The organism is Rubinisphaera italica, from assembly GCF_007859715.1.
Taxonomy (GTDB): Bacteria; Planctomycetota; Planctomycetia; order Planctomycetales; family Planctomycetaceae; genus Rubinisphaera; species Rubinisphaera italica.
Genome location: NZ_SJPG01000001.1, coordinates 692058 through 749728, shown reverse-complemented (window position 1 = coordinate 749728; position 57671 = coordinate 692058). Strand labels below are relative to the sequence as shown.

Sequence of the window (57671 nt, the reverse complement as noted above, 5' to 3'; positions counted from 1 at the left end):
TTACGCTCAATCAAGCCCTTACATTCATGAGACTCAAATTCCAGACAATTTCGCTATCAAATGGAATTATAGTGACGACTACCGAATCTCCCATGCTGAACAAACAGGTAACAACTCAAGAAGTTATGGAAGTTCCTGAATACGAATGTTTCTCCATTTCATTTCGTGTCCGTCTTCCTTGAAGTTGTGGACCTGTAGTGCGATGAAGCCGGTTGAGGTCATATCATCTTTCAAATCGGCTGCTGGCACACCATTCAGGAAAGTCTTGATAGAATCCCCATTAGCGACAACACGAAATGTATTCCACTCACCTGGCTTGAAGGCTTCGCGAGCTGGTTGATTATCGACCAGATTATTCAACCAGCCACGACGACTTTCGTCATAAATTCCGCCAGTCCAGGCACGGTCTGAAGGATCGATTTCGACCTGATAGCCGTGGACCCGATTCGCCGGAACTTTTCTGGTTTGCTCCTTACCTTCGCTGTCGGTCCAGGTGTAAGTTTTGTCTTCATCGTACGTGTTGCTTCGAATCTGCACGCCGGAATTCAGGACCGGATCGGGAAAGAACTCGAGTTCCAAAACGAAATTCGCATAATCTTTGTCGGTGCACAAAAAGCTGTTCGGCGTCCCTTTTTTGCTGGTGCCAATAATCTGATTGTCTTCGACCCGATAATCAGCTTTTCCTCCTTTTTGTACCCAGCCCTCCAGATTCTTGCCATTAAATAATGGCTTGAACTTTTCTTCTGCACTGAGAGTTCCTGTTACGATACTGAAAGCAACCAGACTCAGCAGTGTATAACTAAATGTGACACGCTTCATTTTCATTTCCTTTAACGTTTTCACGGAGATCAATTGAGACTTCATCAATCGATTCATCTTTAGCGATTGACAACAGAACGTCAATCACCCCCGCTAATTTTCCTGAAATCCTCAGGGAATTGTTCGTATTAGAAATGAGATGACTATTTAATTCCCACCACCGCCGATCTGAGTCGCTGCGATACCGAAGAGGGCGGATTCGAGGAGGTTCCGTTCGAAGAAGGCTCCAACGGCTTCCAGTTTAGTGTATCGTAACATCACGATATCGCCTGGTTGAATCACGACTCTCTGACTCGGATCTTCCAGGGCTCGATACAGATCGACTTTGATCGCTACCTGCGAACAATCTGGCAGCTGACGAAGTATAACTACGTTGCTGGCAGAGATCGTGACGTCTCCATTGATGGCTGAGACGCCGCCAATTTGACGGGCATCGCGTTGTTGATTGGCTCCCTGAGCAATTGCAATGGCTCCCAGAACATCCAGATCGTAATCGCGGGGCAACGTGAATTGGCCGCCTCCCAGTAAACCGCCTGTATAGAAGATTTCCGTTTCCCGGGATTCGATGAACAGGATATCTCCATCCTGTAGTATGACATCTTCCGGACGAATGTTCGGCTGTTCGCCCGGTTTGAGTCGGACTGGAATTTTGATAATTTCGTGGTTGTTCATCGTGGGATCGTTCATGTTCCAACCGAAATCTCCAGAAAAGTCTTCCCAGGGGACATCGGCAAAGGCTTCGTTGAAGCCGGGAGGATAAGTCGATTCTGGATTCGCCATCCAGTTTTGCGGAGGCATCTGATTCTGGTACGGCGGCTGATATTGAGGCTGAGCCTGCATCGGTGTCTGCGCAGGCACGGGTGCGTATTGCTGTTGTGGATGAGTCATCATTGGTGTCGGTTGAGTCACGCCTGACGAACTGTTCCACTCGTTCTTTGGGACAAAATCATTTTGAATCTCTGGCATCTCTTCCAGAGAAGTCGTTTGAGTATTTCCCCATTGATACCCCGAACCTCGTGGATTCAATGCTTTCATCTCTGACTCAGAGAGTTCAGAGGAATGACGCAACTCTTGCTGATCGATCGTATCAATTCTTACGGGTTGGCGAATTCCTGCGGATTCGTCAGAATTATGCATGCCGTGACGCAGCTCCTCCAGTGGGTTCACAGAATTGAAGTTCTGGATGCCTTGTGGATGCTGCATCGGCATTTGGGGAGCCGCGAAATTGTAGCCCGACTGAAAGTTGACCGGTTGAATTTGTTGTTGTGAAGCCGCGTTCCGATAACCTGTCAGAAGAAGCGGATTAGAATCCTGAGTTTTTACATTGCTTCGATGAGAGACGGGCTGATATCCCATGGGACCATTGAATGGAGCAGGTTGATACTGAGGGGCCAACGCTGGTATTCCGGGTTGAATCCCTTGGGGATGCACACCATTTCCATAAGGGCCGGGGGTGAAGTCGTGTCGGCGTCGGATGATGAAAATCGTATTTTCTGCATCAAGCCCTGGTAAGCCACCCGTGCGGGCCAGAGCATGCAGGACATCATTTTTATAGATAGGCAGATTAACAACCTGTCCATTACCCCGTTTGGTTTGTCCAAGGTTAATGGAAAGTCCCTGAGCAAATTCGGTACTTCCATTACTTCCACCAGTTTCCTGACGCATCACCAGCACGCGAATTTCTCGTGGGCGTTGTAAGGATACGATGATTCGGTCTTGCCCCGGCTGCAGAATATTTCGGTCGATTGTATAGATTTTACGCAGATGCTCTTCAACCTGCCGTATCGTCATGCCACGAACGGAAATCGATCCAATCATTGGCAAAGATAGCGTCCCATCATCGCGAATCGAAATGGGATAGCCAATTGAAGGTGGAATATCTGGGTTCGTGGAAATGCTGATTGGAGGTGATTCTCCGGGATTGCCGAGCACACCCTCAATGTAAATTCCGAGGACATCGCCGGCATCGACCAAGTATTGTTGCGGAGGACGTTGAGCCAGCAGAGACAGATCAATTGTCGACTCATTATTGCGAGAAGTCGCCAGCATGTCGGGAGTCAAACAGTTGGGTGGTATGGTATCGATCGATCGAAAAGCCGCGCAGCCACTGCTGCAGACGATCAGAAGAATCGCCAGCGTTCGTGATACTGGAACCGTAAACAAATTCTGCATGACGTTCCGTCGTCCTTGCCAGAGTTGCATATTCACTTGATTGATTTCGTGCACAGACTATTTGATCCATGCAATTTTGAACTGATGAGACTTGCATCCTTGCCAGTCTCACCGTTCGAATCAGGTTTCAGGAATTCAGTGGATGATTTCATCGGCTGTGAAACTTCCACGGACTGCTGAAAATGCCATGACTTCAAATACAGAATCTCCGTGCAGAAGACACCATTCTCAATATCGTCCTGTCATATCATTCACTGAGGGGGAAATCGTCGCAGAGTAATTGATGTAACCGTTCGCTTGCTCAATAAACTTACATTCACCCCAGAGGTCCTATTTTATCATTTGATTTATTGAGAAATCGTTGAGATCTTGCATGAATCTGCTCAGGGAAAGCTGATTTTCTCGTTGAAGCCAATAAATCGAGCACAAATCTGAAACAAAATTGATCATCAGTACATTAATAGTCAGTTCTTGATAGAAACTCTGAATCTGAAAAGGAATCCTTTTCTCTCTGTCGAACGAACTGTTATACTTAGCGGATCGTGCAATTTCTCAACCCAAAGGTCAGGATGGTAAGCACTTACGAAAGTGATTCCATTCCTCTCCTTTAAGGCTCATGGAAAAAGTACGCCATTTGGTATTCGAAAGACGTTCTCAACAGCCTTGAAAGTACCTCAACCTCTGTCCAACGCCGAAGCGTTAATTTATGGATGCGATCTTATCTGGATATCATGTGAGTCAGTCTGCATGGCTATATTTATCAGCCATGTTGATTATCGCTGTGTATTATCGTTTTCGCCGTATCTGGTCGCTGCGTAATTTCGACATTCTGCTTCTGCTTTCGCTTTCCCCTGGACTGTTAATGGTTCAGACCGCAGCCAGTTCCGCCATCGGTAATACCTGGTTGTTTGTGGTTACTGCCTTGTGCCTGGTGCGATTGTTGCTCGACCGAATATTTACCAAACGGTCCCGCCTCGAACCGAATATGAGCACTCCGGGAATTACTTTTCTGGGGATTTGTGCTCTCGCATTTTTGATTACCGAGGCCGTCACGCGACCGGCTCCTCTCGGATCAGTGACAACGGTCCTGCAAGGAGAGCAACTGCTCGATGCGGCTACAAAATCGGGTTCGAAAAAAGTAACAACTGCTGTACCAGACTCTCCGGCTGGCACGAGTCTGTCTTCTGACGATGTGACTGCCGGTCCAACAGCGACTTTATTAGCGATGCCTGCCGTAGCCACGTCGCGTCAATTGCATGATGGCCGTGATCAATCGGATTTGAATTTCGGAATTGTTGAAGAAACGGCTGCCCGAATTGTCGCCATTCTCGCTCATCTGGCAATTGTAATGGGCCTGTACTGGATTGGCCGAAACCAGTTTAAAGATCGCACACAAGGTCTGGCGATGGCTGCTCTGTATGCGCTAATGCCCTGCACTTCCTATGTCGTCGGAGAGGTGAATCAGGTCTTGCCTTGTGCATTCATTCTGTGGGCATTCGTATTTTATACTCGACCAATGCTGGCTGGTGTGTTCATGGGCTTTGCCTGTGGCTCGATGTTCTTTCCCGTGTTCCTATTACCGATCTGGGCTTCGTTTTTTGGATTCCGTCGCTCGCTCTGGTTCTTTCTTGGCGTGGGAATCGTGGCAGCCGTGCTGGCGGGGGCAGTCGCTTTGATTTCTGCCGATGCTTACGCCTTCACACAGCAGACGATCAATCGAATCGACCTGCGGGTGCTCAGTTTCGATGGCGCCCCTCATGAGCGGGGATTCTGGTACGGAGTGCATCCGGCTTATCGAATTCCGGTTATTGTCGCCTTCCTGCTGATGGTCATCACGTTGACAATCTGGCCTTGGAAGAAAAATCTTGAGGTTCTGTTATCCTATAATGCAGCCATCATTGTCGCTTCGCAGTTCTGGTATCCACAGTTGGGCGGTGTTTACCTGCTCTGGTATGTCCCTCTGGTAATTCTGGTCGTCTTTCGCCCGAGATTACTGGCTGAAAAGGATTATCAGATCCCCCAACAACAACCTTCCATCCGCGGGAATTCCTTTGAATCTCCCGCCCGAAATTTACCAGGTGGAAGCGTCTCTGCCAGACTGCATCGCTAAATACTGCAGAAAACTTGATAGCTCACTCTCCATTGATCGCACCGAATGCTCTCTAAATTTTTTCTGTTAATTCTGCGTTTTTGCATCTCTGGATGGGTCGGAGCCGCGATTTTGTTCGTAATTCTCACCGTCCAGGAAATCCGTCTCGGACAATTTGAGTCCATTCTTCTGGATCGGCTGATCCTGATTCGATTTCCCATTTACTATACGTTTTCCTTTGTAATGATTGGACTGGCAAGCCTGACTGGGAGCCTCTATTGGATTCTGTTTCCCGCTCTCCGCTCAACCAAAATCGGTGTCAGTTTGATTCTGCTGACACTCCTTATCATGGTTGGAGATTATCTGTTCGTCTATTCCGAGTTAGCAGCCATGTTACTGCCAGTCGGTTCTCCCCGTCCGCACAACTTTCATGGCTATCATGTTCTGACCGAACGACTGAATGCGTTAGCAGTTTTGATGGGAATCGCTGGGGCGATTCTAGTAAATTGGGGTGAAGCAAGTCGCAAAGGCGAGCCGAGTCAGTCATGACTCGGGTTTTCTCACGACCATGGTGCGCGTTTGAGAAATGTACGGAATTGCTGAATCGCATCTACCGGTGCCATAACTGACTCGGCTCGCCAATTGAATACACTGGATGTTTTACTTCACCAGTTTCAAACTCGGCCAAAGGCTCGGGTCTGTAGTCGCTGGGAAATTCTCGCCGACTCCGAATATGCGTGTGCCGTAATCGAGATCCTGCATCCTGTAGTAAAAGCCGAGGGAAGGAACATGCTCGGGATCGTAGCCTTCCAGATACGCTTTCGAGATCCAGCAGCTCACTTGATATCCATCTTTTGATCTCGAATCCCATGTTGGGATTTGCTCAGGCTGAGTCATTTCCCGATAGGTTCGATTCCCCGAAATTTCCTGCTCGATCATCATTGCTGATTGTTTGCGTTTCCCTCGTGTGCCTGGTGGAATCAGGGTGAATCGATGACAGAATTTGCTGGCTCGGTGATTCGTCTTCAAATCGCGGGTATCAATGAAGAAATCGGTGTAATCACCTTGCGTTGGATCGGATAACGTTCCTGACTGTGTGGGGAACTTTTTCCTCTCTGTTTTCACCTGGAGGCAAATCCCGTCTTCATTCCAGGCGATGAAAAAGCGTGCGGAATTCTCAGTATCAGACTCCTCAAACATTAAATCCGGAAGCTCTTTTTCAATTTCCGGATGTTTTTTATGCTGGATATCTTTGGCCAGATCTGTCTGCCAGGGAATTTCCACGCTGGCCTGAAAGTAAAATTCAGCCGGGATCAGAAGGTGATCGCTGGAGTGATTCAAAAGAGTACCTGCCAATTAATTGATGGGACTTAATAAGTCATTTTCCACATAAACGCGAGATTTTCTCTATCTTAGGCAATATTCCCACGACGAAAAGCCATCACCGAAAATGAAAACAGTGAACTTTTGATTCAAAATCCCAACTCGTCTATGCAAGCAATCTGATATGATTAAGAATTGGCGAAGTGCGATGGCGATGATATTGGCTGACTCCCGGTTTTCGTTAAGCTGTGATATTGCGTATTTTACTGACTCTACTTATCCTAATGGCATATTCACACTCACTCACCGAGAAAACCGTAAGAGTAGAGTCAATTCTGTAACGATGACACTTCAGACAATCCTATTGTGATCACTATCTTACGTTCCCCAAATTACGCCTATTTCACAAGTTCGATCACTCCAATCTGTGACAAGCGAATCCATGGATGAAGCTCTAATTTCGACAGCCGCAAAGATTCCGCGACTTTCAAATGCCGTTACCCGTCGAACCTGTTCTTTGATGGGGGTACAAATTGTCGGCACGGGGTCTTATGTGCCAAAAACCGTCCGAACGAACCTGCAGATGCAGGAGTTATGTCCCGACTGCGATCCCGCATGGATTGAGCAACGGACTGGAATTCGTGAACGTCGCATCGTCGGAGTCGACGAATCGACCTGCGATCTGGCTGTTGCGGCTGCACAAAACGCATTGGGCAAAGCGGGGGTTTATGCCAAAGATGTCGATCTGTTGATTGTTGGCACTTTCACTCCGGACTATCACTGCCCTTCAACTGCTTGTCTGGTGCAAGATCGCTTAGGACTCGATGCCCCGGCTTTCGATATTTCGGCAGCTTGCTCGGGCTTCATGTATGCCGTAACAACCGGTGCTCAATATGTCGCGACCGGAAATGCGAAGCTGGCTCTGGTGATTGGTGCAGATAGCAATTCACGAATTGTCGATCCTCAGGATCGGACAATCGCTCCACTATTTGGTGACGGAGCCGGTGCAGTCCTGCTCTCAGCAGGAACACTCGAACAAGGATTCAAATCGTATCAACTCGCCTCCGATGGCAGTGGCAGTGGGATGCTCGATCGACCTTGCGGGGGATCGAAAAATCCGATCACCGCTGAAGGAATTACTTCTGGACAGCATTTTCTCCAGATGGATGGTCGGAATGTGTTCAAATGGGCGGTGAGAACGGTTGTTGAATCGATTGAAATCGTACTCGAATCGGCACAAATGACCGTGCACGATATTTCTCTCTTCGCGTTGCATCAGGCCAATCAGCGGATTATTGATGCGGTTGCCCAAAAGCTGAATGTCTCCAGCGATCGTTTCTTCAATAACGTCCACAAATATGGCAACACCTCGGCTGGTTCCATTCCCCTTGTCCTCGATGAAGCCAATTCAGAAGGCAGAATCGACCGCGGCGATACGATTCTCATGTGTGGTTTTGGAGCCGGGTTAACTTGGGGTACATCCTTGTTTGTCTGGTAAAACTTCGCCTACCCAAAGCAAACTCGCTCGATCATTCTGGTTGAATTGGAATTTCACTGACAGGTTCCGCTTCCCCACGAATCACTTTTACTCCTGCTGCGGTTAATCGCAAATACCAGTCCGCAGGCAATTCCTCATAGGTGACGAAATTCGCTTGAGTCGGGGGATGATTCGAGACTTTAAAAATTGCGGTGGCTTCGTCCACTTCGTCAAACATGGCTACGTAAGCCATTTTGACACCAGTTTTATTCGCCGCGAGGAATTGCTTCCAGAAAAACTCTCCGCCTCTGCGGAGAATTGTTGCATTGGCACCAGATTCTCCTTTGAGATTCTTCCAGGAAAAGCCGGGATAGATCACCGGCATCCATTCGACGTTGTTACTGGTGGCTTCTTCAAAATCTTTCTGCCAGTATCCGGTGCTGGCTTCTTTGTTTCCATCCTGATGAGAAACGTTTCCGACATTCCAGGGGCTGAGAATATCGAGCCGACGAAAAGCCCTGAACCAACCGGGATCTTTTTCCCGCCGCCAATACCACGGAGTTCCTCCTGCAACGGTCGCCTGATACTTCGTTTCCTCGTGAAAGAAATCGATGAGTCGATTCGCAATTTCCGCGTCGAAGCGATCGGGGTAGAGGCCCCAAAGAAATACGACTGGTTGATTGTTGTGGTGCTGATACTGCCGATCCTGAGTGACTTCCAATTCATCGACCAGCCTTTTCCAGTCAGTCGTCAGTTTAATGTAGATTTGGTCAACTGGGGTCCCGGATAAGTCATAACAAATCGCATACACACGCCCAGATTTTCTGGCCGAGGTGCGAACATTCTGGAGTACAACATCAAAGGAAGGGCGTTCAATGTTGACCAGAAACCGCTGAAGAAAGACACCATCAATTCCATAGGCCTGCATCCACTGAAAATGAATGTCAACAGTTTCCGCATTTGCCGAACTGAATAACCTGGCTGGTTTTCCCAAGCGATCCGTAAACTCGGGCGTTTCAAATTGTGAAGACTCCGGCAGGTCCGAAACATCTGGCCACATTTCAAATGTCAGACTGGCAGGAGTCAGCCGATTCCGATTCCGACTCCAATGATGCCAGCCTTCGTGCATGCCATCATCGGGACAACGAAACCAACCTTGATAACCACACAGAACTTTCCCATCCATGCTGGCTGGATTGACTTGTGGCTCCTGCAGGAAAGAAATTTCCTCCGCACAAAGGAGAGCACCATTGAGCGTTAAGCACAGGAAAAGCAGTCGCGAAGTGAAGAGGATCATGTCATAAATTCGAATAGATTTCATAATACATGGACATCGCTGGATTTCAGGGGAACGAAATGAATCAATTAAAAAATTAATCATGCAAAGACGATACCCTGTTGTCTTCCAGGGGTGCAAATTTCCGATTAACGTGGTAAAGGTCCAACATTCACTACGACATAGTCATTCCGTTCTCGGCGTTGCTCAAATCGCACTGCTAGTTTGACATCTGGATAATTCCAGATCAGCAAATTCTCTTTTTGCGAGGCGATTCGCGTAACCGTTTTCGGTGCTCCCAGAGTGGATGCGACTTGCGCTCGAGACATCCCGGCAACCACTCGACCCGTTTGAATCGCCTGCTCGATTTCATTCGGCTTGGACATGGGTAGATCAGACTTTGAAACCCACTGATCCCCGTTCTTCGCGAAATCCCAACGTTTGAGTAATGCCAGCAATGCGGCATCGTCTGGATATTTCTGAATTCCGGAGAGCAGGATTTCCTCCGCACGCTCTCGCTTTTTTAACCAGGAGTCGAAGTCGAGAGCTGTCTGGAGATAATCGGAAGGGCCGGCACGATCGAGTTGCTGGACTCGATGATTCAGCCAGCGTGTCAGCGCCGTTTCGGCCATCTCGACATCTCCCTGATCTCGATATTGATCGGCAACCGCAAGCAACTCTGTTCGAGTGGAGGTCAGGATATTCTTCGTGCGAAACATCAATGCCGCTGCTCTTAATTCTTCTGCATATTCCGGATCATCCGGGGCCAGTAACTCGTACTGTTTTGCCAGCAAGTCCCCATTTGAGCCCCCGGTTGCCAGTTTTGACTGAATCTGTGCCCGTAAAACTTCCAAATGAAACAATCGACTCAACTGCTGTTGAGCATGGGCATTGGCTTTTGCAAAAGTTTCCCGCGGTTGTTTTCGGTAGGCCTCAAAAACATCACCTTTGAGGGAGGTCAACGGCACCTGCGAACCGGGAAGAGCCGACTCTAATTCTTTCAGAAATTTCTCATAATCAAAATCTGGTAGAATATCTCCCTGCTCAAACTGCTCGCGCAAACTTTCGTGTTTCAATGAAAGATAAAGCGACTTGGAGACGCCCAGTTTAGCTGCTTTGGCGGACAGATCATTCAAGAACGCAACCGTCGGCTGCTTTTGACGAGAACGTTCAATACGAATTCCTTCGACCAGGAGTTCTTCACCGATCAGTTTGAGAATCTCATCGTCATAAAACTTCGCACGGTTCGTTGCCGTCATCCCCAATTCGTACCAGGGAGTCGCATCGTTTTTGGGGAGCAATGCCCTGGAAAGTTGAATCTGTTCAAGATCAGCAGGTCGCGTCTGCAGAGAGTCGACCTGAAACTTCAATTCATTCTGTTCGCGAATTAATTGGCCTGTCACTTCAAGATTCCTGCTACGTCCCAATGGTCGTGGCGTACCGGCAGGCAGTTGAAAAGAGAGATCACATTTTTGAAATCGCATCGAACTGGGGGAAAATGAGGAGTAACGTCCTTCGATCCGCAGGGACTCGCCTACAAGTCCATTCCATTGATCTTTATTCGCAACAAATTCAGGTATCGAATATTGTTGAACTTCGGCAAGAACAGCAGTATTGGACATCATCCAGAATACTATCATCGCCAGGATTTTCTGCCTCATCGACTATTCCTTCAATAATGTCGCTTTTTGTCGATCCAGAACCGATTGCAAGCTATCTTCAGGCATCCATGGAGTTTCGAGTTCAAAGTTGAGACGTTCGCAGGTCTCTGGAAAACACCAGTGAAAAGCGGTTTCCGGTTGAATTAGAATCTCCCAATCGATGCTCTCGAGAGTGGATCGATTCACTGCTGAAATCTGACCGGCGATCAGGACATGCACTGGCCCCGAGTCTGCAAAGTCTACTTTCATCAACTCTCCTGGCCAGATAATGCTGATAACTCCACTTTTCAAGGGGATGGTTTCCGCAATAACTGAGTTTGATTTCCCGGGTGAGAGCCAGGCTTCTACAATCATCCAGCGTTGATCGATCTGCAGGCGAAACAGAGTTTCCCAGTCATTCAATGTTTGCTGGGGATCACTTACTTCCTCGATAATGTCTTCCAGTGATAACAGACACAAACCTTCGACAGCCTGCAATTCCCGATCTTTCTGTAATACTTCCCGAGCAAAAACATCGTCTCGATTCAACACTCGAATTGCTTCGGCTGCCAGATGATATTGTTCGGTCGCAGCAGGCCAGTTCCGATCTTTTATTGCTGACTCCGCTTCAGCGACCGATTCACGCAAAATACGTATCGCTTTACTTTGCTGTTGTTGCTGAATGGCGAAGTAAACACCACAGCAAATCACAATCACCAGCGAAAGCATCGTCAGACGCAGCGGAGTCAAGCTGGCACGGAAGGCGCGAAATCCAACAACGATTCGTTGCCAAACCATTGCGAGTAACTTACCAAATCCTGCTTTCACGGCGATTCCTGCTCGTGAAAACGTTCGGGAGATGGTTTTTGAAAGGGGTTCTTCCCGCTGTCGTTTTTTTGGCCGCTTCTTCTTGAGTCGTTTGGGCTCGGGATATTTGCTGATCGGCAGAATGAAGTGCTTCCGATCACAATGATCACAGAGAATACGCTGAGGAGATTCCGCTCGTAATCCAGTTAGTTTTTGTCCACATAAACACTCTTTATTCCAGCCAGGAGCGTTCTCCTGACCAGGATTGTCCCGCTTACTTTTACGGAATCCTTTCCGCTTTTCAGGATTCGTTTTCGCTGGCAATTCCGACATCGAGATCCTGATGGTTATTGAAGAAAAACTGAGCGACCCCGGAGATGGTACAACATTAGATTTGTGGTGGAATGTTTTCTGAACGAAAGTCACTCCTATCGAGTTCACTCGTAAGTCATATTTCTAATTCATTCTTTCCGCTGGCACTCAAAGTCTCAAGTTCGCAATGTGGTGGAAATCCAATTTCTCTGAAGGTAATTCAAATCGTGAAACAAACCAGTCCAACTGAGTTAAGTGAATCGAGCTGCAAACGTTACTGGCTAAATACAATTCTATCGGTGATCTTGCGACAATAAAATACACATGTACACTTTTGGAACTTTTCGTATTTTTTGCTGCAGTTCGTAGCAATCCTTTGTGGCGCAGGACTCACTTGTTAACATAGGTAATATAAGTAGCTCTGCGGGCATGCAGGCGTTAAGTGGCGTGCAAGGTATTCGAGGTTAATAAAGTAAAATTACGTCGAGACCTTATCTGCGGGTTGAATTTCAAAAAATTCATTTCTGCGAAATGTCGATACTGAATTACATGGGTTTCATCGCAATAAGCGGACTCTGGAAAGATTTCTAGTTATGACGACTTACAAGTTATCAAGAAGGTTTTTGGCAGGCTGCCTGACGGCAGTTTGTGCCTTTAGCTTATCAACAACAACTTCATTTGCTCAGGATGATGTTGGACTCAAGGCAATCTTTCGAGATGCCGTCCTTAATGAACCGCCCTGGGGCATACGAGGTGAGGATTTCTCAGGCTTGAGCGAATCCTGGGGAGAGTGGAGCGACAAAACTCAGGAACTGCTGGAAAAACTGTATGGTTTCGAGCCGCTTACAATCGAGCAGCAGGAACAGTTATTGGCCGAGCTGAACGAGCAACTGGATTTGACTTATCCTGCATTTCAATCGGAAGAAGAATTGGCCAATCAGGATTTGCTGGTCGATCTCGAAGGTAAAATTGCCCGAAGAATTGCAATTTACGAAGCGACTCTGGAATTGCTGAAAAAATCCTCCGATCAATCCAAGGACCTGCAACCCGTATTAGCCCAGTTGTTTCAATCGCTCGAACGCTATGAATCCGATGACCGTGATGTCGATATCAAGCTGAACGATGAAGCTCCTGAAACCGTCCCTCAGTTGATCTCAACTTTGGAAGGTATGTCCAGTAATTCATCGTCTCTCGTCGATAAAATTCGCATTAACTACTACAACTTCAACGTTCGTACGTTCGTCTCGGAACCTTTTGCCGATTTCGCATTTTACGAATGTCGTCGCGAGTGCGGCCCGATTTGCGATTGCATTCTGGGGGCGCGAGTCACGGGAACTCAACGAACCAAATCCGGCGTTTACATCGATTTCCTTCCTTCAGATGATTCCGCAAAATTCGCGATCCGAATCAATGGAAACACTCGATCAAACACTCGAGGTGTGACCGATCAGGCGACTGTACTGACAACTGGAAATCACTATTTCACTGGTAAAAAAGAATTGGAATATGATGGAAACGTATTCAGTTACTACCGAGCTTCTCTGGGAGTGAATGCGAATAATCATGTGAGAAGTGCATACCTGAATCGTCGGGGATTGATCGCCAAGTTGATTGGGGACAAAATTGCTTACGAAAAAGCAGTCGACAAGATGCCGGAATCCGAGCGAATTGCCGCCTATAAATTACGGAAACGTGTTTTACCGAAATTCAATCAGGAAATCGAAGACTCCTTCAATGATATGAATAAGGAAAACAAAAAACGCCGTAAACGAATGGCTGCAGAAGGAATTGCTCCCAATGAAGTTCTGGCTCGCACGGACGATGACGAATTGCGAACCGCTGAACGTCTTATGAATGAAGGTCAGCTGGGAGCAGACCGTGCCAGTACGGCATTTAACTCTCCAACCGGTATGACACTGCACGTCCACGAAAGCTGGGTAAATAACGCTCTGGCAATCGACACAATCGATCTGGAACCTGGGCAGGCATTGCCTTTCCCAGAGTTCTCTCAGCAACTGGCCGAGAAGTTTCGACGGGCTTTCGATATCACGAAAGAACGTGAACCGGCTGAAGATTCTGGCGATGATGTAATTATCTACGATGTCGATCCCCTGCATGTGCAGTTTGAAGGGGGACTCATTAAGGTGATTCTGAGAATCGGTTTGAAATCTGAAGATCGTGAAAACCCAATCGCAATACGTCGCGTTGAAATCCCGATCGAATATGTCCTGGAAGAAGATCAGATTCGTCTGCAGATTTCTGAAACTCGTGACGTCTATTCCAAACCGCTCGATACCTCCGACCCGAACTATCGTCGCGGGGAAGATCCTGTGATCGCCAATAAAATCAAAGAGCGATTCCAGGAACGATTAGCGGAAGAAACGTTCGATCGACATATTCTGTTCGAAGCCGATGAAGAAAACGGCAAGAAAGTGCCCGTCACAATTGCTTCACTACATACAGTGAATGGATGGATGGTCGTAGTCGTCGAACCGGATGAACGAGAGTAAGACTTCTCTCTCAGTCTAACTAACGAAAATAGCGTACCTGAATTTCAGGTACGCTATTTTTTTTACAAATGCCTGTTAACAATTCTCTGCAGCGATCAGCAGAATTAATCTCACTGAGAACTTAATGTCGTTCCGAAATAGCCATCGCTCGGTAAGTTCCGACTATTCTTTCAACAATCCGCACTGCCTTAACAAGACTGTCGGATCAGGCTCGCGGCCGCGGAATTGTTCGAAGAGAGTCATCGGATGCTGACTCCCGCCCTGGGCGAGAATGGTGTCTCGGAAGTGGCGTCCGGTTTCTTCGATCGCCTCTTCGTTTTCCAGTCCTGCTTCTTCAAATGCTCCAAAGGCATCGGCTGAAAGAACTTCGGCCCATTTATAGCTGTAATAACCGGCTGCATAACCGCCTGCGAAAATGTGCTGGAATGAACAGAGCATACGATCTTCGGGCAACATCGGCATGATCGCAGTCGATTGCATTACATCACGTTGAACATCAAATATTGTGGTTTCACCATTCGGGATGAATTCCGAGTGCAGCAGCATGTCGGTCATCCCGAAGGTCAATTGCCGCAAGGTATCAGACCCGGCTCGGAAGTGGCGAGCGTTTACGATTTTCTCAAAGAGTTCATCCGGCAAAGGTTCGCCAGTTTCGACGTGAGCGGTCATGCCGAGCAGTGTCGGTTTGTGATAGCACCAGTTCTCCATGAACTGACTTGGCAACTCGACCGCATCCCATTCGACTCCATTAATCCCGGCCACATCAGGCTCATCAACTGTCGTAAGCATGTGCTGTAAGCCATGACCAAATTCATGAAAGAGCGTTTCAACTTCACGGAAGGTCATGAGCGAGGGGGAATCGCCAACTGGTGGAGTGCAGTTACAAACCAGATGGGCAACCGGCAATTGCAAACCATCGGGAGTTTGCCTTCGATTGAGACAGACATCCATCCACGCCCCGCCCCGTTTGTTTTCCGGTCGGGAATAAGGATCGTAAAAGAACCCGGCGACGGCCTGGTCATCTTTAAAGATCATATAATAGCGAACGCTAGGCTCCCAGCAGGAGACATCGCCATCAACTTCGCGAACCTGCACTCCGAAGAGTCGCTCCACAAGCGAGAACAGACCATTGAGGACCCGTTCGTGCTGGAAGTACTGACGCAGAACTTCGTCTGTCACTTCATATTTTTTTTCACGGAGTCGTTCGGCCCAAAAAGCAATATCCCATTGCTTCAAATCGTTGGATTCACCAGATTCATTTGCCAGTTTCTGGAGATCATCGAGGTCATCCTTAGCTGGTTCAATGGATGCCTTGCGTAAGGTTTCGAACATCTCCTGCACCGCGTCTACATTTTCTGCCATTTTTTCCGACAGACTGACTTCGGCATAATTGTTGTAACCCAGCATCTTTGCCTGTTCCCGACGCAAAGTCAAAATGCGGTTGCAGTTTTCCGTATTATCAAACTCTGCAGAAGCGGCTCGCGAGATGTAGGCTCGATAGGTTTGCTCACGTAAATCCCGATTTTGGCAATGTTGCCAGAAAGGCTGGACAATCGGAACTTCGAGTGTAATTTTCCAGGGACCTGTTTCAGGAGTGGATGCCGGTTCTTCTTCTTTTCGAGTTTTGTTGAATGCTTGACTTGTCAAATTTTTAAGCGAGTTCGGCCACCCTTGAGCATCTGCGGGATCAGTCACGATCAGTTCATAAGCATTCGTGGCATCGAGCACATTGTTGGAAAATTTGTTGCCGAGTTTAGACAACTCATGCGTCATCTCATTGAACTTCTCTTTCTGGTCATCCGGCAAGGCAACACCGGAAAGTTCGGCTGAGAGCAATCGCTGTTCGATAATCCGTTTGCGGGCCGAACTGAGTGAATCCCAACTGTCCGACTCCCGAATCGTCTTGAATTCCTGATACAGCTTTTCACTTTGCGAGACACGTATACTGTATTTGACAACTTCCGGCAGGACTTCTTCGTAAGCTGCTCGAAGTTCGGACGAGTTTTTGACACTGTTAAAATGTCCGATCGGTTTCCAGGTCTGCTCGAAATATTGATCGATACGATCAAGACGCCCAAACAATTCTTCCCAGGACGGCTCCTCCAGAGCTTCGACTTCGTCAAACAGCTTCGTGGCCCTCACCAGCAATTGCTGCACTGCTGGTACGACATGAACCGCTTCAATTTCATCAAAACGGGGAAGTCCTGATTCTTGCATCAATGGGTTCGAGGGTGCCTGATCCATGGGGAAATATCCTAAATGAGTTGAGTGTTTAAGGTTTTGGTAATCTGTTACAGGTCCGGCATTGTATCGGTGCTGAATGAAAGATCATGTTCAAAATCATTCCGCACTCAACTTGCGACACTCAACAAGATCAAGTTTGATCACTTTCCTGAATGTCGACAAGGGTAGCAGATGCAGGGAAACTTAGGAGTTCTCCTGTTGAAAATGCAAGAAATCCATGAAATTGGCATGAATTATTTCAAAAAACGTATAAACTAATGAAGATAAACTATTTCTCCACAACAATATTGCAACGGTCTTCCATTGCAATCCCCAAAGGATCTTTCATGCCCCGCCTGTTATTAACCCTTGCCATGCTGCTGGCCCTGACTTCCGTTTCAGCACAGGCTCAACCGGCTGCAGAATTGAATACGGAAGCTTCCGTAGAAACTCCTGCAAAAATTCAGTTGCCGGAGTTTGACCCGGCTGCCAATCCTGAAGAAACACTGGAGACGGTCAAAGGGCTCTGGCAAACTCGAATTGATGTCGCCTCGCCTCAGGAAGCCAATCTCCTCAAAGTGAAAATTCTCGGGCACATTGTTAAAGGCTCACAGATCATCATCGAAAATACGAATGTCGATGCAGAACTGGCACTCGAAGCGATTCAGAACAAAATGGAAGCGTTGGGTATTCTGGCTCAGGCAGGCGATCCCAATGCGATGACGAATGCCATCGTGATGGCAAAAACCATTTCGGAAGATCCTCGTCCTCTCGTTGCTCGCGAAGGAAAATTGATTCTGCTTTCGAGTCGCCTGAATGAACTGCAAGGCTTAGATTCTGCAGGGAGAACGGCTTTCGTTAAAGAGCTGATGGATCTATTAAACAGTGCAGACATGACTGACCGTGAAGTCCAGATTGCGAGTATCACAGCCGACCTGCTCGAACAACTCGGAGATGCCGAGTCTTCTAAAAAGATTTATAAAAATCTGGCCGAACAAGCAAAAACTTCGGACTCTCCCGAAATGCGCGCCCGGGCTTCTGAGTTTGAAGGCGTCGCTCGTCGACTCGAATTGCCGGGGAATGAAATCAAGATCTCGGGAAAGAATCTGACAGGAGCCGACTATGATATTAAAAATCACAGAGGCAAAGTCGTGCTGATTCAGTTCTGGGCCAGTTGGTGCGGATATTGTCTTGAGGAGATGCCACACATCAAGCAGATGTACAACACTTATCATGCGGATGGATTTGAAGTTGTTGGAGTCAATCTGGATGACTCAGCCGACCGGGCGATCGCCATTATTGATGACATGAAACTTCCCTGGCAAAACCTGTTCAGCCGGGATGCCGAACAACTCGGCATGGAAAATCCCAATGCCACCCGCTATGGCATTAACAGTATCCCTCAGTGCATTCTTGTGAATCGTGATGGGAAAGTCGTCACCCTCAACGCACGTGGAAAAGAGTTGACTCACGAGCTTGAAAAACTGTTCCTGGAAAGTGTTACCGCGGAAGGTGCCGCTCCCGAAAAGGCTTCTGTTCAGGAAGCGAACCCGGAGTAACGAACGATCTTTCAGGCGAGCCAGGCAAAACTCAGGATATCTCACAATCCCTGTCTGCAATGCGAAGATGAGTCGAAATCGATTCGTCCCCTACTTGCCATATCGGACTCAGCTCGCCTTAGTAAACCATCACCCAAATATCAGGCTACATTATGACAAAACCACATTGGACAGGCTTGCTCACACTGGCATTTATGTGTTTTGTACTGGGAATTTCAAAAGGCTTCACTCAAGCTGATGAAACTCCTCCAACTGCTGCAGGAGAAAGTCCATTTCCTCAGCGATTCGATGCGCCCAGTTTCGAAGGTGGGCATGGATGGCTGAATACGTCCGAACCGCTCGATTGGAAGGACTTAAAGGGGAAAGTTGTACTGATTGACTTCTGGACGTACTGCTGCATCAACTGTATGCACGTATTGCCGGACTTGGAATATCTGGAGAACAAGTATCCCAATGAACTGGTTGTAATCGGAGTCCACTCCGCCAAATTCGAGAATGAGCAGGACACTTCTGCAATCCGTTCGGCTATTCAACGCTATGAAATCAAGCATCCCGTCATTAACGATGCCGACATGAAAGTCTGGCAAAAGTTTGGCTCACGCAGTTGGCCGACATTAGTGATTGTCGACCCCGAAGGAAAATACATCGGCTATGTCTCCGGCGAAGGCAATCGTAAAACGCTCGATGGTGTCATCTCCAAATTGATCGACTACCACCGTACTAAGGGAACCCTCAACGAAGAACCTCTCAAATTCGAACTTGAAGCCGCCAAATTAGCCAAGACACCACTTCAGTTCCCCGGCAAAGTTCTGGCCGATGCAGAAAATAACTGGCTGTTCATCTCCGACAGCAATCACAACCGTATCGTCGTCTGTCGACTCGATGGAACGCTGGTCGATGTGATCGGCAACGGCAAGGAGGGACTCAAAGATGGATCGTATTCCGACGCTCAATTCGATCATCCTCAAGGCATGGAACTTGTCGGCACAAAACTTTATGTCGCCGATACCGAAAGTCATGCCGTTCGCGTGATCGATCTGATGAAGAAAACCGTCGAAACTCTCGCTGGTAACGGAGAACAGTCTCGTTTTCGCGACCCGGGTGGCTCATTGAAAGAAGTGAGTCTGAACAGTCCCTGGGCCATTTCCGAACTCGATGGCACACTTTACATCGCTATGGCGGGGCCGCATCAGTTGTTCAAGCACAAACTCGGCTCACAGACGATTGAAGTCTTCGCCGGTTCCGGACGGGAAGACATCATTGATGGTTCCCTGACAGAGTCTGCACTCGCGCAGCCTTCCGGAATTACACATGATGGTAAAACTCTATACTTCGTTGATAGCGAAGGCTCGGCTGTACGGAAAGTCGACATGGAGAACAAGACCGTCACGACAATTGCAGGCCCTCGGGATTTGCCTCAGGGACGCTCTCTATTCGAATTCGGTGATATCGACAAACCGGGAGCCGAGGCCCGTTTCCAGCATCCAATTGGCGTCGTCTATCACAATAACAAACTGTACGTTGCCGACAGCTACAACCACAAAATTCGCACTATCGACCTCACAACCGGCGAGGTCTCCTCTTTACTCGGCACGGGTACTGCAGGAAATACCCTCGGTGAAACTCCACAACTCTCCGAACCAGCTGGCCTCTCGGTCGCTAACGATACCCTGTATATCGCTGACACAAATAACCATCGCATCCTGACAGTCAACCTGAAAGATAACTCCATGCAGGAGTTGAAGATTATGGGCTTGAAAGATCCAGAATAAACTTTTTTGGGAAGTAAACCCGTAATAAACTCCTCTTCGAGAATGCAAGTTTTCAAAACTCTGATTCGGACTTGTTAAGCCATTGACTGTTTTCATGAGCCTTGTAATAGGTGAATAAGTTCCTGGGTAGCATGTCCCAGAACAAAATGATGGGCGTGGATATTGCAAACCACTTTGCCCTTCATCTTGCGAGTTGCCATTTAGCCCATTTTCAAATGGTTTCTGCAGTCGCATGGACATCAAATGGCTCATAACATTGAGTTTGCTCCTGCCTTACACTGCAGTTCATTTTAAAAATGCTCTAGTTAACAAAAGGATTTGACTCTTCGTTCTTCGGGCGGAAATACAATTTGATGGGGACTTCCTGAAAGGGGAGTTCTTCGCGAAGGTACCCCAGGAAATACCGCTTCCAGGCGGGATCGAACAGAATCGGCTGATTGCATTTGACGACAATTGTGGGTGGCAGTGTGCTGACTTGAGTTGCGTAGTAGACCTTCGGTCGCTTGTTGCGGCGCATCGGCGGCGGATTACGTTCAACAGCCTGTTCCACAATTCTATTGAGCAGACCTGTGGAAACCCGCTCCTGTCCCTGCTTATAAATTGACTGCGCCAGATTGATCAACTTGCGGATGTTCTTGTCATCCTTAGCCGTGATGAAGGCAATCGGAACATGACGCATCGATGCAAACGATTTGATTAGATATTCGCCCCACTTCTCGGATGTCATCTTCTGTTCGAGACCCAGATCCCATTTATTGACGACAAAAATACAGGGCTTGTAATTCTTCTCGATTTCTTCGACGAGTTGCTTATCGACTTTAGATATTGTTTTTGTCGCATCGAACAACACCATAACCACGTCTGCTCGACGAATACTTTTCTGAGCCCGGACCAGTCCGTAAAACTCGATATCATTCGCCAGAGATTTCTTTTTGCGTACGCCCGGCGTATCAATTGCGATAAAGGCTTTTTCATCCAATTCGAATCGCACATCGACACTGTCACGCGTTGTGCCTGCGATTTCGCTGACGATCATACGATCCGTCTGAGCCAGCGAGTTGATGAAAGTACTTTTGCCGACATTTCTGCGTCCGACGATTGCCAGCTTCATTACCGGATCGGCTGAGAGGTCAGTCCCTTCTGAGAATTCCGTTTCCGAGGCATCCGGCATCAGTTTGACGATGGCATCGAGCAATTCCATACGATTTCGGTTCGCTTTCACACTCGTCTGCAGCACTTCCGCATCGGCCAGTCCAAAGAATTGCGGCATTTCCATGTCGGTGCGGGTCGATTCACATTTATTGACGACCAGCAGTTTCGGGCGATCAATACGACGCAACTGCTCGGCCACTTCCTGATCGAGCGGGGTGATCCCTTGAATCCCATCGACCACAAAGACAATCGCAACGGCTTCTTCCAGGGCGACTCGAATCTGATATTCGACATCCTCAGACAAGTCATCGCTATCGACGATGCCGATTCCGCCCGTGTCAATCACTTCAAAGTAGCGGTCATTGTGAAACAGCAACTGCATGACGCGATCGCGGGTGACACCGGCGGTCGGATCGACAACGGAAACCATTCTTCCGGAAAGCCAGTTGAAAATCGAACTCTTGCCGACATTCGGACGACCAACAATTGCGATTTTGGGGACGGACATGAATCAAACCTGCATCAATCAAAAAAAGTGTGACAACCTCCCGAGAAATTTGAGATCACGCCATTTAGCATGACCGATTTATGTGTTCCACCGAATGGAAAGTCACGCATCCAGAATGGTCGGGAGACTACTCTGGAAACAAAATTCAGATAGTTAAAATAAGTCCCCTCTCCCTCTGGGAGAGGGTTAGGGTGAGCCAATCGATGTTGATTGCGCCAATAAAGTCGAAGACATCCCCTCATCCGGCCTTCAGCCACCTTCTCCCTGGGGAGAAGGAAAGAAAACTGTTCCCCAATGAGAAGGAATCCGTTTCAATCGCTTAGCTGTTCTTGCTCTCAAAATCTTTCATGAAGCTGACCAGATCGACGACGCCCTGCTTTGGGAAGGCGTTGTAAATGCTGGCACGCATCCCGCCCACGCTGCGGTGACCTTTCAGACCATCGAAACCGGCGGCTTTGGATTCGGAAACGAACTTGGCATCGAGAGTATCATCACCAGTCACAAAACAGACATTCATCAACGAACGACTGTCTTTGTCGGCTGTCGGTTTGAACAACTGACTTTGATCGAGGTAATCGTACAACGGCTTGGCTTTCTCGGCATTATGCCTGGCCATTCCTTCGAGTCCGCCGTTGTCCAGAATCCATTTGAAAACCAATCCCATTGTATACAAGCCAAAGGTTGGCGGAGTGTTATACATGGAATCGTTCTCGGCATGTGTGCGGTACTGCAACATGGCTGGAATGTCGGAAGGTCCTTTGGCGACCAGATCCTTGCGAATAATAACCAACGTCACACCACTGGGACCGAGATTTTTCTGGGCTCCACCGTAGAGAAGGCCATATTTGGAAATATCGAGTGGTCGTGAGAAAATATCGCTACTCGCATCACAGATAAGAGGAGAACCTTCAGGAACTTCCGGCTCGCTGGCAAATTCGGTCCCGAAAATTGTGTTGTTCGATGTGAAGTGCACATACGCGGAGTTGTCGCTGTAGTTGCAGTCTTTAGGGATGTAGCAGAAGTTGCGATCTTCACTGCTGCAGGCGATATTTGTGCTCCCTAACAGCTTGGCTTCCTTGATCGCTTTTTTCGACCAGGATCCAGTGACCAGATAGTCAGCCGTCTTTCCCTGTTCGAGAAAGTTCTGGGGAATCATAAAGAATTGCGAAGATGCGCCTCCCTGCAGGAAGAGGACATCATAATCATCGGGGATACCGGCCAGTTTGCGGCAATTGGCTTCTGCCTCTTCAGCAACGGCCACGAATGGCTTGCCGCGATGGGAGTGTTCCATCACGCCGATGCCGGTCTCTCCGAGAGAAAGCATATTTTCGCGGGCTTCTTCGAGAACTTCCACTGGCATAACCGCTGGTCCTGCAGAAAAGTTATAAACTCGCTGTGTCATTTCTTCAGCCTTATTTTTGGTGGATTCCAAGTTGAATCCAAAAGTGTTATTAAAAAATGGGAGGACAGGCTTCCAGCCTGTCAAATCGAGCTTAAATCCATCACTCGACAATGATTGTGTTATTGCCAGACATGCTGGAAGCCTGCCCTACGAAATTTTGGCGACATTTTCTTGGCAGGATACTCAATTTTGACCCCTTATGCGAGTATCGCTCGTGTTCTGTATGCGGCATCCTGAGAAGTTCTTTGTCATGTGGACTCTGGACAATCACGCCAAGGCTCAATACATTGACAGGAGTCGATTTCTGTCGGCTTAGTTTGAGGCTCAAAGAAACGCTCCTCTGATTGATGCACCCATAAAGAGCATACCAACAAGGAATTGATGCATGTCATCGAAATCCCCCGAAGCAAAAGCTGCAGCCAATGCCGCTATTGTCACCCGTCTCTCGGCCATGATGTTCATCCAGTTCTTTGTCTGGGGAGCGTGGTTCACTTCACTCTCTGCCTGCCTGATAACAAACGGCATCGGCGATGCGCAAGGGGGAGCTTATGGAAGTGCGCCCATCGCCGCAATTTTCGCCCCGTTATTTCTGGGACTGATTGCCGACCGGTTCTTCGCCTCGGAATTCGTGATGGGTGTGTTAATGGTACTGGGAGGCTTCTTCATGTGTGCGGTGCCGCATTACGCGGCACTGGGAGATTCGTCGACCGTCGTCTGGCTGTTCACGGCTCATATGATCTGTTACATGCCGACGTTGGGACTCAGTAACACAATTGCCTTTTCCAACATCCCCAGCCAGAACGATTTCCCAAAGATCCGCGTCTGGGGGACGATTGGTTGGATTGTCGCCGGATTGCTCGTCGGCTTCCTGGGCTGGTCATTGAGTACAAATATGTTCTGGCTAGCCGGGATTGCTTCGCTCATCTTTGGTGTGTACAGCTTCACACTGCCACATACCCCACCACCAGCCAAAGGGCAGAAAGTCGAATTTCGAAACTTGCTGATGCTCGATGCCCTCAAGCTACTCTCCCGACCAAACTTCGCGGTGTTCATTATCTGCTCGACTTTAATCTGTATTCCCCTGGCTTATTATTATGGAATCACATCCAACTATTTGACAACAGTCGGTTTTGAGCAGCCTGCATCTTCCATGACACTCGGCCAGATGTCAGAAATCGTATTTATGCTGCTGATCCCTTACTTTCTCAGACATCTCGGCGTCAAATGGATGATCCTCATCGGCATGCTTGCCTGGGTGACTCGTTACGCTTTGTTCGCAGTTGGCGCTCCTGACCAGGTTGCCTGGATGATTTTCCTGGCCATCATTTTGCATGGGATTTGTTACGACTTCTTCTTTGTGACGGGATTCATTTACACCGATCAAAAAGCTCCCAAAGAAATTCGTGGACAGGCACAGTCCATGCTTGTTTTCTTCACTCAAGGTGTCGGTATGTATTTCGGTTACTGGGTGGCATTTGCAAGGCAAGGCACAACTGTTCCCAGCCAGCAGGCATTGCAGGATGCGATTAAAGAAGCCCGTCCTGAAGAAGTGCTTTCGTTTGGTCAAAAGTTGACGAAAATGTTTTCCGTCGATTTGCCTCCGGTCGATCCTGCACTGGTTTCCGAAACGATGGCTCAATGGCAAGCCTTCTGGTGGGTTCCTGCCGGGATGGCGGCTTTGATTGCTGTTATCTTCTTTGCGTTCTTCTGGGATCGTGAAGTTGAAGAAGCGATTACGGAAGTTTCAGCCGAGGATGAAGCTGGGTTGTCGGATATCGTTCAGTAATATGAAGCCGTGGTTCACGGCTGCGTCTGGCCTTTGGATGATTGTTATCAGTGACGGTTGAAAATCAACCGGTCCGTTTCTGGCGAAATCATTTCCTGCTCGGTATGATGTCCCTTTCAAAAAAACACATGACGCGTGCATCACTCCGACTGTCTTGTTGCATTCTAGCGACGTCGGAACACAAAATTTTCGACGGTAAGTACTAATAAATTCTGAGGCGATTTCCATTGGAGTTCCTATGCCAGTGACTTTCATTGGCGATGACTGTTTTGAATGAATCCCGTTCTCATTTCATAATATCAAGAGCCGCTTCTAACCTGGCGGCTGTATAATTTTCCGAGGGTTGATAATGAAAGTATTGTCTCGAAGCGTGTCTGAGAGTTTCGTTATTGACGACCATATTATGGTCACGGTGAAAGCGATCAAAAAAGAGATGGTCGTTTTATCACTCGAATCTTTACGAAACGAGTTCCCCTATCGTGAAGAAACGATTACGCTTAATCAAATGGAGCAAGTTTTACCGGAGGCTCTCAAGAGATAATTTGTCTGATGGCCAATGCTTCGTGCTTGCCTGATCAATAATTCTGATCAAAAATTCTGACAATGTTCGTGAGATCATCGCGGGCATGACAAGGTCACAACGATAGCAATTGAGCGATGGAAACAGAAATCAAAACATCGTCGGAAGCGATCCAGGAAAAGACTTCAGCTGAAGATTCTCAGGCATTAGATGCTGCCCCCCTTCCCCGTCACGTGGCCATCATCATGGATGGCAACGGTCGCTGGGCTCAGCGAAAAGGGATGCCTCGGATTGAAGGTCATCGCAATGGCGTAAAAACAGTTCGCAAAATTGTACGAACTGCTGCTAAAGCCGGGGTCGAGTATTTGACGCTTTACTGCCTGAGCAGTGAAAACTGGAAACGTCCTCCTGCAGAACTTTCTTTTCTGATGTTCCTGCTCAAGAAATATCTGGTCGATGAGCGAAAAGAAATTCTCAGACAGAAACTTCAGTTTCGCACAATTGGTAGAACAGAGGAATTGTCAGCAGGCATTCTCGACGAGATCAATAAGACAAAAAAACTCTCGGCCGATAATACTGGCATGACACTCTGTCTGGCACTCAATTATGGGGCACGTGGAGAAATTATCGATGCTGTTCGGAAGTTAGCCGAGCAAGTTGAACGAGGAGAACTTCAGCCTGGGCAGATCGATGAGCAGATCCTCTCCAACTCACTCGATACTACCGGCATGCCCGATCCTGACCTGGTCATTCGCACAGCAGGAGAAATGCGGATCAGCAATTTTCTACTCTGGCAAATCAGCTATTCTGAATTGTGGGTGACGGACAAACATTGGCCGGAATTTACTGAAGCCGATTTCCATATGGCGATGCAGGATTATGTCAAACGGGATCGCCGTTTCGGAGGATTGAATAGTTAGCCAGCCAGAGTGAGAGAATATTTCTCTGGAATTGAGTATCATACTTGCTTAATCACGACTCCTTTTCAAAATGATTGAAATTGTTATGTGCCACTGGCTACGCCAGTGCAAGTTGTGTTTAATAAAGAAGTTGAAAGCACTGGCAGAGCCAGTGTCACCCCGCAGCTATTGAACATCGTTCCCCTTGAAAATATTGTCTATGCAATCTTCTCCTGTCGTCCAGCCCGCAAAAAAAAGTCGAAACCTGCGGTGGCGACTGATCATTTCTGCGATCCTCATTTCTTCTCTGGGCATCCTGTTTTACTTTGATCATAAAATCGGACGCAGCGCCCCGGTTCTTTTATTACTTTGCTTGTTCCTGGCCATTCGTGGTTCCTGGGAAATGACGAATCTGCTCAAGACACGATCCTTCCAACCCAAGTTTCTGTTGGTGGCCTTGGGAAGCGTCTCTATCATTCTGGCAACGTGGTTAAAACCTTTGGGAATTGGGGAAACACAGGGAGTCGATCTCTCTTACCTCGGCCCGACGATGCTCACGTTTAGCCTGGTAATGATGGCCTTGTTCATGATGTCTGCTCTGCGCTTTCGAGAGCCCGGCCAAAGTATGGAGACGCTCAGCGCCGAAATTATGAGTGTTGTATATGTTGGCGTATTCCTGAGCATGACCGCTCAACTCCGCTGGGTCGCCGGTCCACAGGCGGGTTATCTGGTATTGGGTTCGCTCATCGTCGCCGCTAAAGGGGGCGATGTGGGTGCATTTACTCTCGGAAAGCTTTTCGGACGCAAGAAGTTGAATCCACTGCTCAGCCCCGGCAAAACGTGGTGGGGCGCTCGGGGTGCACTCGTCGCGTCTGCATTTTTCTCCTGGCTTTGGCTGACCTATATGCCTCCAGTGTTTAATCCCAACTGGGAAGCCTGCCCGTGGCCGCTGTCCATTCTTTACGGCATCGTTGTGGGAGTCGTCGGCATGTTGGGGGATCTTTGCGAATCACTCATCAAACGGGATGTCGGAAAAAAGGACTCCGCTCCTCTCATGCCTGGCTTTGGCGGAATTCTCGATATCCTCGATAGCGTCCTTTATACTGGCCCCGTTGCATATCTCTTCTGGAGTTTATTCCCGATGGCAAGTTGGGTGTAAAGCTGAACTGCGATGGAGCGCCCCCATATCGCAAAGTGCTACTATTACGCCAGTACCGGTTCGCCAATTGACCAGCGATGCCCATCGCGAATAACGCGTCGATAAAGCGTATCGCGTTCCACAGGTTCGCAACCAGCTTCGCGAATCATGCGGTGCAATGCGGGCACTGTCAAAGCTTGCGGCGTTTTGGCCCCCGCATCGTGATAGATCGTTTCGTGCACAACGGTGCCGTCGATATCGTCTGCTCCAAAACCGAGTGCGATTTGAGCGGTCGCTTCTCCAAGCATAATCCAGTACGCCTTAATGTGATCGAAGTTATCAAGCATTAAACGGCTCAGGGCAATCATTCGCAAATCCATTTGACCAGTTGGTTTGGGAAGATAATCCAAGCCAGTATTTTCCGGATGAAATGCCAGTGGAATGAAGGTCTGAAATCCGCCGGTTTCATCCTGCAAAGTTCGCAGTCTATTCAGGTGATCAATTCGATGCTCGGCCTCTTCGACATGACCGTAAAGCATCGTTGCATTTGTGCGTAAACCAAGTTGATGAGCAGTTCGATGGATTTCGAGCCAGCGTTCGGAATCTGATTTATGTTCACAAAGTTGCTTGCGGATCGTTTCATCAAAAATTTCTGCACCACCACCAGGCATACTGCCCAGTCCAACATCGATCAATTCCTGAATGACCCAGTCATAAGGCTTCTTCGTGATGTGGCTGAACCAGTTCATTTCGACACCGGTCCAGGCTTTGATGTGAATATCCGGATCGGTCTCATGGATTACTCGAACCAGATTGAGATACCAGTCGAATTTTTTCTGATGATGCAATCCACCCACCACATGGATTTCCGTAGCCCCTTTTTCCTGAGCCTCCCGGACACGTTCGCGGACCATTTCATCCGTAAACACATAGGCTTTGTCGGCTTTCAGATCGGAACGGAATGCGCAAAATCGACAGCGATATACGCACACATTGGTTGGGTTCAGATGAATGTTGGTGTTGTAATAAGCGTAATGACCATTTCTCTGCACGCGAACGTGATGGGCCAGTCGCCCCAATGTCAGCAGATCGACTGAGCGATCCAGAAACAAACCATCCTCGATAGACAGACGTGTTCCTGAGTAGACCTTCTCTTCGATTTCCGCAACTCGTTTTTGAATATCTGCTTGTGGCATAGTATTTTCACTGTGTGATATTATTTGTCGTGCTGTAATTGACGGCAATCATCAATTGCAGGGTGCCTATCCTATAACTATTTTAGACATTGATCGTCTGAAGTCTGTTGTAATTCGTATCTTATGCGACCAGTTGTCGCGGACAGTCAATTTATCGAGTGAACCACAGGTCTGCAATTCCGAACAGAAACAGGCCAATGCTGATAATCGCATTGATATTAAAGAATGCGACGCCTGCCCGCGAGAGATCCTGAGGAGTGACGAGGGCATGCTCGTAGATCAATAACAGAGCCACAACGATTACACTGGCCAAAAACAGCCAGGAAAGTGGACTTGTCCACGCGAACAGAATCAGGGTGATCGCACAGAGGAAATGGCTCAAAGCAGCCAGTTTCAGCGCTTTAGGTATTCCAATTCGAGCCGGGATGCTGAATAGCCCAGCCTGCCGATCGAACTCGGCATCCTGACAGGCATAAATGATATCAAATCCGCCCACCCAGAAGAAAATCGCAGCTGCCAGCCACCATAAACTGGGATCGACGGTTCCCGTCAAGGCAATCCAAGTCGCGATGGGCGAGAGCATCAATGCTGCAGCCAGCCAGTAGTGAGCCCACATGCTGAAACGTTTCACGTAGGAATAGCCCAGTAAAAACACAAGAACGGGAACGGAGAGAATCAGCGGAGTTCGATTGGGAAAAAACAGCAGTGTGCTGGCGACGAAAGCCAGTCCACTGAAAATCGTCAGCCCCAGGACCTGTCTGGCCGAAAGAATTCCAGCGGGGATGTGACGACTTTTCGTCCGCGGATTCTCCGCATCGATTTTACGATCAGCATATCGATTAAAGGCCATCGCAGATGTGCGGGCAAACACCATGCACAGGAGAATTCCACACAAATCCTGTACCCGAAATTCAACTTGAGTCCTCCAGGCGATTGCGGCACTGAGCAATGCAAACGGCAATGCAAAAATCGTGTGACTGAATCGAATCAGCCCCAGATAATTTTTGAACGTCGATGTAGGAGTGCTCTGAGCAGTAGTCATGTTTTTCGACTCAATTGCGTGGAGGTCCGATTTTACAGAGATGTCATACCATTTCCACTGGAATGAAGAAATGATCAATTTTTGCCAATGCTTTCACTCAACATTCCTGTTGAGTAGGATAGGTTTTGCTTTCTGATAAACAAAACATTTCATGAACAAAAACAATCGAGTGGGAATAGAAATATGAGATGGGCATTAGCAGTCGTGATCGCAACGATCGTGGTTTTCATGTGGGGATTTATTTTCTGGGGAATCAGTGGACTCCCCGAAAAAGGAGTGGTAAAAGTTGAGGACCCCGCATCTGCAGGAATCGCACTGGTCGAGCATTTTCCAGAAAACGGGATTTATTTCGTCCCCGGATACAGCCCGAATAATGAAGTGGCTAATGAGGACGAAATTGAAGAAGACGATCCGGTTGCAGAATTCACAAAACTACATAATGCGGGCCCACTGGCGATTGTCTGCATGGCATCCATCACTGGGGGACCTCTTATGGATCCCGGCGTGATGTATTCGGGTTTCTGTCACATCATGCTAACCTGCATTTTCCTGGCGTTTTTACTGGGATTGAGTGGATCTGCTCTACCAACCCGCTGGCGTCGTGTTCGCTTCTTTATCTTTGTTGGCTTTCTCTGTTCTTTTTATTGCAACATTGGAGATGCCGTCTGGTGGAGATATCCTTGGAATTGGCAATTGCTGACTGCACTTTACGACTGGGTCGCCATTTCCCTGGGCGGAATCGTCATCACCTTGATCGCTCCTGTCTGGGGACGAAAAGAGAATGCTTAAATTGAAGCATCCTATCTGTTCCAGGAAGACGATAGACAAAATGTAATCGCCTCAATCGGCAATCACTTTCGCGATTTCTTCTGTTGTAACCGGTTGAATCACGCCGCGTTCGGTGATCAGCCCGGCAATATACTCCGCGGGAGTCACATCAAAAGCCGGGTTGTAAGTGTCTATTTCCAGTGGAGCGGTCTGCTTACCATAGCCGTGTGTGATTTCGGCTGAATCTCGTTGTTCGATCGGAATCTCTTCGCCAGTGGCTAATGAAAGATCGAACGTGCTTGATGGAGCAGCGATGTAAAATGGAATGTTGTGCGCCTTGGCGAGGACTGCCGCAGAATAGGTTCCAATTTTATTGGCGGAGTCTCCATTGGCAGCGATGCGGTCTGCTCCTGTGACGACTGCTTGAATTTTGCCCTCTTTCATCACCCAGGCTGCCATTGAATCGCAGATGAGTGTGCCGGGAATGCCATGCTGGAGAAGTTCCCAGGCTGTTAAACGAGCCCCTTGTAAGAGGGGACGAGTTTCATCGGCATAAACGTGAATGTTTTTCCCCTGCTTATGAGCTGAGTAAAGTACCGAGAAGGCCGTGCCCATTCCAGCGGTTGCTAATGCTCCGGTGTTGCAATGTGTGAGCACACCGGCTCCCTGCGGAATTAACTCGGCTCCGAAACGTCCGATCGCATCGCACATTTCGCGATCTTCGTCATCAATTGTCCGCGCTTCTTCGAGCAATCGTTTCCGCATAGCTGCTGGATCCAATTGAGATTCCGCCTGTGCCAACTTCTGCATCCGATCAATTGCCCAGAACAAGTTCACAGCTGTCGGACGACTATCCGCCAGATAAGTACAAACTTTATTAAACTGCTGATCGAATGTGGCTCGATCTGTCTGAATCACATCTCGAAGCCCGACAATGATCCCATAAGCGGCAGATACTCCAATCGCAGGAGCACCACGAACACTCAGCCGTTTGATCGCTCCGTAAACATCCTCGGGAGTTTCGCAGTCCAGAAATGTCGTTTCGGTCGGAAGTTTCGTCTGATCCAGCAGGCGTAAATGTCCATCGACATCGCCAATCCATTCAATGGTTTTCATAATAATTCGCTTAAGCTCTATTTGATATGTTCAGTTTTAATAGAATTTTTCTGGGTGGCGGGGGCGCTCCGCTATAACGGAAGCCCCCGGAAGTTCAACGATTCGGGGGCTTCTCTTCGAGAGCGCCCCCGCCACCCGGGTTAAATGTTTTGCATTAATCTTCTGGAGCGAACCTGTGTTCTTAATGTTTGTTGAATTTCTCCAGTTTTCATTTGGAACGCGGAATTGTTCAACTGTAATCAATTTGACCTCCCGTTCCCACCCACAAGAATTTGCACAGGATTGCCAAAACAGCCCTGTTGGCTAAGATCAATTGAGTCAGTTTTGATACAATAATCGCTCGACTCCCTGTCCATTGAAGATGCGACTGGGAGCCCCAAACTTTTATCGCACATTCTCGAAAACTGGTCGAATGTATCGGCCTTGAGAGACTTTTATAGCAAGGACATTGACGCATGTTGGAAATACCTGTCATCCGCTGGGGACAGCCTTACGAGAGTCTGGAAAAAGCAGAAGTCGTTCATTTTGAGACCGGTGAAAAACTGGCCGAAATTCATCAGGCCAACGGTGGCCTCGTGAAAATGGATATGCGAAAAGCTCACAAAGCTCGCGAAGCCTTAAAAAAAATCGACATTTATGAACTGGTCGAAATGTGCGCCAAAGCCGGCGACCTGTACATGAACGCCACCTTGCCGCTGGGAAATAGCACGCAAACTCCCGAAGAGTTCTGCAAAATCCAGTCTGCCAGTACGGGCCTGCCGGAAAACATGTGTGCGGGAAATATGCACAAAATCGCGTTCGTGCTCAAGAATATGAAAGAAATTCTTGATGCACTGACACGTGGGCTGCCTCTGGAAATTCTCCAGAAGGGTTACGGCATGGAAGATCGGGGCGTGATGGTCAGCTATCAGGCAACTTCACCAACACTCGGATTGGTGCTACCATCCAATTCCCCCGGTGTTCACACTTTGTGGTTACCCTGTATTCCGATGCAGATTGGCCTCGTCCTGAAGCCCGGTTCTTCCGAACCCTGGACTCCATATCGCATGGCCTCCGCTTTCATGGAAGCCGGTATTCCCGGAGAAGCGATTTCACTTTATCCAGGTCCGCATGATGTAGGGGGAGCAGTCACTGAAGAATGTGAGCGAGTGATGATCTTCGGCGGACAGGCGACTGTCGACAAATATGCGAGTAATCCGAATGTGCAGGTGCACGGTCCTGGTTTCAGTAAGATTTTGCTGGGCGATGATGTCGTCGATCAATGGGAATCGTATCTCGATTTGATGGTCGATAGCGTGCTGGCCAACGGCGGTCGTAGTTGTATTAATGCCTCTGCGATTTATGCTTCACGACACACCAATGAAATTGCCGATGCCCTGGCTCAACGACTGGCGAAGGTCGAACCGACTTTGATGAGCGATCCTAACGCTCAATTAGCCGCGTTTGCCAATCCCGACGTCGCCCAGGCCATGAACGATCAAATCGAAGAGGGTCTCAAAGAAGGTTCCGTCACCGAAGTGACTGCGAAATATCGTAATGGCGATCGACTGGAGAAACATGAACGTCATGCCTTTCTCAAGCCGACCGTCGTGCTCGCGACTGATCCCTCTGCCACACTCGCGAACACCGAATACATGTTCCCGTTTGTATCAGTTGTCGAATGTCCTCAAGCGAAGATGATCAAAACGATCGGCCAGACGCTCGTCTGCACGGCTCTGACGGACAACGAAGCGTGGTCAGCAGAACTTGTCAATGCGATGAATATCGATCGATTGAATATCGGTGAAGTGAAGACGGTTCAACTCAACTGGCTGCAACCGCATGAAGGAAACATTGTTGACTTCCTGTTCCGCAGCCGGGCGTTCCAGAATCAACCACCACAGGCAGTTCATTAAGAGATCCGAATATTACTTAATCCTGTCAATTTCAATTTAGGGTGGCGGGGGCGCTCCGCGACAGCGGAAGCCCCCGATACTTCAACGATTCGGGGGCTTCTCTTCGAGAGCGCCCCCGCCACCCGTATTTTTTGATGTCGTTGAGGAAATAAAATATCGATGCTCGACTGGCCAGCCTTTCTTGATCCGACTTTGAGACTGGCGTTCTGGACCATTCTGGTTGGTTCAATCGCAAATGTAACATGTGCCATTTTGGGATGCTTCCTCGTCCTGCGTCGCATGAGTATGTTGGGAGATGCACTCTCGCATGCTGTATTGCCGGGGTTGGTCATCGCATTTATTGTCACGGGCTCGACATCATCGTTGCCGATGTTTCTCGGGGCGACATTATTCGCCATGTTGACTGCTGGTTTAACGAGACTGCTCACGACGCACGGACAAGCATCCGAAGAATCGTCTCTCGGAATTGTCTTCACCTCATTTTTTGCTCTGGGCATTCTGCTGGTGCAGATTTTTGCTGAGAAAGTGCATATCGATCGCGATGCGGTTCTCGAAGGCGCGATTGAATATGTCGCTTTAGATACCGTTCAGTTTCTGGGATTGAACTGGCCAGCGGCTTTATGGACAACCCTGTTTGTACTACTTGCAGTCATTGGCTGGCTGTCTCTATTCTGGAAAGAAATCAAAACCGCTGTCTTTGATACCGACTACGCAGCAGCCATCGGATTATACGGCTACACAATGCTCGCTACCTTAATCGTGCTTGTTGCGGTTTGCGTGGTGGCATCATTCAAGATTGTCGGCAGCATTCTCGTAGTCGCCATGCTGATTGTTCCCGGGGCATCCGCCCAACTACTTACTCAGCGGCTGCGAAATATGATCCTCATTTCTTGCGCGTTTGCAGCGGTGTCCACTGCAGTTGGTTATGCAATCGCCTGGCAATTGAACACAAGTGCTGCGGGAATGATGGCAGTCGTTTCCGGACTTGGATATGTACTGGCACTTACATTTTCTCCGTCGCAGGGATTGATTGCTCTGAAATTGAGGCGTCGACGTTTACAACAGAGAATTCATGCAGAGGATGTCCTGGGAATCTTGTATCGCTGGGAAGAAAGCCATAAAGGACACGGACTGCAGCGGTATCCGAAACTGCAGGAAATTCAAGAAATCGCAGGTGAAGATTTTCGTCATGCCTCTCTCGAGCAATTATCAAAAGTTGGATTGATCGACCTTGATCGCGAAGCGAGATATTCACTGACAGATCAAGGTCGACTTGTTGCCGAACGAATTGTCCGGGGGCATCGTTTGTGGGAATCATTTCTGGATACCGAATTCCAACTCCCTGGAGATCACCTGCACGATGCGGCTCATCTGATGGAACACTATCTCGATCAGGAATCCCGCGAACAAATCGAACGTGATCTCGGCTCCCCGGCAGCCGATCCTCATGGCCGGTCGATTCCACCGAAAGTTTCCGATTAGGTTCCAATCTTGAAAAAAATTCCAGAAACCAATTGAACCCGATGAACCTTCCCTTCACGAATGGAATCTGTCTGTCATAATCGCAGGACAAATCTGAATATCGCACATTAATTATTCGAGGAAATCTTCAATGCCCAAACTGGGAGTGAATATCGATCATGTCGCCACAGTGCGGCAGGCCCGAAAAACCGTAGAGCCCGATCCTGTCTGGGCAGCGACGCTGGCGGAGTTAGGCGGGGCAGACGGAATCACCGTCCATCTGCGTGAAGATCGTCGTCATATTCAGGATCGCGATGTTCGTGTATTGCGAGAAACGGTACGGGTAAAGCTGAATCTGGAAATGTCGGTTTCGGAGGAAATCACGGATTTCGCTCTCGATGTCATGCCCGATCAATGCACGCTCGTCCCGGAAAAGCGGGAAGAAGTGACGACCGAAGGAGGACTCGATTTAATCGCACATCGGGATCGGGTTTTACGCTGTGTCGACCGTTTACTGGAGGCGGGAATTGAGGTCAGCCTGTTTATTGATCCGAATGCCAAGCAGATTGAAGTTGCCGATTCGATGAATGTGCATGCTGTTGAACTCCATACAGGACAATATGCTGAAGCGGTCGATGTGGAAACGCAAACTCGAGAACTCGATCTGTTGTTTGAAGCAGGGGAAGAAGCCCGTACTCGTGGTATGTTGCTTCATATGGGACATGGCTTGACCTATTTGAATGTTGAGCCAATCGTTGAAATTCCTGGGGTTTCCGAGTTGAATATCGGTCACAGTATTATTTCTCGTGCGGTTTTCGTGGGGATGGAACGAGCCGTTCGGGAAATGAAGGCACTTTTGAATCCTCCTCTGATTATGGCCAATGATGTATGATTTCTCGTAATGACATTTCTGGTCAACTCCAGTGGGTATTCTTTATTGCATCTCTATTACTGGTGATTTCGCTGGTCGGATTGAACGGAAGATGTTCTGCGCAGTCTCCAGAGTTGACAAGTCAATCCATTCCTGAAGTCGCAACATCCGAGGCTACACCAGCAGGAACATCTGCGGCCATCGCGTTGAGTCCTGAAGAGCGCGAAAAGCGGGATAAAGGCAAACAGATGCTACCCGTTTTCTGGATTCTGTTAATCGGGATTGCCATCCTTGGGGGATTGCTGGTCTTGATGGCCATCTATCTCGGTTCCCATGCCAGACGAATTGCTCGCAAGCCTTCACCGTCGGCTAAGTTGAAGAATGAATATTGGTATCTTCAGAAAAGGGAGACCCCGGAACAAGAACTCGGTATTCCACCTCAGAAAGATGAGACAGAGTAATGCCAGGATCTCGTTCTGAGTTGGAATTCTCATTCCCTGCTGAGTGTCGCATTCGTAGTGGTAGCGATTTTGATCGTGTGTATGCTGAAAAACAGCGGGCTGGCGATGACATGCTATTGATATTCGGCATGGCAAATCAACTTGGCATTTCACGGATTGGGTTGAGTGTCTCCAAAAAGCATGGCAATGCCGTACAACGAAATCGTAGGAAACGACTTTTGCGGGAAGCTTTTCGGCTCTCTAGAAAACAGATCCCCATCGGGTTTGATTTCGTTCTCATTCCCCGGGTGATTGATACGCCGACGCTAAAAGGTTACCGCAGTTCATTGATCAGACTCACAAAAAAAATTGCACGACGGCAGTCTGCTCAAATGAAGAAGGCAGACTGATGCTGAGTATTTCCGTTGCAATCTCGTGGCTACTCTCACGAATTTTGATTTTTTTGGTTCGCTGTTATCAATGGACACTCAGCCCCTTAATCGGACGCCAGTGTCGATTTCAGCCAACCTGCAGTAATTATTTTATTCAGGCCGTGGAAAAGTATGGCGCTTTTCAGGGGGCCTATAAAGGTCTTGTACGTATAGCCCGCTGTCATCCCTGGGGGGGCAGTGGTCATGATCCCCCGTAGTTCAGGCTGTGATTTACTCGGTCGCATTTGAGGCTTCATCTGGGCTCAACTGCCGATTTCGAAATGGCGTACTTAAAACGACAGATTTGATTAAATTCCGCAGAGAGTCATCGTTGTTGAGTATGTCCTCTGTGATTTGATTGATGACGCAGTCGTCCCGATCGTCCAGGCTTCTGCCGAGTGCGAAGCCCAGCATTTTGCGGGTCAGTTGACGATAGAATTCTGGTTTACGTTGAACCATGATTGTTTTGAGGCCTTCCAAGCCATCGACGGTTTCTCCGGATGGAAAAGTTGCAGTGGCATCGATCGGTTTACCTTCCTGTTCTTCCTGCCAGCGGCCGAGAACGTCGAAATGATCGAGTGCGAAGCCGGGAGGATCAATCAGATTGTGGCAAGCTGAGCAGGAAGGATGATCGCGATGCATTGCCAACTGTTCGCGAATGGTCATCTTTCCTTTTTTGCTTTTGGAGAGTTCGGGGATGTCGGGCGGAGGATTCGGGACTCGAATTCCTAACAACGTTTCCAGGATCCAGCCACCACGGAGTACGGGGCTGGTACGGTTGGGATAAGAAGTCAGCAGATGCACGCCTCCCATGCCGAGGACACCTCCACGTTGCCCATTCGTAACAGCGACTTTTTCGAAGGGGCCATCTTTACTCAACTGGGGATTGGGCGACCAGGGCCAGTCCTGCTTGTCTGATTTTTCTTCCTCATCAAAGCCATAATGCTTTCGCAGTCGTTTATTGACGATCACATAATCGGCGGTGATCAGTTCCATCAGACTGTGGTTATTCTGCAGCAGGTAAGCGAACAGCTGATTGGGTTCTTCGCGAAAACCAAGTAATAATTCCGTTGTAAACTCTCCTTTGAACTTGCTGGTGTCTGGAGCAACACGTCCTCCAATATCTCGAGTTCCTAGCCACTGCCCAACAAATTCATCAATGAAATAGTCCGCTCGCGAATCGTTGAGCATACGGTCGACTTGCTCTTTGAGAATCGTATCTTCATTCAGGTGCCTCTCGGCTGACAATTCAAATAGTTCGTCATCCGGCAGCGATCCCCACAAAAAATAGGAGAGACGCGAAGCGAGTTCAAAATCGGAAATCGGTTCCAGTGACTGAGATTCTGGCAGCGATTCCACCCGAAACAAAAACGGTGAAGAAACCAGTACACCTTTGAATGCCAGTTTCAAGGCTTCAACATGCGGATCATCTCGCTTAGCTGCGCGATCATAGAGGGACATGAATTTGTCCACTTCAGTCGAGACAGCTGGTCGTCGAAACGCTTGAGAAATGAAAGCCTTCAATTTCTGAATTGCAACAGATCGCGGATTCTCGGGTATCTTTCCGGGAGATGTGCCGGTTAGTTTTTCATAGACTCGCAACTGATCCTGATTCAGCTCCTTATCATTCTGCTTGAAATGCAGGAATGTAACGGACGCGTTTTCTTCGCCCGTGCAGCGAATTTCCAGGGTATGAAACCCCCGAGAAAGTTGTATGCTGGTGTCGTAATTGACAGGAAAATCCCCTTCGAACTTTGGTTTGCCGTCAATCGCAAATCGTTCAACAACAATCCCATCGACTTTAAAGGTGAGAGTCGTGGATTTCTCGACAGGTTGAGCACGAACACGAACAAAATGCTGTCCGGCAGAATAGATTCGCGGAACCAATCGTAAGGATTTCTTCGGTTCGAGTATTCTGGTCGCAGAGTCTGAATTTTTATCAGGCGGCAAGAGTTGATTGGCTGGAATCGTGATTTTGATCGACGGTGAAGGAAGAGCAACGTCAAGAATTTCTTCAGCGGCTTCAAGATATCGTTCCATTAGGATTGGTGGCAAAAACAGAGTTTCCCCATTGTTATCAAACCCTTCACCACCGGAACCATCGACTGGAAATCGAACAGCAGCTTCGGTTCTAACACCAAGTAAATCTCGAATGGTATTCGTGTATTCGGTTCGATTCAGACGTCTGCTCGTAATCGAACCCGCAAACGGCCCCTGTTCACAAGCCGTCTGTTGCAAAGTCTGATCAATCCATTCGGCAACTCCAAGACGCTCCGCCTCGCTCGGTTGTGTTTCATCCGGAGGCGGCATTGTGCGATTGCGAAGTTGCTCGGCTACACTATTCCAGATCGAACGCATCTGCGACATCTCTGCTACGTTCTTTGCCTGCAGGAACTTGACATCATGTTCGGAGTCTTCTGGAGAATGACAATCACCACAAAATGTCACCAGCTTCGGGCGAATATCTTCTTGATACTGCAGAGGTTCCTTAGCATAGAGATGAATTTCCGGGGGTGAAAAGGTAAATGCGATCAGAGCCAAAAAATACTTCGCTTGAGAATACTTCATTCTGTTCTCTCAACTTCAAATGAGGTTAGAGGATTCTCAGTGGAAAACGATCTGAAGACATGCAGGAGACTGCAGATGCCATCAAATTGGCTAAGCAGCCAGATTCAGAAAGTTTTTCAACAAGACAGTGCCGGCTTCCGTTAGAAAACTTTCCGGATGGAACTGCACGCCGTGAATCGGAAAGTCGCGATGACGCAGGCCCATCAGTTCAGCCGGGTAATCTTCGTCAGCGGACCAGGCGGTGGGGATTAAACAGTCGGGGAGAGATTCCTGAGGGACAATCAAACTGTGATAGCGGGTAGCGATACTCGGGTTTTCGATGCCGGCAAAAACACCTTGTTCATCGTGACGGATGCGAGAGACTTTGCCGTGCATGAGTCGATCTGCTCGCACGACTTTGGCTCCGTAGACATCGGCAATGGATTGATGCCCCAGGCAAACACCTAATAACGGTAATTTCGGTCCGAATTCATGGATGATCTCACAGGAAAGTCCCGCTTCTTTAGGAGTGCAGGGACCGGGAGAAATGATAATCCGCTCGGGATTCAGCTCCGCAATTTCTTCGAGGCTCGTCTGATCGTTTCTCTTCACAACGATTTCTAGTGATGGATCGATTTCCCCCAACCGCTGGACGAGGTTGTAGGTGAAAGAATCGTAATTATCGAGAACAAAGATCATGTAGACCACAATCATAAACAGGACGATAGTAGCAATTGGTAATTAGTAACCCGTGAGGGAATTGTAACACCAATGGTCTGAAAAGCGACCTGCCAAGATGTCCAATCTCACGTGCCGGGGCGGCGTGGGGGAGCAAATTTCACTTTTTCGACATACCGAATAACTTGCCCGTTTTGCGGATTGACATAACCAGTACAGGCAGAAACTGCGGAAATGACATGTCGATAGTGCAGGTTATAATCGGCATCGATTTCGACTTCGAGATCGTCCATAAAAGGATTGTCCCGACGTCCAACCAAATTACCAACTTCTGCATTTAAGCGGTCGAAGGCCAGATTGTCGTTACCAAGGGAAACCTGTCGCATGGAAACGCCCGCTAAAGTTCCATCCTCATTCGCAGTCAGGCGAACCTTAATCGGTGGAATAGGAACGTCCGGTGATTCGGTTGCCTGTTGCCCGAGCGGCATATTGATATTGAAGTCACCTTCCAGTGGGATGATTTTCAATGTCAACATGAAGAAAATCAGCAACTGAAAGACGACGTCGATCATCGGCGCCATCTGAGCTTCAATTTTCGTTGCCGAGACTCTCGAATTTCGCAGCTTCATGGTTCAAACCTGACACTCAGTTGAGTGAGATGAATAATCGCAATAATTAGCAAAGTGTTATTTCACGAGTTGTTTGGCACGGAGTGAGAATTTTTCAAATCCGTTCTCCTGAGACAGTTTGATCAATTCCTGAATGAGACCTGTGGGAGTTTCCGAATCCGCTCGAATTTCGATCGTCATTTCCTGATTCCCCTCCGGTCCGTATAAGGCTTGGGCAACCCGTTTTTCTTCCAGGAGACGACGACCATAATCGAGAACGGGAATCAGTTCATCCCCTTCAAAAATATAAGCCTCAGGATCAGTCTTTTCGCCCAGCTTGTTTCGATTGAAACCAATATTAACGACCAGAACTTTGTCTCGGGCAGCTTCTGGAGGTCGGGCCAACTGATCACTCGGGAGTTTCACACGTTCGTCGGCCTGAGTCTGCTCGAAATTTGTCACCAGCATGAAAAAGGCGATCAACTGGAACACGACATCGATCATCGGAGTCATGTCCGGTTCAAGGACCGTTGAAGCTGTTTGTTTATATCTCATGACATTTCTCAGAAAGTCAAATTTTGAAGGAGAATTGTTCCGATTTTGATTAAGCAGCAGGAGGTGTAGGCTGTTTGCTGATTGGCAGACGGCTCATCAGACCTTCGCTGATCATCCCGACTTCAAGCATGTAACGGGCGACACGGTTTCGCAAAATGCTGTAGGCAACCATAGCAGGAATCGCGACGGCCAGTCCTTCGAGTGTTGTAAACAGAGCAGTTGAAATACCATCGGCCAGTTCGCTTGGCTTGGGAGCGACAGTCGCGGTGGCGATTTTCTGGAAGGAGAGAATCATACCGTAAACCGTACCCATCAGCCCAATCATCGGAGCGACGGAAGAGATCAATGCCAGATAGCTGAGCTTGTGCTCGTAAGTCATATTTTCTTCTTCGCCGAGTTCCTGCATCCCTTCGATGGCGGCTTCGTAACCACGATCCAGACGGCTCATGCCGACGGCCAGAATACGGGCAATCAGTGAATCATCCGCTTTGGAAAGATCGTAAGCCCCTTTGTAATCTTTGGCATCCAGTTTTCCCTGAAATTCATCGACGAAATCCTGAGGCACGAAGACATCCCGTTTAACCTGCATCACATTGGTCATGACCAATGCCATCATGACGATGGAGAGGATCAACAGAATTCCCCCGAAAATACCAGACGCTTCAATCATCCAGATGAGGAAGCTTTTTTCTTCGGGAGCATCACTGGAACCGGAATCGGCCGCAGGTGCAGGCTCTGCAGCTGGCTCAGCCGCTGGTTCCTCTTCACCCTGAGCATAGGCAGTCGAAGTGAGACTGGCTGGTCCCATCACCTGCAGTCCAAAACAAAATACAAGGCTCAAGACACATAACAAGGCAATGTGCGGGCGTGATGCAGAATCTGAATGCGACAACTTCACGAGGGTGTTCTCCAAACCAATAGCTTTTTTTAGCGATTTTCAATCGACAGAGATCGAAAAGAGACTCTGTTCACATGAAAAATGTTAAGTTCCAATAATGACGAACCGGGTATCCAGAAGCAACTGGCCAAGCTGATAAACTTATCTGTTTGAGCCAAATTGCTGACTTTAAACCCCGGAGAGTTTCTTAGTCCAGGGACTGTTAGGGTAATTTGTTTCTAAACTTGCTCTGGCTTCTTCGGCACGGCCGGGTTGTCCAACGGCTGGCCAGAGTTTCGCCAGATTGTACAATGCTTCCGCGTGATAGTCCTGCTGACCAGAAAAAAGAATATCAACCAGCAGGTAAGCTAGAATGGCTTCCTGAGTTTTGCCTTGTCCTAACAGAGCCGTTCCTCTCAGGACTTGTGCTTCTCCCTGCAGACGAGAATCGGATTCCTGAGCATTGGAAATAACATCTGCTAGTAATTTGAGTGCCTGATCATATTGATTTTTGATATTCAGGCATTTGGCCTTACCAAGTTTCGCTTCGAGCTGACGCTGTTTGGAGGATTCGTCTTTGGCAGGAGCTTTCAAAACGGCATCGAAAGCCGATAACGCCTGGTCGACCTGATTTTGAGCCAGCATGACTCGGGCTTTTGAGGATTGTGCAGAAAGTTTCCAGTCATCAAAAGGTGAATTCTCTAATGAAGTGAACGCAGCTTCGGCCTGTGTATAATCGTTGGTAGCCAGATAAAGTCGTCCCAGATAATCCATCGCTTCGTAATAGCGAAAACTGGTGATATTTCCGTCGGTAAATGCTTTCATTCGGGCGACCGCTTCAGGCATCCGGGCAGAATCGGCCAAGGCCGCTTTAGCAAGTGCACGAGCAATGAAGAATTGCGTATCGGTACGAACATTTGTCGCTGTTACTGGCAAACCATCCAGAACAGTTTGAAGGCTGGAAATCGCAGCATCGTAATTGCCGTTGGCTTCCTGACCGAGTGCCGCCTTTAACGTTGCAGGAGCGGCATCCCATTCGATCAATTCGATATCGTTAGCCGGAATTTCAACTTCCGCCCCGGTTTGCTGCTTCACTTTGATTGCTGTTTTGGAGATCGATGTGACTTCTCCGGAAATTCGGTTCTCCTGACTTTTGCGGGTGATAATGTCTATCGCCATTGCATTTGTTGTCAGACAGATGCCAGCCAGTGAAGCCATCAATAACATTAAAATTGAACGATCAACTCTCACGAGATTCTCCGTCATATATTGGGGTGCAGTCAAAGGCACCAGTCAGTGTTCACAATGAATGATGATGATGCGACGAATCGCATTTGATTTCAGAATTTATTCGGCGGACGGCGGTCTTTTTCGAGCCTTCCGTTTGGCAACTTCCTCGGGAGTCAGCTTCCGCTTTCGTGGTTGTTCGCCAGCAGGCCGCTTTTTCCCTGCAGCGGGATCTGCTTTTTGTTGAGCAGCCGCTTTCTTCGCGGCAGCCCTCTGAGCAGCAACTTTAGGATCAACTGGTCGTTGTTGTTCGGTCGATTTGCTTTTTCGAGGCGGGTCTGCCGAAGCAGGTGCCGCAGGCTTGGTTTTACGACGTGGTTCTTCAATCGTTTTAGGCATGGTTGCTACCATTTCCGCAGTCGAACGACGAGTTGATTTTTTGCTCGACTTCATCGTGTAACCGATAATCCCGAGACCAAATAAACCGACCACGCCCATCAGAATATAGTTGCTCAGCTGGCTTTTTGGTTCGGGTGGTTTCGGAGGAGGGGCATCGACAACGACTGGAATTGCGTTTGCCTCACCAGAATCGTAATTGCTTCCTGATTTGTTTCCCTTTGCAAGCAGGCTGCCTGGATCTGGCTTCTCTAATGGAACTGCTGCTTGGCCAAGGTTTGTTTGAACCTTACGATAGAGTTCGTCGAATTTATCCCACCACGGAGTGTCGACAAGATCTGGGCTAAGTCGGGCAAAGGTCACAATATCGGCTTTGGCACGCATGAGTTGTTCTTCTGAAGCTTTCAGGTCGGATGCAAAATCGGCATACTGCACTCGGCTTTCAGCCAGATGGTATTGAACCTCCCGGTTTCTCTCGATGTATTCCGGCGGAGCAGCTCCCCCATCAATAATCATCAGCAGACGTTTTCCGATGTTCCCCCAACCCCAGATCGAAGCCCCATCCGCCTCCTTGCCACGAACAGCAATCAGAAATTTCTCAGGTTCGCGATCCGCATTTCCCCAAGCCTGATACACATCCGCAGCTGCGATTTGTGCATCGAGAGCTTTGGGATTATCTGCAAGGATAATTTTGACATTTTCCTCTGCGGAAGTAAAATCGCCTTCCTCAATCTGGCAATTCACGAGGCGCAAGCGGACCCCCATGAGGCGTGCTGGATCAATAAATTTCGTGTCGTTCTTTCCGCGATTAATAATTTCCTGATAGGTCTTTGAAGCGGAACTGTAATACTGCTTCGCTTTCTGAGGCTCCTCGGAAGTCCCTTCGGCCAGTCCGAAATATGTTTCCGCAATCCAGATCAGAGAACTGTAATTCTGACCGCTTTTCCGATTAAAAAGAGTCGTCAGGAAGGACTCAAATCCACTGCGGACATCGGCCAGTCGTTGCTGATCGCCCTGTTTTCTGAGACGTTCGAGTTCATTCTGTAATTCCCGACCGAGTTCCACGTAAACTGCAGTCAGTGCTTCGCCACCTGATTGACCAGCGACTTTCTCCAGTTGAGTTCGAGCTTCTTCGGCTTTGTCAAGCTGTTTTGTACCGATGTAGGCCCGCAGCAGTTGCTGATAGGCAAAGCTGGCAAAGTTCGTACTTTTGACGTTGGATTCTTCTTTCGGGCGGGGCTTCCCTTCTTCAACGGCAACTGCCTTAACAACCGAATGGGGTTCGACCGTTAAATACTCAACCGCTTTTGCGTCATTTCCTCGCATGATTTCAATTTGAGAGAGTGAGACCTTGGCACGAACTAATTCCGGTGGCGATTCCCGATTTTCCGGGAGCCCTTTTTGACGTGCTTCGATTCCACTGGCCAGGTATTTCGCGGCTTGATTCTGCCACTCCTTCAATTCCTGTGGAGTTGCTTCGCTGCTTTCTTTGACGATCGCATTCAGATAGGCATTCCAGTAAGCCTGACCGGCTTCAAGTTGAGCGGTTGCATATTGCGGCACAGTATCAGGAACTTCGGAGTACCATTTTGCGGCTTCGAGCGGTTCTTCATACAGGCGATAGATACGCCCCATTTCCATACGGGCATCGGTCGCCCGGTCAGAATTCGGCCAGTTCGTGGCGATCCGTTCGCAGGTATCCACCATCATGTTGAGGATATCTTTTTTCTGATCTTTGGGGGCATCATTCACGGCTTGCATTAATCCAGCCATTGCCAGATAGGCGCCATCCAGAGCCATCGTCGGATCGGAATTCATGGCTCGTGATGCAACGTAATCTCCGACCACTGCCGTTTCAAAACTTTTTCGCTGCAGATAGAACATGTAGGCCAGTCGATACCGAGTCGCATTGATTTGCGAAATGTCGGTTGTCGGAGTTACCAGATTCAGAGCGAGTCTGTAAAGACGTTCTGTCTCGCTTAATACGGCCTGCAATTCGCCTTCGACATTGGCGATTTCTTCTTTATTGCCGGTCTTTTCTGCGGCTTTGAGTTGTTCGCGAAGTTTGCCGATTTGTTCGAGTAAGCTATTCGCGGTCCCAAATGCAGAATCGAAATCCTTTGGGTCTCCAGGCTCACGATCCAAAGCGACCAACACACGTTGGATCATGCTGTTGGAAACGTCTTTATAAGGGCCGGCATACTTATTGATTTCGCGGGCATTTTCGAGGGCTTGTCGAAGAAGTCGCGTTCTGTCGGATTCGACTGTCGTGCGATCCATCGCCAGTTTTTCCTGGGCCTGAGCCATTTCCCAGCGAATTCCCAGTCCCGTTGTCGAGCGAGCGAAAGCGCGATTCGCTTTGAGCCACTCGTCGGCTTCCATAATAACGAGTTGATAATCCTTACGGGTCTCATGATTCAGGCAGATCAGACGGAAATGACGCACCTGACTTTGCAGTCGCTGCAAACCAGCCGACTTGCCCGGATGGCTGAGCAGTTCATCGTAAATCCCGATCGCCTTTCGGATATCGTCTTGTTCTTCGAAACACTTTCCCTGCATTGTACGTGCGAATAAGCCGGCATACTGACTGCGATACTTCGTGTGGAGGTCTTCGAATTCAAGCGAAGCTTTACGAAGCGTCTCCAGATATTTATCAGAACCTTTGTCGTATGTTTGAGCTTCTTCATAAGTGCAGGAGGCAAGGTCGAGCTGAGCCCGCATGAACAAGCCTTCTACCGTTTCTCTTTGAGCCCGCTTTTCTTTTTCATCTTCGGGAATAAACACACCGAAACTTTCCCAGAGTGTTTTGTAGGAATCGTTGGCATTCTGGAAGATCTTACGAGCCGTTCCAATCAAGGCACGGGCATCCTGTTGAAACTTAGCCCGGTTTTCCACATTCGATGGAGAATGGGACTGCCAGATCAATACGCGGGCTTTCCCCAGCATAATATTGGCAAGTTCGGTATTGGCCCGAGGGGCAAGTTCATGTTTGGGGGAATCTTTCAGGAATTTTTCCAGAAATGCCTGAGCCTGATCGAGTTGTTCGGTTTGAGCTTCTGGACTTTGCACATAGCCGGAACTTGCCAGTAATGTCAGTGCACGCTCATAAGGTAATATCTGCTTAATCTCCTGAGGAACATCTGGACGTTCCTCCAGAGTTTGCAGGTATTGCATGGCCGTGTCGTAATATTGCCGTTCCCTCAAACCTTCAAGGAATTTCAGGTACGGCTCACCAGCGGTCGACGAATTGATAAAAATCACATTCAGAGTCAACAGGAAGATAATTCCCGGAAGTCTACTGGAAATCATTCGACCATAGTGACTCATTGCGCTGGAAATACTTCCATTGAGCTTGGTGCAAAAATGCCAACAGTGTGTCATTGTTTAACTCATATCGAGGAACAGCGAGTGAGATCATAATAAGTGAAATCACTCGGAAAGTGTGAAGTGAGATTAGTGTGATGAAGACACCACAGAACTAACTACATTATTCGATTTCTTGATAGGTTCGCAATCCAGTACGAAAAAACGGGCTTAAGTTCTTGAAAATCGAATGAGTGCAGACAGGCTTTACTGAGAACGAACGGCATCGAGTTCATCCAGGAACCAACTTAATTCCGATTGCACATGATCCTGCAGTTTTCCCATACGGATATGCAGAAATGCTCCCGCAACCACTAGAGGGATAGCCACAGCTAAACCGAGAGCCGTTGTGAACAGGGCAAAACTGATTTCTCCAGCAAGTGCAGAAGGATCCCCTCCGGTTTTCTGAGTGTCTGCAATTTTCGCAAACGCCTGAATCATCCCGCTGACAGTCCCCAGCAAACCGAGCATGGGAGCCGATTTCACAATGGTATTGATCCACGACGAACCGTATTCGAGATCAGCCATGACATCCCGTTCAAAACGTCCTGCCAGAATTTGGCGAAGTTTTGCAGGTGGGCGGTCAATCTGTTCGATCGCAATCAAGACCATTTGAGGAACCGCACGCGACCAGTAGTCTGGAGAATCGCATAACTGAGCAATTCCCTGCCAGTCCTGCTTCAAAATCATTGCCTGAACCTGCTCCCGAAACTGATCGGTCGCAGCGGCTGACATCCGTTTTTCAGAGATTTTACGAGCCAGCAGAATGACCTGAAAAACTCCAAACACAGCCGTCGCCGCGAGTGCGAAATAGATCGCGGTCGCAGAAGCCTGAAAAATCGGAGCAAAGTTGTATTCCATGAATCCAGCTAATCTGACACCAAAGAAAAAGTTATTGGTGAGTTACGATGATCATCCATGAAAACTAAAGACCAGGCTCCTGCCTGGCAATATTTTATTAAAACTTATTTCCCGAATTTTACACGAGTGATCTTAACCCGAAGCGTCAGCGAGGGGACGGCTTTCGATTAATATTTCGGTTAAACGACCATGATCAAAATGTTTATGTGATTTCAAACAATATAATTAAAGCTTGGGAATGATTACTCACAATTACAAGCACGAAGCACAAGCGAGTGTGTCACAAGGATGAGTTTTCAACACACTCGCTTGTGCTTCGTGCTTGTCTCACTAGTGCCCTGTCAGGGCTTAGAATTGGACCTCTAATAACGGTAACGCACTCCGTTGTCGTGCTTTACAACATCACCAATCCCAATTTATAAGTGTAGATGACGCACTAGCTTATTTGTAATCCATTCCGAGTTCTTTCACTAGAAACGCGTAAACGTCGGCTAATTCTTCAATGATTTTTGAAGTTGGTTTGCCAGAGCCGTGACCGGCTTTGGTTTCGATACGAATCAGAACGGGCTCGTCACTTGCATTGCATTCCTGCAGGCGAGCCGCGAATTTGAAACTGTGCCCCGGAACGACCCGATCGTCTGTATCGGCTGTCGTGACCATCGTCGCGGGATACTTTGTCCCCGGTTTCAATTGATGATAAGGTGAATATTTGAGGAGAGTTTCAAACTGCTCAGGATCATCGGAGGAGCCATATTCATCGACCCAGTAGCGACCGGCTGTGAATTTCTGGAAACGCAACATGTCCATCACACCAACCGCAGGCAGACAGGCTTTATACAAATCTGGCCGCTGGGTCATACAGGCTCCGACCAGTAAACCGCCATTGCTGCCACCCTGAATCGCCAGTTTTTCGCGGCTCGTGTAATTATTATCGATCAACCACTCGGCTGCTCCGATGAAGTCATCGAAGACGTTCTGCTTATTATGTAGCATGCCGCCCTGATGCCAATCTTCGCCGTATTCGCCGCCGCCACGTAGGTTAGCCACACAATAGACTCCTCCCATTTTCAACCACTGAGCACGACTGATTGAAAAGTAGGGCGTCAGAGAGATATTAAATCCACCATACGCGTAAAGGAGCGTCGGGTTGTTGCCATCAAGTTTTAAACCTTTTTTGTAAGCGATAAAGAGGGGGACTTTCGTGCCATCTTTACTCTCATAAAAGACCTGCTTAAGTTCGTATTCACTTTCATCAAAATCGATTTCCGATCGCCGGAAAAGCTTGCTCTCGCCGGTAATCATGTTGTAATGATAAATGCTTGGAGGCGTGGTAAAGCTGGCGAATGAGTAGAAAGTTTCAATTTCATTGCGCTCCCCATCGAATCCCGATGCTGTACCGATGCCTGGGAATTTCACTTCCCGGATAAATTGGCCATCCAGACCATACATTTTAACTTCGGTTTTGACATCTTTGAGTGAACTGACCACAAAGAGATTGGCGATAACACTGATCGACTCAATCGGCTCGGAGCCTTCCGGCAGAATTTCTTCGTAGTTTTCCGGAGAGGGGTTGCGAATGTCGATCGCAATGATTCGCTTATTTGGAGCATCCAAATCTGTTTTGAAGTAGAAACGAGCGCCATCATTTCCAAGGAACGAATACTCGTTTTCAAAGTGGTCGATCAGTGGAACAGGAATGCCGTAAGGTTCCGTCAAATCTTTGACAAAGATGCGATATTTATCGGCGGTTCCCTTCCAGACGGTAATGATCAGATATCGTCCATCGTCGGTAACCGTTGGTCCAAAGCCCCATTCCGGTTGATCGGGACGTTCGTAAACGAGTACATCCTCACTTTGAGGAGTTCCGACCCGATGATAGTAAAGCTTGTGATTCAGATTCAAACTCTGAAACGCTTCCCCTTCTTTCGGTTCGGCAAATCGTCCATAGAAGAAGCCTTTGCTGTCTGGAGTCCAAACGGCTGAAGTGAACTTGAGCCATTCCAGCTTTTCCGATAACAGCTCCTTAGTGGCAATGTCCATAATCCTCCAGGTTCGCCAGTCAGAACCGGCTTCCTGAATGCCGTAAGCGAGATATTTTCCATCATCGCTGAATGCCATTCCATCCAGAGCGACAGTGCCATCTGCGGACCAGGTGTTCGGGTCGATCAAGAGTTCGGGTTCGTCCTCCAGACTTTCCATCATGTACAGAACAGCCTGATTTTGCAGTCCGTCATTCTTCTGGAAGTAGTACCGCCCACCATGTTTGCTGGGAGCCGAGTATTTTGCATAGTCCCAGAGCTTGAGCATTTCCTTCTCGATTTTTTCACGAGCAGGAATCTGAGCCAGATACGCATCAGTCACTTTATTTTCTGCTTCGACCCAGGCTTTGACATCGTCAGACTCGCGAACGTCATCTTCGAGCCAGCGATAAGGGTCGGCTACTTCTTTGCCATGATAAATGTCGGTTTGATCGACTTTTTTCGTCTTAGGATAATTCAAGTCAGCAGCCATCGCAGAGTGTGTGAAAAGAGATTGGAGCAGAGTGCAACCAAGAAACAGCGAAACGGTCAGCAGATACCTCATTGCGAATCCTTCGAGATCATCAGGTGGACGGTAATCAGTTGAGACGTGTATCTGGAATAATAACTGATCACAACGGAAAGTCACGCCGCCTGGAAAGGGAAGCTGCAATCCGAATGAAATTGTGACGACAGCACCAACACCCCAGGCAATTCTCAGGACTTCGATTGAATTTCAATTCCATCCACCCAGCTCATCACTCCATAACGCGATCCCCCCCCACAAGTCCCCACGCTCAGACGCGAAATCTGATCGGATCATTTCAATTGTTCATTTCCTCCGTAAATACAAGGGTGAAGCCCCATAATCTTTCACATCGGTGGGGAAATGTGGGAAGCCCATTTGGGTAACACCCGACCCAATAAATGTTCACCCGAACACCTGGCTGGCGTTCGTTAATTTTGAAAATGAAGAATTCGTAACTATATGCAGGATAAGAATCTAAGGCGATTTCCAGGGACCAGTTTTCGCAATCCCGCAAGGCCTATCTTGACGATGGAGAATCGGAGGGTAAATTGGTGCCAATTGGTGAATAGTGGGGAGAAGTGGGGAGATGCCATTAACTGGAACTTTCGAGCGGTCGCTCGATGACAAGCATCGACTTGCGCTACCCAAACCTTTCCGAGATCAAATTCTTTCAGACACCGAAACGACCCTCTATGCCGCTCCCGGAAACGATCGATGTATTGCGTTGTATTCCGCAAAATCCTTCCAGGAGCTGGCTGACCGTCTCACAAAACTTTCCTCAGCTCAATCTGACGTTCGCAATTACCTGCGGATGTTTTATTCCCAGGCCGAGTGCCTCGAACCCGATAAGCAGGGGCGTATTCGCTTACCTGCCCGGCTTGTTGCATTCGCTGGTTTGGAAAGTCAGACAACACTGGTGGGAGTGCGGGATCATGCGGAAATCTGGGAAACAACCCGATGGGAATCCCTCCTGGCCAGCCATGCAGATGAATTCGACTCACTCACAACTGCAGCAATGCAGGCACTTGAAAAGCAATAAACACCTCAGTTCGAGCGATTTAGCTCGTTCGGTATATTTCCCGCTGCCTTACCGGGCGACGTGGAACAGGGCCGGAAAGGAATCTTGCCCTTGAGGGCAGGTTTGATCGTTGATCATTCCTGCACGTGCTCGATCGAGAAGGATGGATCCTATCTCGATCGATTTTTTTATGCCTACCGATCAAGTACCATATTCTACAAGCACGAAGCGTGAGTAAGTAAGTTGTTTCATGACGTTGCACTCGCTTGCGTTTCGTGCTTGTATTGCAATGTTGACAGCTCTTGATTTTTCTGAAGGACGTAACGTCCATGGCGCTCCCGGATTACTTTCCAGAGATTACTCAAGCCAGTCGTATCGCGGTCTCATTTCGCGGATACAACATCACTAACGCCGGTCAAACTGCGGCTCTGTTAAAACATTCTCTGCTCGGACCTCTCCTGCACGATCGACTCCAGCAAGCCGATATTCTGTGTGCAGACGCACTAGGTATCAAAACCACATTGCAAAAAGATCTGGAGTTGAACCGTCCTTCCGATTTATCGACCTATTCACAAGATTTGGCAATGATTGTCGCAGTCGAATTAGCTCACTGGGATGCGATGCTGGAAGTTCTGGGAGATCGCAGAAAACAGATTCGTGTTTTAACTGGATACAGCCTCGGAGAAATCACCGCGACCATTGTCAGCGGTTTGTTCGACTACGAGCATGCCATGGGACCTGTTCTGGAACTCTCGCGAGATGCTGCGGAACTGGCACCGAATGTGACGATGGGGGTCCTGTTTTCGCGTGGCCCGGAACTCGATCTGGAATTGATTCGTCAACAATGTGAAGTCATCACCTGCCAAGGGAATGGTGTCTTGGCGATTTCGACATATCTGGCCCCCAATACGGTGTTATTAATGGGAGAAGGGAATACGATCGATCGTTTTAAGGAAACTATGCAGGCTGATTTTCCTAAAACGACCCACCTCAGGAAAAACCCCAATCACTGGCCACCTTTGCATACGCCTATCGTGCTGCAAAAACATTTGCGTGATCGGGCAGCGGTGATGCTACAAACTTCTGCCTGCTGCACGGAATTGCCAGATTACCCGATTCTTTCCTGTGTTACTGGCGATATTGCTTACAATGGCCACAATTCCCGACAACTTATCACTGACTGGGTCGATCATCCCCAGCAACTCTGGAAATGTGTCCACGCTATTCTGGAAATGGGTATCGATTCGTTAATCCATCTGGGACCAGAACCGAATATCTTACCCGCGACTCTCACTCGAATTTCCGAGAACGTTCAGGCTCAATTGAATCAACCAAACTGGTATGGCTACGGTTTACGTACGTTATCGAAATGGACCGCCCACCGTCGCTGGCTGGCCCAGATGATGACTCGCGATGCCGTCCTGATGCGGGCCCCTTATGTGACCCAAGTGAATCTGGAAGATCACTTTCTGGCTGTTGAAAAGTCTTGATCAGGTCATGTTATTGCCCTGTTAGAATTAATATCAGGGTGCCACTGGCTCTGCCAGTGCATCGTAACTTTAGTGTTAATCTCGACTAACGCTGGCAAAGCCAGTGACACACAACCGGAAGCTTTAATTGGAACGATCCATTAGTCGGGTTAATTAGTAAACGCAGATTTACCAGACATGATAGAAATGATGATTTCATCATGCATTGGCCGAGCGACGTCTACTTATTGCTCGAACAGCGCGATACTGGCGGTGAATCCGTGCATGTGACTGTTCTCTCCCAAAGGGCCAATTTCTCCCTGGGCGTAGCAGCCCGCTAAAGGAGTAGGGCCGTAAGCCTTCTGTATGGCGCTGACGTCATGGTGCGAATGCCCAAACAGACCTTCACCGCGACCGTTACAGTCGAAGAGCAAGGCTCCCTTCACTTTTTGGGTATTGAGTTTCCGGTCCTGTTCGATCATCAAACGCAAATCTTCGTCAGCAGTGATGGCATCGCGGACATGAAATTGAACGGTTCTCCCCACTCGCACCGGTTGACTGACTGCAATCGCTCCAGATTCCGGATCACTTCCGAGAACTCCAGAGACCAGGAAATCGCCTCGCTGAAATTCACTTTTGTATTCATTCGTCACAATCCCAAAGAACGGACCTTGTCGGACCAGTTCCTGATCCACCTCGGTCAGATCTTCGAACATTTCCCGGAACTGAGCCATTGCGGGCCGACCACCAAGTTCGTAGACGATATTCTTTTCCGATTTGGTGACGACAAACGTATGCCCGATCGGACGACAACCCTGAGAAACAATCGGCCGAATACGATGGTCTCCGCGATAGACAATTCCGACGGCTCCGTGATCGATTTTCTCGCCATTCAGGAATAGACAACTTTCGCCCGGCCCTACCCCACCACTGGCAACGCCTCCGAAAATGGGGATGCCACTCAGGCCATCCGTCAATTGGGATAAGGCAACATGTGGAGATGAGGAATAGGGCTCACAAAACAGGAAGACCGCCCCGTGCGGGCGTTCCGATAAAGAATTCACCAGTGGATGCCCATAACACTCGATTCGTTCATGATTCTGGTCACGTTCGAATTGCAGGTGAAATCCCTGGATTTCGGCATCCGTATCGCTCATCAACCAGACGGCGATCCCGGGTAAATTCTCATGCTCTTGATTCTCAGCGATAATGGCTTCTGTGGTGCATCCCAGAAAATCCTGGCAGCCGAGTTTCTCCTGGAGCGATCCGGAGAGCGTTGAGAAATGCTCCTCGTGATGATGTGTGACGAATAGAAAACCAAAACGTGGCTTTTGTCCGTTCAGTTTGATTTTCAATTGTGTAACGAGTTCTTCCACGGCGCGCGAAGTTTCAGCTTCGTTGGAATGCTGCACGTGGATTTCCATAGTCAAACTCCATCCATTCTTGAAAGCGATTGTATCGAATTCGGCTCACAGTCAATCCTCACCTTGGATTCTTTCATTGGAACCTCGATCCATTCGCTAACAAACGATATCCTGTCTGACTGTAAACGATCAAGCGTAACAGACGATATCGTCAGATGAGGAAGAAGCAGAAAATGAAAAAAAGACAGACCGTGGCAATTCTCGGAGCCAGTCAGAACAGAAGCAAATACGGAAACAAATCTGTCAGAGCGCATTTGTCCGAGGGGTACGAAGTTTTTCCGATCAATCCGAAAGCCGACCAGATCGAAGGTCTGACGAGTTATGCATCGCTCTCAGAAGTGCCTGCCGAACAACTGGATCGCATCAGTGTTTACCTCCCGCCGGCAATTGGATTGAAGTTACTGCCTGAAATTCAAGCTGCCAATGCGAAGGAAGTTTGGTTCAATCCCGGTAGCGAAAATCCGGAGCTGATGGAACAGGCACGTACGATGGGAATCAATGTGATTCAGGCCTGCAGCATTGTCGACGTCGGTCACATGCCTGGTGAGTTTTCAGAGTAGGAATGCTGAATGCTAAAACAATTTCACCCCACAAGTTGGGTTACGCTTCGCTAACACAACCTGCGCTACTATTCTGTAGGAATCGGTTGCAGCAAAAGATGTTCTGGATGCGGAGTCAGAGGACTGGCCAGGCCTTCTGAAGGAACTGGTTGACAATCCTGACAGATGCGATTCATTTCCTGTGGCATCTGGGCACTTGTTGTTTTCACTGCTGAAGGCTGCGATACATTTGATTCTTCATAGTATGCAGTGACAATATTCTGATCCTGCTGTGCCGGGGATTGAGTCGGAGTTAAATGCTTGAGTGGTGGTTCGTTTGCTTGAAGTTTCTGCATCTGTGGCTTCTCAACCGGCAATGTTCGAATTTCACCGCTCACTGTTTGGATCATATTTTGTGTTCTGGCTGAGGCCAGATCCATTCGCATCGACTGCTTCAATCGCTTAGCAATTTCAGAATTTCTTTCTGAGACAATCGCATCATCGACCCGCAGCAATCCCTGTTCAATATGTAATGATACTCGCATCGTAGCCGTTGGTGTTTCAAACATGACAATTGTTTCATTTTCAGCGGTGACATGCCGTGCAACAATCGATTGCCCTGTCGGCAAGGCCTTCAAATTATTGGCGGCTTCCGCGTCCACTTTTTCAATTTTTGGTTTCCCCTGCGTAACGAAGTTCAGGAATTCGTACGCACTGGGTGGCATTGTTTTGGAGAGAGAAAAGACGCGATCATAAAAATCGTCTGTCACAAGTCGCAGCGTCGAATTGGTTTGATTGTGGTGAATATTCGCCGCCAGTTCGTACACGGGAATAATGGGTCCAAGATGATCCTTCATAGATTTGCTCGACGCATCACCCGGTTCTTGACTTTGAACCAGTAAGTCATCAACGAGAACGTTCCCGTTGATATCGTGCAAGACAACCGTAAATTTGTCTGTGTCAGATTTCATATGAATGTGTGTGACATTCCCCAGAAACTGGGTTTCTTCGACTTTCGCATTGGCCAGATCGACAAACGGCATCGGCACGATCGAGAGTGTTTGAGTGGAAGCACGATTCCAGGTTTTTTCGTGCAGATCACGAGTCGAGCCGAACTGCAGCATCTTCTTGTCGCGTTCCTGCAACGATTGAATAAAATGCATCGCGACTGGTCGTGCAGAAAGTGCAGACGTCAATGAAAGTGTCTGGTCTTGTTTTATATCGTATAAAATGACCTCCGCGACACGAAACTCATTGTCGGCATCTTCCAGATTTTTCAATGTCATCCGAATCGTTCGATCAGGACCGTTCAGAACCACATCAGCTCGCTCTTCAAGCAGTTTCACTTCGACGAATGAATCGATGTCAATCGAACTCGGCATGGCCATATCCTGGAATTCGGCAGTTTCCAGACCAGCATCGTAGAAGCGTTTGTCAGTCACTTCTTTAACGGTTGCTTTGTCATTCGCGTTCCAGGCATCCAGAAAGACGATCGCTTGATTCGCAATCGTTGCGGTTTTAAATAGCGAGACGATTTTGTATTCAGAATCCCGTGAGTCTAAACCCAAATCATTTACGAGCCATTTGTCATTCGTTTTGATAAGCGAAATTTCCATCTTGCCGTGAGGCCGATTCAATTTCACGAAGGCACGATCTCCACTGATATGCACTTCAGGTCGATATTTCGTCGAATTGTCGCTTTTGCCAACAATTCGAGAAACCTGACTGGCCAGAACACTTGGCGGCAACTTCGAAAGCGCAGCCGCCAGGTCGTCATCGCAATAGGAGAGCGCCTGTTCGCGATTGCTACCTTGCCACGACTCATAGAATTCTCGCGAAGAGAGCAGAACATTCATCTGTTCTGTAACTGGCATCGTAATTGTTTTTTCACCGGATCTCTGACGCAGATAGATATCATCGACTTCCCATTTTTGAGTCACTTCATTTTTAACAAGTCGATATTGAATCTTACGGCGGTTATCTTCTCCAAAGCCGATCGTAACTTTCTTATCAGTTTTGGAAACATCCTCCACGTTCAGGATTTCAAATTCACCATCCGGGAGTTTGAGTTGTTCCAGAGAATCATTCGATTTGGGATGTCGTAAAGCGTGCTGCTCAAAATTGTCACTTGCCTTTTCGCGCAGGGCTGCAACATCGCCCTCTTCAAGACCTTTTTGAAAAGCGCTGATCGTTCTCTTTTCAGTCATATTTGCACAGCCACTGCTGAGCGCAAGAGCGAAAATCATGAACGAGGACACAATGCCCTGGACGGACTTTGTTCGAGAATGACCAGGACTAACCGTGACCATCTGCCGAGAGGCGAGCTGGAAAAGGCGCATACGATGAACCTGACTAAAGTAGTGAGAAGAGGATTCTCAGGTAGGAATTCCGTAGAGGAATTGCTGTGATGGGATTCAAACTCTAAGCTGATTTCACCTGACCAGTCAAGGTGATCTCTCCTAAGGCGAAATCAGGACCGGAAACGCTTATAAAGATGCAAATCTTACACATGCTGATGGTGCAATTTATTGGGTTCTGACGAACTATCAATGTCGCCTGATTTTAATTCAAAGTCGAATAAACACTGCTGGGCAAGCCAGCAGTGGCTCCCGTCATGCGACCTTTAGCGGTAACACAGCGGACTCTACTAAACTGATACATTTCGAACATTGGTGTCTCAATTTATTCTGGCTGTCATCAAATCTACAGAACGCGGAGAAATTATCATGACTTTACTATCTCGGTTTCTTTTGCTGACATTCCTGATCACTTCATCTGTTCAAGCGGAGGATTCTCTCGGGCTAGTGACGATTCACTCTGCAAAAGCTCGTGCCGGTCATCTGCTGATGACTCCAGAGATGAAACTCGACCTGCCAGATGGGGAATATGAACTGCGAGATCTCGATTCTGGCCTCAGGCTCTCCACTCAAATCGTCAATCAGGAACTGTATGTCTCAC

The 57671-nt window shown here is 48.3% G+C and carries 44 protein-coding genes (1 of these 44 only partly in view); 21 read left to right on the top strand and 23 right to left on the bottom strand.

The features are described 5' to 3' along the window. Positions 1-123: 123 nt before the first annotated feature. Complete coding sequence (locus Pan54_RS02905) at positions 124-819, bottom strand: 3-keto-disaccharide hydrolase (RefSeq protein WP_146502073.1); 696 nt, start codon at positions 817-819, stop codon at positions 124-126. A 147-nt stretch (positions 820-966) separates the two neighbouring features. Next, positions 967-2991, bottom strand: a complete 2025-nt coding sequence (locus Pan54_RS02900; protein WP_165441553.1) for a polysaccharide biosynthesis/export family protein — start codon at positions 2989-2991, stop codon at positions 967-969. A 706-nt stretch (positions 2992-3697) separates the two neighbouring features. Here Pan54_RS02900 and Pan54_RS02895 point away from each other — a divergent pair. Next, complete coding sequence (locus Pan54_RS02895; RefSeq protein WP_146502071.1) at positions 3698-5101, top strand: hypothetical protein; 1404 nt, start codon at positions 3698-3700, stop codon at positions 5099-5101. Positions 5102-5146: 45 nt separating this feature from the next. Then, positions 5147-5629, top strand: coding sequence for a hypothetical protein (locus Pan54_RS02890; protein WP_146502070.1), 483 nt, complete (start codon positions 5147-5149; stop codon positions 5627-5629). Positions 5630-5740: 111 nt separating this feature from the next. Here the strand turns inward: Pan54_RS02890 and Pan54_RS02885 are convergent, their stop codons facing one another. Next, on the bottom strand, positions 5741-6421 hold the full coding sequence (locus Pan54_RS02885) for a hypothetical protein (RefSeq protein WP_146502069.1): 681 nt from the start codon (positions 6419-6421) through the stop codon (positions 5741-5743). A 424-nt stretch (positions 6422-6845) separates the two neighbouring features. On the opposite strand from Pan54_RS02885, the gene Pan54_RS02880 reads away from it, so the two are divergent. After that, a complete protein-coding gene (locus Pan54_RS02880) occupies positions 6846-7901 on the top strand; it encodes a beta-ketoacyl-ACP synthase III (protein WP_146502068.1) in 1056 nt (351 codons plus the stop codon). Positions 7902-7932: 31 nt separating this feature from the next. Here Pan54_RS02880 and Pan54_RS02875 read toward each other — a convergent pair whose 3' ends face one another. The 3 genes from Pan54_RS02875 to Pan54_RS02865 form a co-directional block, all read right to left on the bottom strand. Further along, the gene (locus tag Pan54_RS02875; RefSeq protein ID WP_146502067.1) at positions 7933-9201 is read right to left on the bottom strand and encodes a glycoside hydrolase family 71/99-like protein; all 1269 of its coding nucleotides are present in this window, start codon (positions 9199-9201) and stop codon (positions 7933-7935) included. Positions 9202-9305: 104 nt separating this feature from the next. Next, a complete protein-coding gene (locus Pan54_RS02870) occupies positions 9306-10817 on the bottom strand; it encodes a hypothetical protein (RefSeq protein WP_146502066.1) in 1512 nt (503 codons plus the stop codon). A 3-nt stretch (positions 10818-10820) separates the two neighbouring features. Beyond that, positions 10821-11936 carry a hypothetical protein gene (locus Pan54_RS02865; protein WP_146502065.1) on the bottom strand — a complete coding sequence of 372 codons (1116 nt, stop codon included), beginning with the start codon at positions 11934-11936 and terminating at the stop codon, positions 10821-10823. Positions 11937-12508: 572 nt separating this feature from the next. Between Pan54_RS02865 and Pan54_RS02860 the strand changes: the two genes are divergently transcribed. Next, on the top strand, positions 12509-14425 hold the full coding sequence (locus Pan54_RS02860) for a hypothetical protein (protein WP_146502064.1): 1917 nt from the start codon (positions 12509-12511) through the stop codon (positions 14423-14425). A gap of 162 nt (positions 14426-14587) precedes the next feature. Here the strand turns inward: Pan54_RS02860 and Pan54_RS02855 are convergent, their stop codons facing one another. Then, positions 14588-16669 carry a M3 family metallopeptidase gene (locus tag Pan54_RS02855; RefSeq protein WP_146502063.1) on the bottom strand — a complete coding sequence of 694 codons (2082 nt, stop codon included), beginning with the start codon at positions 16667-16669 and terminating at the stop codon, positions 14588-14590. Between the two features lie 326 nt (positions 16670-16995). Here Pan54_RS02855 and Pan54_RS02850 point away from each other — a divergent pair, with 326 nt between their 5' ends. Further along, positions 16996-18207 carry a TlpA family protein disulfide reductase gene (locus Pan54_RS02850; protein WP_165441552.1) on the top strand — a complete coding sequence of 404 codons (1212 nt, stop codon included), beginning with the start codon at positions 16996-16998 and terminating at the stop codon, positions 18205-18207. A 152-nt stretch (positions 18208-18359) separates the two neighbouring features. Continuing rightward, a complete protein-coding gene (locus Pan54_RS02845) occupies positions 18360-19979 on the top strand; it encodes a thioredoxin-like domain-containing protein (protein ID WP_146502061.1) in 1620 nt (539 codons plus the stop codon). A 301-nt stretch (positions 19980-20280) separates the two neighbouring features. Here Pan54_RS02845 and der read toward each other — a convergent pair whose 3' ends face one another. Both der and serC read right to left on the bottom strand, forming a co-directional pair. Then, complete coding sequence (gene der, locus Pan54_RS02840) at positions 20281-21639, bottom strand: ribosome biogenesis GTPase Der (protein ID WP_146502060.1); 1359 nt, start codon at positions 21637-21639, stop codon at positions 20281-20283. Positions 21640-21958: 319 nt separating this feature from the next. Then, positions 21959-23041, bottom strand: coding sequence for a 3-phosphoserine/phosphohydroxythreonine transaminase (serC, locus tag Pan54_RS02835; RefSeq protein ID WP_146506286.1), 1083 nt, complete (start codon positions 23039-23041; stop codon positions 21959-21961). 385 nt (positions 23042-23426) lie between these two features. On the opposite strand from serC, the gene Pan54_RS02830 reads away from it, so the two are divergent. The 4 genes from Pan54_RS02830 (at position 23427) to Pan54_RS02815 (ending at position 27405) form a co-directional block, all read left to right on the top strand. Beyond that, the gene (locus Pan54_RS02830; RefSeq protein WP_146502059.1) at positions 23427-24827 is read left to right on the top strand and encodes a nucleoside permease; all 1401 of its coding nucleotides are present in this window, start codon (positions 23427-23429) and stop codon (positions 24825-24827) included. 349 nt (positions 24828-25176) lie between these two features. Further along, positions 25177-25368 carry a carbon storage regulator gene (locus Pan54_RS02825; protein ID WP_146502058.1) on the top strand — a complete coding sequence of 64 codons (192 nt, stop codon included), beginning with the start codon at positions 25177-25179 and terminating at the stop codon, positions 25366-25368. Between the two features lie 116 nt (positions 25369-25484). Further along, positions 25485-26267, top strand: a complete 783-nt coding sequence (locus Pan54_RS02820) for an isoprenyl transferase (RefSeq protein ID WP_146502057.1) — start codon at positions 25485-25487, stop codon at positions 26265-26267. A gap of 199 nt (positions 26268-26466) precedes the next feature. After that, positions 26467-27405, top strand: coding sequence for a phosphatidate cytidylyltransferase (locus tag Pan54_RS02815; protein ID WP_146502056.1), 939 nt, complete (start codon positions 26467-26469; stop codon positions 27403-27405). A gap of 44 nt (positions 27406-27449) precedes the next feature. Here the strand turns inward: Pan54_RS02815 and mqnE are convergent, their stop codons facing one another. Together mqnE and Pan54_RS02805 are read right to left on the bottom strand one after the other, a co-directional pair. Continuing rightward, entirely contained in the window at positions 27450-28580 is a 1131-nt protein-coding gene (mqnE, locus tag Pan54_RS02810) for an aminofutalosine synthase MqnE (RefSeq protein WP_146502055.1), read from the bottom strand. A 151-nt stretch (positions 28581-28731) separates the two neighbouring features. Beyond that, positions 28732-29622, bottom strand: coding sequence for a 4-hydroxybenzoate octaprenyltransferase (locus Pan54_RS02805; RefSeq protein WP_146502054.1), 891 nt, complete (start codon positions 29620-29622; stop codon positions 28732-28734). Positions 29623-29805: 183 nt separating this feature from the next. Between Pan54_RS02805 and Pan54_RS02800 the strand changes: the two genes are divergently transcribed. Continuing rightward, complete coding sequence (locus tag Pan54_RS02800; protein ID WP_146502053.1) at positions 29806-30411, top strand: hypothetical protein; 606 nt, start codon at positions 29806-29808, stop codon at positions 30409-30411. Between the two features lie 51 nt (positions 30412-30462). Here Pan54_RS02800 and mtnA read toward each other — a convergent pair whose 3' ends face one another. Beyond that, positions 30463-31506 (bottom strand): S-methyl-5-thioribose-1-phosphate isomerase, encoded by a 1044-nt coding sequence (mtnA, locus tag Pan54_RS02795; protein ID WP_146502052.1) that lies wholly within the window; start codon positions 31504-31506, stop codon positions 30463-30465. Positions 31507-31961: 455 nt separating this feature from the next. On the opposite strand from mtnA, the gene Pan54_RS02790 reads away from it, so the two are divergent. The 6 genes from Pan54_RS02790 (at position 31962) to yidD (ending at position 36822) form a co-directional block, all read left to right on the top strand. Next, on the top strand, positions 31962-33401 hold the full coding sequence (locus Pan54_RS02790) for an aldehyde dehydrogenase family protein (RefSeq protein WP_146502051.1): 1440 nt from the start codon (positions 31962-31964) through the stop codon (positions 33399-33401). 159 nt (positions 33402-33560) lie between these two features. Continuing rightward, positions 33561-34883: a metal ABC transporter permease gene (locus Pan54_RS02785; protein WP_146502050.1), complete on the top strand. Its 1323-nt coding sequence runs from the start codon at positions 33561-33563 to the stop codon at positions 34881-34883. Between the two features lie 130 nt (positions 34884-35013). Continuing rightward, complete coding sequence (locus Pan54_RS02780) at positions 35014-35754, top strand: pyridoxine 5'-phosphate synthase (RefSeq protein ID WP_146502049.1); 741 nt, start codon at positions 35014-35016, stop codon at positions 35752-35754. Then, a complete protein-coding gene (locus Pan54_RS02775) occupies positions 35751-36194 on the top strand; it encodes a hypothetical protein (protein ID WP_146502048.1) in 444 nt (147 codons plus the stop codon). Before Pan54_RS02780 ends, Pan54_RS02775 begins: the two co-directional genes overlap by 4 nt. Beyond that, a complete protein-coding gene (gene rnpA / locus Pan54_RS02770) occupies positions 36194-36583 on the top strand; it encodes a ribonuclease P protein component (protein ID WP_146502047.1) in 390 nt (129 codons plus the stop codon). Before Pan54_RS02775 ends, rnpA begins: the two co-directional genes overlap by 1 nt. Then, positions 36583-36822: a membrane protein insertion efficiency factor YidD gene (yidD, locus tag Pan54_RS02765; RefSeq protein ID WP_207310025.1), complete on the top strand. Its 240-nt coding sequence runs from the start codon at positions 36583-36585 to the stop codon at positions 36820-36822. Before rnpA ends, yidD begins: the two co-directional genes overlap by 1 nt. Positions 36823-36835: 13 nt before the next feature. Here yidD and Pan54_RS02760 read toward each other — a convergent pair whose 3' ends face one another. The 9 genes from Pan54_RS02760 to Pan54_RS02720 form a co-directional block, all read right to left on the bottom strand. Beyond that, positions 36836-39172: a DUF1592 domain-containing protein gene (locus tag Pan54_RS02760; protein ID WP_146502046.1), complete on the bottom strand. Its 2337-nt coding sequence runs from the start codon at positions 39170-39172 to the stop codon at positions 36836-36838. Positions 39173-39262: 90 nt separating this feature from the next. Then, positions 39263-39850 carry an anthranilate synthase component II gene (locus tag Pan54_RS02755; RefSeq protein WP_146502045.1) on the bottom strand — a complete coding sequence of 196 codons (588 nt, stop codon included), beginning with the start codon at positions 39848-39850 and terminating at the stop codon, positions 39263-39265. Between the two features lie 107 nt (positions 39851-39957). Further along, on the bottom strand, positions 39958-40458 hold the full coding sequence (locus Pan54_RS02750) for an ExbD/TolR family protein (protein WP_146502044.1): 501 nt from the start codon (positions 40456-40458) through the stop codon (positions 39958-39960). 57 nt (positions 40459-40515) lie between these two features. Then, entirely contained in the window at positions 40516-40992 is a 477-nt protein-coding gene (locus Pan54_RS02745) for an ExbD/TolR family protein (protein WP_146502043.1), read from the bottom strand. 49 nt (positions 40993-41041) lie between these two features. After that, positions 41042-41833, bottom strand: coding sequence for a MotA/TolQ/ExbB proton channel family protein (locus Pan54_RS02740; RefSeq protein WP_242631202.1), 792 nt, complete (start codon positions 41831-41833; stop codon positions 41042-41044). A 225-nt stretch (positions 41834-42058) separates the two neighbouring features. Then, on the bottom strand, positions 42059-43120 hold the full coding sequence (locus Pan54_RS02735; protein WP_165441551.1) for a tetratricopeptide repeat protein: 1062 nt from the start codon (positions 43118-43120) through the stop codon (positions 42059-42061). Positions 43121-43216: 96 nt separating this feature from the next. Next, positions 43217-46801: a tetratricopeptide repeat protein gene (locus tag Pan54_RS02730; RefSeq protein ID WP_146502041.1), complete on the bottom strand. Its 3585-nt coding sequence runs from the start codon at positions 46799-46801 to the stop codon at positions 43217-43219. Positions 46802-47062: 261 nt separating this feature from the next. Then, entirely contained in the window at positions 47063-47716 is a 654-nt protein-coding gene (locus tag Pan54_RS02725; protein ID WP_146502040.1) for a MotA/TolQ/ExbB proton channel family protein, read from the bottom strand. Positions 47717-48157: 441 nt separating this feature from the next. Then, positions 48158-50299 (bottom strand): prolyl oligopeptidase family serine peptidase, encoded by a 2142-nt coding sequence (locus Pan54_RS02720; RefSeq protein ID WP_146502039.1) that lies wholly within the window; start codon positions 50297-50299, stop codon positions 48158-48160. A gap of 550 nt (positions 50300-50849) precedes the next feature. Between Pan54_RS02720 and Pan54_RS02715 the strand changes: the two genes are divergently transcribed. Next, complete coding sequence (locus tag Pan54_RS02715) at positions 50850-51302, top strand: division/cell wall cluster transcriptional repressor MraZ (RefSeq protein WP_146502038.1); 453 nt, start codon at positions 50850-50852, stop codon at positions 51300-51302. Between the two features lie 308 nt (positions 51303-51610). Then, positions 51611-52771, top strand: coding sequence for a hypothetical protein (locus Pan54_RS02710; RefSeq protein ID WP_146502037.1), 1161 nt, complete (start codon positions 51611-51613; stop codon positions 52769-52771). A 224-nt stretch (positions 52772-52995) separates the two neighbouring features. On the opposite strand, the gene Pan54_RS02705 is transcribed toward Pan54_RS02710, so the two are convergent. Next, entirely contained in the window at positions 52996-54174 is a 1179-nt protein-coding gene (locus Pan54_RS02705; protein WP_146502036.1) for an FIST signal transduction protein, read from the bottom strand. 173 nt (positions 54175-54347) lie between these two features. Between Pan54_RS02705 and Pan54_RS02700 the strand changes: the two genes are divergently transcribed. Then, positions 54348-54734 (top strand): CoA-binding protein, encoded by a 387-nt coding sequence (locus tag Pan54_RS02700; protein WP_146502035.1) that lies wholly within the window; start codon positions 54348-54350, stop codon positions 54732-54734. Positions 54735-54802: 68 nt separating this feature from the next. Here the strand turns inward: Pan54_RS02700 and Pan54_RS02695 are convergent, their stop codons facing one another. After that, a complete protein-coding gene (locus tag Pan54_RS02695; RefSeq protein WP_146502034.1) occupies positions 54803-56920 on the bottom strand; it encodes a hypothetical protein in 2118 nt (705 codons plus the stop codon). A 519-nt stretch (positions 56921-57439) separates the two neighbouring features. On the opposite strand from Pan54_RS02695, the gene Pan54_RS02690 reads away from it, so the two are divergent. Continuing rightward, positions 57440-57671, top strand: the 5' end (the start) of a protein-coding gene (locus Pan54_RS02690; RefSeq protein WP_146502033.1) for a DUF6807 domain-containing protein. It continues 1010 nt past the right edge of the window; 232 of the gene's 1242 nt are visible here — the first part of the coding sequence; its start codon is at positions 57440-57442; its stop codon lies beyond the right edge, outside the window.

Excerpts from the sequence above, each read along its gene's own strand:
- Pan54_RS02820 (WP_146502057.1), top strand. The coding sequence starts at position 25,485 with ATGGAAACAGAAATCAAAACATCGTCGGAAGCGATCCAGGAAAAGACT.
- serC (WP_146506286.1), bottom strand. The coding sequence starts at position 23,041 with ATGACACAGCGAGTTTATAACTTTTCTGCAGGACCAGCGGTTATGCCA.
- Pan54_RS02890 (WP_146502070.1), top strand. The coding sequence starts at position 5,147 with ATGCTCTCTAAATTTTTTCTGTTAATTCTGCGTTTTTGCATCTCTGGA.
- Pan54_RS02775 (WP_146502048.1), top strand. The coding sequence starts at position 35,751 with ATGATTTCTCGTAATGACATTTCTGGTCAACTCCAGTGGGTATTCTTT.
- Pan54_RS02845 (WP_146502061.1), top strand. The coding sequence starts at position 18,360 with ATGACAAAACCACATTGGACAGGCTTGCTCACACTGGCATTTATGTGT.
- Pan54_RS02755 (WP_146502045.1), bottom strand. The coding sequence starts at position 39,850 with ATGATCTTTGTTCTCGATAATTACGATTCTTTCACCTACAACCTCGTC.
- Pan54_RS02715 (WP_146502038.1), top strand. The coding sequence starts at position 50,850 with ATGCCATTAACTGGAACTTTCGAGCGGTCGCTCGATGACAAGCATCGA.
- Pan54_RS02745 (WP_146502043.1), bottom strand. The coding sequence starts at position 40,992 with ATGAGATATAAACAAACAGCTTCAACGGTCCTTGAACCGGACATGACT.
- Pan54_RS02880 (WP_146502068.1), top strand. The coding sequence starts at position 6,846 with ATGGATGAAGCTCTAATTTCGACAGCCGCAAAGATTCCGCGACTTTCA.
- Pan54_RS02850 (WP_165441552.1), top strand. The coding sequence starts at position 16,996 with ATGCCCCGCCTGTTATTAACCCTTGCCATGCTGCTGGCCCTGACTTCC.
- yidD (WP_207310025.1), top strand. The coding sequence starts at position 36,583 with ATGCTGAGTATTTCCGTTGCAATCTCGTGGCTACTCTCACGAATTTTG.
- mqnE (WP_146502055.1), bottom strand. The coding sequence starts at position 28,580 with ATGCCACAAGCAGATATTCAAAAACGAGTTGCGGAAATCGAAGAGAAG.
- rnpA (WP_146502047.1), top strand. The coding sequence starts at position 36,194 with ATGCCAGGATCTCGTTCTGAGTTGGAATTCTCATTCCCTGCTGAGTGT.
- der (WP_146502060.1), bottom strand. The coding sequence starts at position 21,639 with ATGTCCGTCCCCAAAATCGCAATTGTTGGTCGTCCGAATGTCGGCAAG.
- Pan54_RS02825 (WP_146502058.1), top strand. The coding sequence starts at position 25,177 with ATGAAAGTATTGTCTCGAAGCGTGTCTGAGAGTTTCGTTATTGACGAC.
- Pan54_RS02855 (WP_146502063.1), bottom strand. The coding sequence starts at position 16,669 with ATGGATCAGGCACCCTCGAACCCATTGATGCAAGAATCAGGACTTCCC.
- Pan54_RS02695 (WP_146502034.1), bottom strand. The coding sequence starts at position 56,920 with ATGACTGAAAAGAGAACGATCAGCGCTTTTCAAAAAGGTCTTGAAGAG.
- Pan54_RS02900 (WP_165441553.1), bottom strand. The coding sequence starts at position 2,991 with ATGCAGAATTTGTTTACGGTTCCAGTATCACGAACGCTGGCGATTCTT.
- Pan54_RS02860 (WP_146502064.1), top strand. The coding sequence starts at position 12,509 with ATGACGACTTACAAGTTATCAAGAAGGTTTTTGGCAGGCTGCCTGACG.
- Pan54_RS02800 (WP_146502053.1), top strand. The coding sequence starts at position 29,806 with ATGAGATGGGCATTAGCAGTCGTGATCGCAACGATCGTGGTTTTCATG.
- Pan54_RS02705 (WP_146502036.1), bottom strand. The coding sequence starts at position 54,174 with ATGGAAATCCACGTGCAGCATTCCAACGAAGCTGAAACTTCGCGCGCC.
- Pan54_RS02730 (WP_146502041.1), bottom strand. The coding sequence starts at position 46,801 with ATGATTTCCAGTAGACTTCCGGGAATTATCTTCCTGTTGACTCTGAAT.
- Pan54_RS02895 (WP_146502071.1), top strand. The coding sequence starts at position 3,698 with ATGGATGCGATCTTATCTGGATATCATGTGAGTCAGTCTGCATGGCTA.
- Pan54_RS02805 (WP_146502054.1), bottom strand. The coding sequence starts at position 29,622 with ATGACTACTGCTCAGAGCACTCCTACATCGACGTTCAAAAATTATCTG.
- Pan54_RS02700 (WP_146502035.1), top strand. The coding sequence starts at position 54,348 with ATGAAAAAAAGACAGACCGTGGCAATTCTCGGAGCCAGTCAGAACAGA.
- Pan54_RS02815 (WP_146502056.1), top strand. The coding sequence starts at position 26,467 with ATGCAATCTTCTCCTGTCGTCCAGCCCGCAAAAAAAAGTCGAAACCTG.
- Pan54_RS02750 (WP_146502044.1), bottom strand. The coding sequence starts at position 40,458 with ATGAAGCTGCGAAATTCGAGAGTCTCGGCAACGAAAATTGAAGCTCAG.
- Pan54_RS02760 (WP_146502046.1), bottom strand. The coding sequence starts at position 39,172 with ATGAAGTATTCTCAAGCGAAGTATTTTTTGGCTCTGATCGCATTTACC.
- Pan54_RS02905 (WP_146502073.1), bottom strand. The coding sequence starts at position 819 with ATGAAGCGTGTCACATTTAGTTATACACTGCTGAGTCTGGTTGCTTTC.
- Pan54_RS02865 (WP_146502065.1), bottom strand. The coding sequence starts at position 11,936 with ATGTCGGAATTGCCAGCGAAAACGAATCCTGAAAAGCGGAAAGGATTC.
- Pan54_RS02875 (WP_146502067.1), bottom strand. The coding sequence starts at position 9,201 with ATGAAATCTATTCGAATTTATGACATGATCCTCTTCACTTCGCGACTG.
- Pan54_RS02720 (WP_146502039.1), bottom strand. The coding sequence starts at position 50,299 with ATGAGGTATCTGCTGACCGTTTCGCTGTTTCTTGGTTGCACTCTGCTC.
- mtnA (WP_146502052.1), bottom strand. The coding sequence starts at position 31,506 with ATGAAAACCATTGAATGGATTGGCGATGTCGATGGACATTTACGCCTG.
- Pan54_RS02785 (WP_146502050.1), top strand. The coding sequence starts at position 33,561 with ATGCTCGACTGGCCAGCCTTTCTTGATCCGACTTTGAGACTGGCGTTC.
- Pan54_RS02710 (WP_146502037.1), top strand. The coding sequence starts at position 51,611 with ATGGCGCTCCCGGATTACTTTCCAGAGATTACTCAAGCCAGTCGTATC.
- Pan54_RS02780 (WP_146502049.1), top strand. The coding sequence starts at position 35,014 with ATGCCCAAACTGGGAGTGAATATCGATCATGTCGCCACAGTGCGGCAG.
- Pan54_RS02725 (WP_146502040.1), bottom strand. The coding sequence starts at position 47,716 with ATGGAATACAACTTTGCTCCGATTTTTCAGGCTTCTGCGACCGCGATC.
- Pan54_RS02870 (WP_146502066.1), bottom strand. The coding sequence starts at position 10,817 with ATGAGGCAGAAAATCCTGGCGATGATAGTATTCTGGATGATGTCCAAT.
- Pan54_RS02790 (WP_146502051.1), top strand. The coding sequence starts at position 31,962 with ATGTTGGAAATACCTGTCATCCGCTGGGGACAGCCTTACGAGAGTCTG.
- Pan54_RS02830 (WP_146502059.1), top strand. The coding sequence starts at position 23,427 with ATGTCATCGAAATCCCCCGAAGCAAAAGCTGCAGCCAATGCCGCTATT.